The 57,671-nt window shown below is 30.6% G+C and carries 58 protein-coding genes (1 of these 58 cut by a window edge); 20 read left to right on the plus strand and 38 right to left on the minus strand.

Going from position 1 to position 57,671, the window contains the following annotated elements; all coding sequences use genetic code 11:
* Positions 1 to 27: 27 nt before the first annotated feature.
* Positions 28 to 855, plus strand: coding sequence for a lysophospholipid acyltransferase family protein (locus HALO113_RS02410; protein ID WP_370519372.1), 828 nt, complete (start codon positions 28 to 30; stop codon positions 853 to 855).
* Positions 856 to 857: 2 nt separating this feature from the next.
* The gene (locus HALO113_RS02415; RefSeq protein ID WP_159777504.1) at positions 858 to 1,439 is read left to right on the plus strand and encodes a non-canonical purine NTP diphosphatase; all 582 of its coding nucleotides are present in this window, start codon (positions 858 to 860) and stop codon (positions 1,437 to 1,439) included.
* On the opposite strand, the gene HALO113_RS02420 is transcribed toward HALO113_RS02415, so the two are convergent.
* Complete coding sequence (locus tag HALO113_RS02420; protein ID WP_159777505.1) at positions 1,411 to 2,022, minus strand: trimeric intracellular cation channel family protein; 612 nt, start codon at positions 2,020 to 2,022, stop codon at positions 1,411 to 1,413. The genes HALO113_RS02415 and HALO113_RS02420 overlap by 29 nt on opposite strands.
* Positions 2,023 to 2,222: 200 nt before the next feature.
* Between HALO113_RS02420 and HALO113_RS02425 the strand changes: the two genes are divergently transcribed.
* The 4 genes from HALO113_RS02425 to HALO113_RS02440 all read left to right on the plus strand — a co-directional run bounded on the left by HALO113_RS02425 (position 2,223) and on the right by HALO113_RS02440 (position 7,394).
* A complete protein-coding gene (locus HALO113_RS02425; protein WP_159777506.1) occupies positions 2,223 to 4,067 on the plus strand; it encodes a DEAD/DEAH box helicase in 1,845 nt (614 codons plus the stop codon).
* An 89-nt stretch (positions 4,068 to 4,156) separates the two neighbouring features.
* The gene (locus tag HALO113_RS02430) at positions 4,157 to 4,930 is read left to right on the plus strand and encodes a carboxypeptidase-like regulatory domain-containing protein (RefSeq protein ID WP_159777507.1); all 774 of its coding nucleotides are present in this window, start codon (positions 4,157 to 4,159) and stop codon (positions 4,928 to 4,930) included.
* A 429-nt stretch (positions 4,931 to 5,359) separates the two neighbouring features.
* Complete coding sequence (locus tag HALO113_RS02435) at positions 5,360 to 5,797, plus strand: hypothetical protein (protein ID WP_159777508.1); 438 nt, start codon at positions 5,360 to 5,362, stop codon at positions 5,795 to 5,797.
* A 25-nt stretch (positions 5,798 to 5,822) separates the two neighbouring features.
* Complete coding sequence (locus HALO113_RS02440) at positions 5,823 to 7,394, plus strand: carboxylesterase family protein (protein WP_159777509.1); 1,572 nt, start codon at positions 5,823 to 5,825, stop codon at positions 7,392 to 7,394.
* A 62-nt stretch (positions 7,395 to 7,456) separates the two neighbouring features.
* Here HALO113_RS02440 and HALO113_RS02445 read toward each other — a convergent pair whose 3' ends face one another.
* Positions 7,457 to 8,113, minus strand: a complete 657-nt coding sequence (locus HALO113_RS02445) for an RNA methyltransferase (protein ID WP_159777510.1) — start codon at positions 8,111 to 8,113, stop codon at positions 7,457 to 7,459.
* 264 nt (positions 8,114 to 8,377) lie between these two features.
* Between HALO113_RS02445 and HALO113_RS02450 the strand changes: the two genes are divergently transcribed.
* The 9 genes from HALO113_RS02450 (at position 8,378) to HALO113_RS02490 (ending at position 19,552) form a co-directional block, all read left to right on the plus strand.
* Positions 8,378 to 8,908, plus strand: a complete 531-nt coding sequence (locus HALO113_RS02450) for an RNA polymerase sigma factor (protein ID WP_159777511.1) — start codon at positions 8,378 to 8,380, stop codon at positions 8,906 to 8,908.
* A complete protein-coding gene (locus HALO113_RS02455; protein ID WP_159777512.1) occupies positions 8,901 to 9,683 on the plus strand; it encodes an anti-sigma factor domain-containing protein in 783 nt (260 codons plus the stop codon). Before HALO113_RS02450 ends, HALO113_RS02455 begins: the two co-directional genes overlap by 8 nt.
* 171 nt (positions 9,684 to 9,854) lie before the next feature.
* Positions 9,855 to 11,201 carry an adenylosuccinate lyase gene (gene purB / locus HALO113_RS02460; RefSeq protein ID WP_159777513.1) on the plus strand — a complete coding sequence of 449 codons (1,347 nt, stop codon included), beginning with the start codon at positions 9,855 to 9,857 and terminating at the stop codon, positions 11,199 to 11,201.
* Between the two features lie 183 nt (positions 11,202 to 11,384).
* Complete coding sequence (locus tag HALO113_RS02465; protein WP_159777514.1) at positions 11,385 to 12,455, plus strand: serine hydrolase; 1,071 nt, start codon at positions 11,385 to 11,387, stop codon at positions 12,453 to 12,455.
* A gap of 142 nt (positions 12,456 to 12,597) precedes the next feature.
* Positions 12,598 to 13,107: a CAP domain-containing protein gene (locus HALO113_RS02470; RefSeq protein ID WP_159777515.1), complete on the plus strand. Its 510-nt coding sequence runs from the start codon at positions 12,598 to 12,600 to the stop codon at positions 13,105 to 13,107.
* An 86-nt stretch (positions 13,108 to 13,193) separates the two neighbouring features.
* The gene (locus tag HALO113_RS02475; RefSeq protein ID WP_159777516.1) at positions 13,194 to 15,626 is read left to right on the plus strand and encodes a CAP domain-containing protein; all 2,433 of its coding nucleotides are present in this window, start codon (positions 13,194 to 13,196) and stop codon (positions 15,624 to 15,626) included.
* Between the two features lie 67 nt (positions 15,627 to 15,693).
* Positions 15,694 to 16,554 (plus strand): CPBP family intramembrane glutamic endopeptidase, encoded by an 861-nt coding sequence (locus HALO113_RS02480; RefSeq protein WP_159777517.1) that lies wholly within the window; start codon positions 15,694 to 15,696, stop codon positions 16,552 to 16,554.
* Between the two features lie 125 nt (positions 16,555 to 16,679).
* Entirely contained in the window at positions 16,680 to 17,039 is a 360-nt protein-coding gene (locus tag HALO113_RS02485) for a cupin domain-containing protein (protein ID WP_159777518.1), read from the plus strand.
* A gap of 50 nt (positions 17,040 to 17,089) precedes the next feature.
* Positions 17,090 to 19,552, plus strand: a complete 2,463-nt coding sequence (locus HALO113_RS02490) for a delta-60 repeat domain-containing protein (RefSeq protein ID WP_159777519.1) — start codon at positions 17,090 to 17,092, stop codon at positions 19,550 to 19,552.
* An 84-nt stretch (positions 19,553 to 19,636) separates the two neighbouring features.
* Here HALO113_RS02490 and HALO113_RS02495 read toward each other — a convergent pair whose 3' ends face one another.
* From HALO113_RS02495 to HALO113_RS02505, 3 genes are all read right to left on the minus strand, one after another.
* Positions 19,637 to 21,424, minus strand: a complete 1,788-nt coding sequence (locus HALO113_RS02495; RefSeq protein WP_159777520.1) for an ABC transporter ATP-binding protein — start codon at positions 21,422 to 21,424, stop codon at positions 19,637 to 19,639.
* A 210-nt stretch (positions 21,425 to 21,634) separates the two neighbouring features.
* The gene (gene guaB / locus HALO113_RS02500; RefSeq protein ID WP_159777521.1) at positions 21,635 to 23,107 is read right to left on the minus strand and encodes an IMP dehydrogenase; all 1,473 of its coding nucleotides are present in this window, start codon (positions 23,105 to 23,107) and stop codon (positions 21,635 to 21,637) included.
* 78 nt (positions 23,108 to 23,185) lie between these two features.
* On the minus strand, positions 23,186 to 23,989 hold the full coding sequence (locus tag HALO113_RS02505; protein WP_159777522.1) for a hypothetical protein: 804 nt from the start codon (positions 23,987 to 23,989) through the stop codon (positions 23,186 to 23,188).
* Positions 23,990 to 24,468: 479 nt separating this feature from the next.
* Here HALO113_RS02505 and HALO113_RS02510 point away from each other — a divergent pair, with 479 nt between their 5' ends.
* On the plus strand, positions 24,469 to 24,900 hold the full coding sequence (locus HALO113_RS02510; RefSeq protein WP_159777523.1) for a hypothetical protein: 432 nt from the start codon (positions 24,469 to 24,471) through the stop codon (positions 24,898 to 24,900).
* Between the two features lie 94 nt (positions 24,901 to 24,994).
* Positions 24,995 to 25,654 carry a transposase gene (locus tag HALO113_RS02515; protein ID WP_159777524.1) on the plus strand — a complete coding sequence of 220 codons (660 nt, stop codon included), beginning with the start codon at positions 24,995 to 24,997 and terminating at the stop codon, positions 25,652 to 25,654.
* A 114-nt stretch (positions 25,655 to 25,768) separates the two neighbouring features.
* On the opposite strand, the gene HALO113_RS02520 is transcribed toward HALO113_RS02515, so the two are convergent.
* The 18 genes from HALO113_RS02520 to HALO113_RS02605 all read right to left on the minus strand — a co-directional run bounded on the left by HALO113_RS02520 (position 25,769) and on the right by HALO113_RS02605 (position 37,585).
* A complete protein-coding gene (locus HALO113_RS02520; protein WP_159777525.1) occupies positions 25,769 to 26,707 on the minus strand; it encodes a hypothetical protein in 939 nt (312 codons plus the stop codon).
* Between the two features lies 1 nt (position 26,708).
* Complete coding sequence (locus tag HALO113_RS02525; protein ID WP_159777526.1) at positions 26,709 to 27,866, minus strand: toll/interleukin-1 receptor domain-containing protein; 1,158 nt, start codon at positions 27,864 to 27,866, stop codon at positions 26,709 to 26,711.
* Between the two features lies 1 nt (position 27,867).
* A complete protein-coding gene (locus HALO113_RS02530) occupies positions 27,868 to 28,647 on the minus strand; it encodes a TIR domain-containing protein (protein ID WP_159777527.1) in 780 nt (259 codons plus the stop codon).
* A 3-nt stretch (positions 28,648 to 28,650) separates the two neighbouring features.
* Positions 28,651 to 29,211 carry a toll/interleukin-1 receptor domain-containing protein gene (locus HALO113_RS02535; RefSeq protein WP_159777528.1) on the minus strand — a complete coding sequence of 187 codons (561 nt, stop codon included), beginning with the start codon at positions 29,209 to 29,211 and terminating at the stop codon, positions 28,651 to 28,653.
* Positions 29,212 to 29,550: 339 nt separating this feature from the next.
* Positions 29,551 to 29,703 (minus strand): hypothetical protein, encoded by a 153-nt coding sequence (locus tag HALO113_RS02540; RefSeq protein ID WP_159777529.1) that lies wholly within the window; start codon positions 29,701 to 29,703, stop codon positions 29,551 to 29,553.
* A gap of 449 nt (positions 29,704 to 30,152) precedes the next feature.
* Positions 30,153 to 30,365, minus strand: coding sequence for a hypothetical protein (locus HALO113_RS02545; RefSeq protein WP_159777530.1), 213 nt, complete (start codon positions 30,363 to 30,365; stop codon positions 30,153 to 30,155).
* 4 nt (positions 30,366 to 30,369) lie between these two features.
* A complete protein-coding gene (locus tag HALO113_RS02550) occupies positions 30,370 to 30,735 on the minus strand; it encodes a rhodanese-like domain-containing protein (protein ID WP_159777531.1) in 366 nt (121 codons plus the stop codon).
* Entirely contained in the window at positions 30,732 to 31,046 is a 315-nt protein-coding gene (locus tag HALO113_RS02555) for a DUF3817 domain-containing protein (RefSeq protein ID WP_159777532.1), read from the minus strand. The genes HALO113_RS02550 and HALO113_RS02555 overlap by 4 nt, the downstream gene beginning before the upstream one ends.
* A 7-nt stretch (positions 31,047 to 31,053) precedes the next feature.
* Positions 31,054 to 31,512, minus strand: a complete 459-nt coding sequence (locus tag HALO113_RS02560; protein ID WP_159777533.1) for a hypothetical protein — start codon at positions 31,510 to 31,512, stop codon at positions 31,054 to 31,056.
* 66 nt (positions 31,513 to 31,578) lie between these two features.
* Entirely contained in the window at positions 31,579 to 32,169 is a 591-nt protein-coding gene (locus HALO113_RS02565) for a TetR/AcrR family transcriptional regulator (RefSeq protein ID WP_159777534.1), read from the minus strand.
* 72 nt (positions 32,170 to 32,241) lie between these two features.
* Positions 32,242 to 32,631, minus strand: a complete 390-nt coding sequence (locus tag HALO113_RS02570; protein ID WP_159777535.1) for a DUF5958 family protein — start codon at positions 32,629 to 32,631, stop codon at positions 32,242 to 32,244.
* Positions 32,632 to 32,718: 87 nt separating this feature from the next.
* On the minus strand, positions 32,719 to 32,973 hold the full coding sequence (locus HALO113_RS02575; RefSeq protein WP_236554576.1) for a hypothetical protein: 255 nt from the start codon (positions 32,971 to 32,973) through the stop codon (positions 32,719 to 32,721).
* Between the two features lie 260 nt (positions 32,974 to 33,233).
* Complete coding sequence (locus HALO113_RS02580) at positions 33,234 to 34,022, minus strand: PhzF family phenazine biosynthesis protein (RefSeq protein ID WP_159777537.1); 789 nt, start codon at positions 34,020 to 34,022, stop codon at positions 33,234 to 33,236.
* A gap of 106 nt (positions 34,023 to 34,128) precedes the next feature.
* A complete protein-coding gene (locus HALO113_RS02585) occupies positions 34,129 to 34,527 on the minus strand; it encodes a lysozyme inhibitor LprI family protein (RefSeq protein ID WP_159777538.1) in 399 nt (132 codons plus the stop codon).
* Between the two features lie 198 nt (positions 34,528 to 34,725).
* The gene (locus HALO113_RS02590) at positions 34,726 to 35,352 is read right to left on the minus strand and encodes a hypothetical protein (protein ID WP_159777539.1); all 627 of its coding nucleotides are present in this window, start codon (positions 35,350 to 35,352) and stop codon (positions 34,726 to 34,728) included.
* A gap of 221 nt (positions 35,353 to 35,573) precedes the next feature.
* Positions 35,574 to 36,134, minus strand: coding sequence for a hypothetical protein (locus tag HALO113_RS02595; protein WP_159777540.1), 561 nt, complete (start codon positions 36,132 to 36,134; stop codon positions 35,574 to 35,576).
* A gap of 195 nt (positions 36,135 to 36,329) precedes the next feature.
* Positions 36,330 to 36,851, minus strand: coding sequence for a MepB family protein (locus HALO113_RS02600; protein ID WP_236554578.1), 522 nt, complete (start codon positions 36,849 to 36,851; stop codon positions 36,330 to 36,332).
* A 230-nt stretch (positions 36,852 to 37,081) separates the two neighbouring features.
* A complete protein-coding gene (locus HALO113_RS02605; RefSeq protein ID WP_159777542.1) occupies positions 37,082 to 37,585 on the minus strand; it encodes a GNAT family N-acetyltransferase in 504 nt (167 codons plus the stop codon).
* Between the two features lie 117 nt (positions 37,586 to 37,702).
* On the opposite strand from HALO113_RS02605, the gene HALO113_RS02610 reads away from it, so the two are divergent.
* Positions 37,703 to 37,888, plus strand: coding sequence for a hypothetical protein (locus tag HALO113_RS02610; RefSeq protein ID WP_159777543.1), 186 nt, complete (start codon positions 37,703 to 37,705; stop codon positions 37,886 to 37,888).
* A 392-nt stretch (positions 37,889 to 38,280) separates the two neighbouring features.
* On the opposite strand, the gene HALO113_RS02615 is transcribed toward HALO113_RS02610, so the two are convergent.
* The 3 genes from HALO113_RS02615 to HALO113_RS02625 all read right to left on the minus strand — a co-directional run bounded on the left by HALO113_RS02615 (position 38,281) and on the right by HALO113_RS02625 (position 41,329).
* Entirely contained in the window at positions 38,281 to 39,957 is a 1,677-nt protein-coding gene (locus HALO113_RS02615) for a CocE/NonD family hydrolase (RefSeq protein WP_159777544.1), read from the minus strand.
* Positions 39,958 to 40,145: 188 nt separating this feature from the next.
* Positions 40,146 to 40,751: a hypothetical protein gene (locus tag HALO113_RS02620; protein WP_159777545.1), complete on the minus strand. Its 606-nt coding sequence runs from the start codon at positions 40,749 to 40,751 to the stop codon at positions 40,146 to 40,148.
* A 176-nt stretch (positions 40,752 to 40,927) separates the two neighbouring features.
* Complete coding sequence (locus HALO113_RS02625) at positions 40,928 to 41,329, minus strand: hypothetical protein (protein ID WP_159777546.1); 402 nt, start codon at positions 41,327 to 41,329, stop codon at positions 40,928 to 40,930.
* Positions 41,330 to 41,435: 106 nt separating this feature from the next.
* Between HALO113_RS02625 and HALO113_RS02630 the strand changes: the two genes are divergently transcribed.
* Positions 41,436 to 41,621 (plus strand): hypothetical protein, encoded by a 186-nt coding sequence (locus HALO113_RS02630; RefSeq protein ID WP_159777543.1) that lies wholly within the window; start codon positions 41,436 to 41,438, stop codon positions 41,619 to 41,621.
* Positions 41,622 to 42,139: 518 nt separating this feature from the next.
* Complete coding sequence (locus tag HALO113_RS02635) at positions 42,140 to 43,648, plus strand: sulfatase-like hydrolase/transferase (protein WP_159777547.1); 1,509 nt, start codon at positions 42,140 to 42,142, stop codon at positions 43,646 to 43,648.
* A 94-nt stretch (positions 43,649 to 43,742) separates the two neighbouring features.
* On the opposite strand, the gene HALO113_RS02640 is transcribed toward HALO113_RS02635, so the two are convergent.
* The 12 genes from HALO113_RS02640 to HALO113_RS02695 all read right to left on the minus strand — a co-directional run.
* Positions 43,743 to 44,612, minus strand: a complete 870-nt coding sequence (locus HALO113_RS02640) for a PD40 domain-containing protein (protein WP_159777548.1) — start codon at positions 44,610 to 44,612, stop codon at positions 43,743 to 43,745.
* A 359-nt stretch (positions 44,613 to 44,971) separates the two neighbouring features.
* Positions 44,972 to 46,390 carry a di-heme oxidoredictase family protein gene (locus HALO113_RS02645; RefSeq protein ID WP_159777549.1) on the minus strand — a complete coding sequence of 473 codons (1,419 nt, stop codon included), beginning with the start codon at positions 46,388 to 46,390 and terminating at the stop codon, positions 44,972 to 44,974.
* Positions 46,391 to 46,427: 37 nt separating this feature from the next.
* Positions 46,428 to 47,594: an imelysin family protein gene (locus HALO113_RS02650; protein ID WP_159777550.1), complete on the minus strand. Its 1,167-nt coding sequence runs from the start codon at positions 47,592 to 47,594 to the stop codon at positions 46,428 to 46,430.
* Positions 47,595 to 48,442: 848 nt separating this feature from the next.
* On the minus strand, positions 48,443 to 50,878 hold the full coding sequence (locus HALO113_RS02655) for a TonB-dependent receptor domain-containing protein (protein WP_159777551.1): 2,436 nt from the start codon (positions 50,876 to 50,878) through the stop codon (positions 48,443 to 48,445).
* Positions 50,859 to 52,220: an HTTM domain-containing protein gene (locus HALO113_RS02660; protein WP_236554580.1), complete on the minus strand. Its 1,362-nt coding sequence runs from the start codon at positions 52,218 to 52,220 to the stop codon at positions 50,859 to 50,861. The genes HALO113_RS02655 and HALO113_RS02660 overlap by 20 nt, the downstream gene beginning before the upstream one ends.
* Before the next feature lie 12 nt (positions 52,221 to 52,232).
* Complete coding sequence (locus tag HALO113_RS02665) at positions 52,233 to 53,351, minus strand: imelysin family protein (protein ID WP_159777553.1); 1,119 nt, start codon at positions 53,349 to 53,351, stop codon at positions 52,233 to 52,235.
* Between the two features lie 13 nt (positions 53,352 to 53,364).
* On the minus strand, positions 53,365 to 54,567 hold the full coding sequence (locus HALO113_RS02670) for a DUF4856 domain-containing protein (RefSeq protein WP_159777554.1): 1,203 nt from the start codon (positions 54,565 to 54,567) through the stop codon (positions 53,365 to 53,367).
* Positions 54,568 to 54,665: 98 nt separating this feature from the next.
* On the minus strand, positions 54,666 to 55,043 hold the full coding sequence (locus HALO113_RS02675; protein WP_159777555.1) for a hypothetical protein: 378 nt from the start codon (positions 55,041 to 55,043) through the stop codon (positions 54,666 to 54,668).
* A gap of 9 nt (positions 55,044 to 55,052) precedes the next feature.
* Positions 55,053 to 55,916 (minus strand): hydroxymethylglutaryl-CoA lyase, encoded by an 864-nt coding sequence (locus tag HALO113_RS02680; protein WP_159777556.1) that lies wholly within the window; start codon positions 55,914 to 55,916, stop codon positions 55,053 to 55,055.
* Between the two features lie 30 nt (positions 55,917 to 55,946).
* A complete protein-coding gene (locus tag HALO113_RS02685) occupies positions 55,947 to 56,972 on the minus strand; it encodes a quinone-dependent dihydroorotate dehydrogenase (protein WP_159777557.1) in 1,026 nt (341 codons plus the stop codon).
* 82 nt (positions 56,973 to 57,054) lie between these two features.
* On the minus strand, positions 57,055 to 57,549 hold the full coding sequence (locus tag HALO113_RS02690; RefSeq protein WP_159777558.1) for a hydrolase: 495 nt from the start codon (positions 57,547 to 57,549) through the stop codon (positions 57,055 to 57,057).
* Positions 57,550 to 57,599: 50 nt separating this feature from the next.
* On the minus strand, positions 57,600 to 57,671 hold the final stretch of the coding sequence (locus tag HALO113_RS02695; protein ID WP_159779540.1) for an MBL fold metallo-hydrolase. Its footprint extends 693 nt past the window's final position; the window shows 72 of its 765 coding nt (coding positions 694-765); the start codon falls outside the window, past its right edge; its stop codon occupies positions 57,600 to 57,602.

Here is a 57,671-nt window from a genome sequence, read left to right on the forward strand (position 1 = left end):
ATATTACTCTACCCTATTCTGTTTTTAATTTCTATTCTTCCATTCAAAGTATTTTATATATTCTCAGATATTATTTGCTTTATAATCTATAGAATTATTGGATACAGAAAAAAGGTTGTCCGTAGTAATATTGCTCTAGCTCTTCCACATTTATCAAAAAAGGAAAGATTAATCATAGAGAAAAAATTCTACTCACATATGTGCGATATGTTTCTAGAAATGATAAAAACCATGTCTATTTCAAAAAAAGAAATTCAAAAAAGGTTTAAAATCACTAATTTAGATGTATATCTCGAACTTGAGAAAAAAGATAAAAGTATTGCACTACTTTGCTCTCACTATGCTAGTTATGAATGGGTGATATCTATGAATTATTATATCCACTATAAAGGTTATGGTATTTACAAAAAAATTGCAAATAAACATTTCGACAAATTAGTACATAAAATACGCTCAAAGTTTAAAGCAAACCTCATTACTACTAAAGAAACCATTAAAGTTATCGAAGAGAATCAAAGAAATGGAATATTAGGCATTTATGGTTTTGCCAGTGATCAATCTCCTAAATCGTATATCAAATCCCACTGGTATCAATTTATGGGAATAGAAACACCTATACATGTAGGAGCTGAACTTTTAGCTAAACGATTAGACATGAATGTTATTTTTTTAAAAGTAAGAAAAGTGAAAAGAGGTTTTTACGAAGCTTCATTAGAAATTATGACAGAGAATGCAAAATCTATACCTAATTACGAAATATCTGAAGCTTTTATAAGAAAAGTGGAAGAACAAATTTATGAAGCTCCAGAATATTACTTATGGACACATAAAAGATGGAAACATAAAAAAGAATAGATATGAAACTAGTATTTGCATCAAATAATAAAAATAAAATAGCTGAAATTCAACAAATGATACCATCTGGAATAACAATTCTTAGCCTGGAAGATATTGGTTGCTTAGTTGATATTCCTGAAACAGCTAAAACTATTGAAGGAAACGCTATTTTAAAAGCAAATTATGTTAGTGAAAATTTTGGTTATAACTGTTTCGCAGACGATACAGGCTTAGAAGTTGAAGCATTAGAAGGAGCACCAGGTGTCTATTCAGCAAGGTATGCAGGAGAGCATAAAAGCAACGAAGATAATATGAATAAACTTTTAGAAGAACTCCTTTTTTCTGCTAATAGAAATGCCCAATTCAAAACTGTTATAGCTTTAAACATCGACAACACACAACACCTATTCACAGGAATTGCTTCAGGAAAAATTATTACAGAAAAAAAAGGAGATAAAGGTTTTGGTTATGATCCAATTTTCCAACCAAATGAACTAAATAAAACATTTGCAGAACTAAGTATGGAAGAAAAAAGCAAATACAGTCATAGAGCCAAAGCCATAAAACAATTACTTACTTTTTTACAAAAAAATTACCAGTAGGCAAACTCCAATTCATCTTAAATGAAATTATTCTACTAATAATGATAAAAACACATGTAATCATATAAATCATATCTAATCTCATGTTCAAATCTATTAAAAGAAAAAACAACATACCTCCTAATATACTTAAGGTTGCATAAATTTCTTTTCGAAATAACACTGGAATCTCATTACACAAAATATCTCTTATTACACCTCCAAACGTTGCCGTTAATGCCCCTAAAACAACACAAATAACAGGATGCAATTCATGTTGAATGCCTTTTTGAATACCCATTAAAGTAAAAACACCAAAACCAATTGTATCAAAAAGGAATAAAGACAACCTCAGTCTTTCTAAATAATTATTAAATAATATAGATAATAAAAAACCAATAAAAATAATAACCAGATATTTTAGATCCAGCATCCAACCTACAGGTGTATTACCTATTAAAATATCTCTTAATGTTCCTCCTCCCAATGCAGTTACAAAAGCAATACAGTAAACTCCAAACAAATCTAATTTTTTATAAATTGCCGTTAAAGCACCAGAAATAGCAAATACAAGAGTCCCTATTACATCTATAATTTCAATCATATATAATTTAACTTCAGATAAATATTATTAATTGCAAAATTATCTAATAATGATGCAATTCTATTGGTAAAAACTATAAAAAAAGACTTTTTTAAAATAACAAACTTATCAAAAAAACACAATTGTTTGAAAATCAATCAAAAACAAATTAGTTTATCCAATTAATTAAATATACCTTTGCACCCAATTTAAAATATTTTATGAATAAATTTGAACAATTAGGTCTAAACGAATCGCTTCTGCTCGCGATTAAAGACCTTGGATTTGAGAATCCATCGGAAGTACAGGAAAAAGCGATTCCCCTATTATTGGAAAAAGACACAGACATTGTAGCTTTAGCTCAAACCGGAACGGGCAAAACAGCTGCATTTGGTTTTCCGCTTATTCAAAAAATTGATGCTGAAAATAGAGACACACAAGCATTAATTTTATCGCCTACAAGAGAGTTATGTCTTCAAATTACAAATGAGATTAAGCTATACTCTAAATACATTAAAGGATTAAACACTGTTGCCATTTATGGTGGTGCCAGTATTACTGAACAAGCTAACCAAATTAGAAGAGGTGCACAAATCATAGTTGCTACTCCTGGAAGAATGCAGGACATGATTAATCGAAGTATGGTTAATATTAAAAATATTAATTACTGCGTACTTGATGAAGCGGATGAAATGTTAAATATGGGATTCTATGAAGATATTACCTCAATTTTATCAGATACGCCAAAAGAAAAGAGTACTTGGTTATTCTCTGCCACAATGCCACAAGAAGTTGCGCGTATTGCAAAAGAATTCATGAGAAAACCTTTAGAAATCACTGTTGGTCACAAAAACTCAGGTAATGAGAATGTTTCTCACGAATTTTACTTAGTAAGTGCACGTGATCGTTATGAAGCCTTAAAACGTTTAGCTGATGCTAACCCTGATATTTTTTCAGTAGTATTTTGTAGAACCAAAAGAGATACACAAGCAGTAGCTGAAAAATTAATCGAAGACGGTTATAGTGCTGCAGCATTACACGGAGATTTATCACAAGCGCAAAGAGATGCTGTAATGAAATCGTTCAGAGGAAGACAAATTCAAATGCTTGTAGCAACCGATGTAGCAGCGAGAGGAATTGATGTAGATGATGTAACTCACGTTATTAACTATCAATTACCGGATGAAGTAGAAACATATACCCATCGTTCAGGTAGAACAGGACGTGCAGGAAAATCAGGAACCTCTTTAGTAATTATTACCAAAAGTGAATTGCGCAAGATTTCTCAAATAGAGCGCATTATTAAAACAAAGTTTGAAGAAAAACCAATTCCTTCAGGAATAGAAATTTGTCAAATTCAGTTATTTCATTTAGCAAATCGAATTAAAGATGTGGAGGTCGATCATGAAATTGATGCCTATTTACCTGCAATTGAAGAAGTTTTAAAAGATATTCCTAAAGAAGAATTAATTAAAAAAATGGTTTCTGTAGAGTTTAATCGTTTTATTAATTATTATAAAAAGTCTAAGGATATTACTTCAGAAGGAAATAACAGAAGAGAAACTGGTGTAATTCCTACAGATGGTGCGGTTCGTTTCTTTATCAACATTGGTTCAAGAGACAATTTTGATTGGATGACTTTGAAAGATTTCTTAAGAGACACTTTAGATTTAGGACGTGATGATGTATTTAAAGTAGATGTTAAAGAAGGTTTTTCATTTTTCAACACAGATGCTTCTTTAGCTCCAAAAGTAATGGAAGTTCTTAACGCATTTAGTTTACAAGGTAGAAAAATTAATGTTGAAATCTCTAAAAATGAAGGAGGATCAAACTCTAGAAGAAGAGATCACAACGGGCGTGGAGGAGACAAACGTTCCAGTGGAAACTTTAGAGGAGGAGACAGAAATAGAGAAGAAAGACGTTATGGAGGAAACGAAAGAAAATCTAGCGATCGTAAATTTGAATCAAAAAAATCAGGTGACGGAGACAGAAGAGGTAGAAGAAATGATAGCGGAAATTCTAACGGTTTCTTTGAAAAAGCAAAACGTTCAAGAAGAAGTAACTAAAAACCCATTTCGTTAATTTTCTTATAAATTAACAATAAGACTGTAAATTATCTCTTTATGATTCGTATTTTTGAATCAATATTTAAACCATGAGATATTTTACAGTCTTTTTATTTATTATCCTGTCACATAACCTAATTGGCCAGACAGATACTTTAACAACAACTATACAAGGAACTGTTGTACATAGTCAAACAAAATTGCCTATGAATAATGTACACGTTATTAATACTACAAAAGTTACTGGAACAATTACAGATGGTAATGGTTTTTTTGAGTTAGTAGCAAAAGCAAATGATACACTTCTTTTTTCCTATTTAGGTTTTGAAACAATCAAAGTGAAAGTGACTCACGATTGGGTAAAAAATAAAACTTCAAAAGTTTCTCTTACAGAAAAAGCTTATGCATTAGAAGAAGTAGTTATTTCTAAATATAACCTCACTGGATATGTAGAAGTTGACACCAAATTAATCCCCGTTTCAGAAAGTGACTACCGTTATAGTATTTCAGGTTTAGACGCAGGTTATGAAGCTGGAAGTAAATCACCTAGTGCAGTTACAAAAGTTTTAGGCGCCATTTTTAATCCTGCTGATTTCTTATATAATGCTTTTGGTAAACGTCCTAAACAAATGCGTAAACTCAAGGAAATGAAAAAAGATGATACCGTAAGAGAGTTGTTAGCCACTAAATTTGATAGAGAAACATTAGCTGCCTTATTAGAAATTGATAAAGACGATATTCCATTAATTCTTCAAAATTGTAATTATTCACAATACTTTATTAAAACTGCTAACGATTTACAAATCTTGGAAGCAATTAGTTCTTGTTATGAAGAATATAAGATTCTGAAAAAGAATAAATAAACCATTTTCATTTTTATAAATAATTGTTACAAAAGTCATAATCTTTTAAATTGTATTAAAAATTTAAGATTGTTTCAACTTTATATCAATTAAAGATGAATTATTTTTAGATTCGGAAATAGAAGATTCAACTGAATTAAATAAATTTTAAAGTCAAAAAACAAAACTTTTCGAATACATTCTTATTTCGGAATATTTCATAAGCTAAGAATAAAAATTAAATAGGAATTTTGTAAATATCTTTTATTAAATAAATAGTATCATAATAAATCTATATTACTTCTTTTAATTAAATCCTAAACTTTAACAAAAAATACATTTTATATGTACGCATAATATCTTCTGTTTTAATACTTTAGTAAAATAATTATCTATTTTTTCAGAAAATAATAATTATGACAAACTATCAACATTAACAAACTCTGTATTATGCAAAAAAAACTACATTTTCTATTGTTCTTAGGAATGATAGTATTTGGGACTAATACTTATTCCCAAGAAGAAAAAAACTTTTCACAAGAAGAATTACACATTTTTGTAAAAATTTACAATTACCAATTGAATCATCCTTTTGATTTAATCGATTCGATGCAAAAAGCATTTGAAAAAACAACCCTGTCAAAAGAAAGAATGACAACTTTACTCCAAGCTCAATTTGCAGGAAATGAAGTGGAACTAACTTTATCAGAAAAGAATGAATTAGAAAAAATTAAAGTTGCAATGGAAAAAGATTATGCTTTATATAAAACTAATTTCAATTCGTTTATTACTCTAAATAAAATGAACCCTACTAGGTATTTAGAGATTGAAAAATATTTTCATTCTAATCATGATTTTCAAAATAAAGTAGCCTATTTATATCAATAAGTCATTTCTAATTAAATTTTTTAAAATGAAAAAATATATATTCTCAATTTGTGGAGTACTATGCCTTGTACTTACAAGTTTAGGTCAATCATTGCCTAATCGCTACTTACAAAATGTTTTCAATACTATTCAAACCAATAAAGATGTTGTATTTAGCACAAATATTCCTACTGTAAAATCTTTCAATCTCTTCGGAAATTTCTTAGCTTATGAAGATACATACGGACAAGTATCAACTACTTTAAAAATGAATATTTATATACCTAAAAATGATACGCTTACTAGAAGACCTGTTATTATATTTGCTTTCGGAGGTGGATTTGTAAATGGTAGTAGAAACGAAGCAAGCATGGTTAAATTATGTGAAACTTTTGCTAAGAAAGGGTTCGTAACTGCTAGTATAGACTATCGCTTAGGCATGAATATTGGAGATGAAGAATTATCTAAAAGAGCTGTGTACAGAGCTTTACAAGATGGCAGATCAGCTGTGCGTTTCTTTCGAAAAAATGCTTCACTTTATGGTATTGACCCTAATCAAATTTATATTTCTGGTCATAGTGCAGGTGCATTTCTAGCTTATCAAGCGGTTTATTTAGATAAGGACTCAGAAAGACCAACTTCTACTAGAAATTATTTTGGCCGACCCGATTTAGGTGCTTTAGATGCCATTGGTGATAATAAGACTTATGCAAACGGAAACTTAGTTAGCGGCGCAGCAAATGGTGTAATGGGATTTGCTGGTGCAATTGGAGATTTAAATTATATTGAAAATTCTAATGATACACCTGGAATTTATTTTCATAGTTCAAATGACAGCACAGTACCTTTTAATTGCGGTGAACCTTTTTCTTATATAAGTTGGCTACCAGGATTAAATTTACCTACTGTCTATGGAAGTAATTTAATGAACAAAAGAGCAAATCAAACAAATACAATACATTCTTTTTATTCTTATTCAAATCGTGGTCATAATGTACATTTTGATGGGACTAATTTATATTCAGACATTAGTATAAATGGATCACAATTTTTTTATGATAACTTTTTAAAACCTAATGTAACTACCATAAATGGTTATAGTTCAATTTGTAGCACTTGTTTAACACAAGATTATTATCTACCAGGAAATGCTTTTTATTACGATTGGCAAATTACAGGTGGAACTTTTACAAATGTAAATCCATATAGTAATATTGTTACTGTTAACTGGGATGCTAGTGCTGTTATTAAAACAATTAGTGTAACTCCTTACAGTAGGCAATTAGCAAAAGTGCCCACTCTAGAGCTTGAAGTTGCAATAAATTCTAGAGGTTTTGCAAAAAACGATACACAATTACAAAAATCCGACAATACCCTTTTGTTCCCAAATCCATTTAATGAAGACCTAGAGTTAAACATTACAAGTACATATAGAGGAAATATTGAACTTTTAATTTACGACCTCACTGGACGTCTTATTACAGATAGAAAAATAATTAAATCAGAAGAAAACATAACTGAAAACATAGGAAATGACTTTAAAAATTCAGGCTTATATATCATTCAAATAAATACTGATAAAATGGAGCCCACAATTTATAAAGTATTAAAACAATAATTTAAGTAGTTAGTTTTGATTAATGAGGCTTGCTGATTCTATATTAGCAGGTCTCTCTTTACTTAAATAGTATCATAAAATTTATTTTCAATAAATTCAATATCTTTAATCGATTTTCTGGTCCAATCTAATCTCTTTTCAAGTATTTCCATTTCTGTTAATTTCCAATCTATATTTGAATTTCTTAATCTATTGGTTATATCTTGAATTATAATTGCAGCTGAAACAGAAATATTAAGGCTTTCTGTAAATCCAACCATAGGAATCTTTAAAAAACCATCTGCTTCTTTTATAACTTCCTCAGACAAACCCGCTCTTTCAGTTCCAAAAAAGACAGCTGATTTTTTAGTAATATCAAAATCATGAAGCAGGCAAGAATCATTATGAGGAGTTGCAGCAATAATTTGATACCCTTTCTCTTTTAAATTATGAATGCAAGAATGAATAGTTGAAAAACGATTTACATCTACCCATTTTTGTGCCCCCATAGCAATTTCTTTATCGATTCTTTTTCCAAATCGTTGTTCAATTACATGCAATTCTTGAATACCAAAAACTTCACAGCTTCTCATAACTGCGCTAGTATTATGCAATTGATAAACATCTTCCATGGCAACCGTAAAATGCCTTGTTCTATATTTTAAAATTTCAATAAAACGTTGCTTCCTGTTTTCTGAAATAAACCCTTCTAAATATTCTAATAATGCTAAATCTTTCATTGAGGCCAAATTTAACAAAGCCAAGCATAAATTAAAAATTATAACAAATTATTATTTAATTTTCTCATTTTTTTGATGTAGCCAATTAATAAAAACTATTCAGTAAGGCATTTAAAAATTGAATATTTAAAAGAAAGGACTTCTTCAGTTACCTTATATAAAACATTACTACTTGTTAATAATAAAAAATATAATTATTTACATAAAAGTTTGATTTTAAAAATGATGTTTTTTTGGTATATTAGCCATAACTTAAAAAATTCTATGGAACAAGAAATATTAGTAAAAGAATTACTTAGTAAAAGTGATCGATCGTTTACCTTGTTATATGACAATTATTCAAAAAGTTTGTATGCTGTAATCTATAATTTAATCAAAAACCGAGAAGAAGCGGAAGATGTGCTTCAAGAAGTTTTTGTAAAAATCTGGAATAATATTGAATCTTATAACGAGTCTAAAGGTAGACTTTATACATGGATGCTTAATATAGCTCGAAATACAACAATCGATAAGTTACGTTCAAAAGGGTATAATAATAGTCAAAAAAACCAATCTGCTGAGAACTTCGTATATCTATTTGAAGATAATTCGAAGATTGTTAACAGAATAGATGCCATTGGAATTAGTCGGTTTATAAAAAAATTAAAGCCGAAGTGTATTCAAATCATTGAATTATTATTTTTTCAAGGATACACACAACAAGAAGCATCTGAAGAATTAGAAATCCCATTAGGAACTGTAAAAACGCAAAATAGAAATTGCATGAACGAATTAAGAACAATGATCAATGAATAGTAGAGAATTAATAGAATCTGGCACATTAGAACTCTTTGTCTTTGGAAAATTAACAGAAGAAGAAAACAAAAATGTAATAGATATGGCAAAAAAACACCCTGAAGTTCAGGAAGAAATTATTGCCATTGAAAATGCTGTTATTAATCTTTCTCAAAGTGTATCACCTCACTTATCAGCTAGTAATTACGAAAAAATTAGACAACGTATCTTAGCTAGAAAAGATGTCATAACAATGAATAAAAAATCATCATGGTCAAGCTATGTAGGTTGGGCAGCTGCAGCCATATTTGTAATTGGTTTTGGTTTCCAATACTTCAAACTAAATGAATCTCAAACCGCGATTGACAAATTATCAAATGAAAAGAGTAGTATGCAAAAATCGATTGTCAATTTAGAATTTGAAAAACAAGAAGCTGAAACCGTATTAGCTGTTGTAAGAGATAACAATAATATTCAGGTTGCTCTTGGTGGTCAAACGGTAGCGCCTACATCTTATGCCAAAGCCTATTATAACAGAGAAACAAAAGAAGTTTATATAGACGCTTCTGGCTTACCAACTCCACCAGAAGGAAAAGTATATCAAGTATGGGGTTTAAAATTAGAGCCTTTAACACCCAAAAGCATTGGTTTATTAGAAAACTTCACAGCAAACAATACCAAACTTTTTAAAGTAGATAAAGCGGAAGATGCTGAAGCCTTTGGAATTACACTAGAACCTGCTGGAGGTAGTGAAAGCCCTACTTTAGAACAATTATATACTTTAGGAAAAGTATAGAAAAACGACATTTACTTGAAAAAGCGTCTTTCTGACGCTTTTCTTTTTAATACATAGTCTATTTCATCTACATTTCTACAGAAAAAAGTTATAAAAAATTATACATACATAACTCATAACTTACAACTTATAGCTATTTTTGCACTTTGTTAAAAACAACACAACTACAACATGTCACATTTATCAGAATTAAATGCTATTTCTCCTATTGATGGAAGATATAGAAACAAAACACAAAATTTAGCCCCATATTTTTCAGAAGAAGCACTTATTAAATACCGAGTTCTTATAGAAGTAGAATATTTCATTGCTTTATGTGAACTGCCTTTACCACAATTAACTAGTATTGATGCCAAAGTTTTTGTTCCCTTGAGAGAAATGTATACTAATTTTTCTACCGAGGATGCACTTTGGATAAAAGAAACAGAAAAAACAACCAACCATGATGTTAAAGCAGTAGAATACTTCATTAAAAGTAAATTTGATGCTTTAGGATTAGAACAATACAAAGAATTTATCCATTTTGGATTAACTTCTCAAGATATCAACAACACAGCTATTCCGCTTTCAACTAAAGAAGCATTTGAAAATGTCTATTTACCAACATTAATTGCAGTTATTCAAAAACTAAAAGAATTAAGTGTAGAATGGGCAAACGTACCCATGTTAGCTAGAACTCATGGACAACCTGCTTCACCTACTCGCTTAGGAAAAGAAATTTTAGTATTTGTAGAACGACTTGAAGAACAAATGCGTTTGTTATTCAACGTTCCATTTGCTGCAAAATTTGGCGGCGCAACTGGTAATTATAACGCACACAAGGTAGCTTACCCAAGCATCGATTGGAAACAATTTGGAACCGATTTTGTAGAAAACAGTCTGGGTTTACATCACTCCTTTCCTACTACACAAATTGAACATTACGATCATTTTGCTGCTTTCTTTGATGCTTTAAAAAGAATCAATACTATTTTAATTGATTTGGATAGAGACATTTGGACGTATGTTTCTATGGATTATTTCAAACAAAAAATAAAAGCTGGTGAAATAGGTTCTTCTGCTATGCCACATAAAGTAAACCCAATTGACTTTGAAAATAGTGAAGGAAATTTAGGGATTGCTAATGCTATTTTTGAACATCTTTCGGCTAAACTACCTATCTCAAGATTACAACGTGATTTAACAGACAGTACAGTGTTACGAAATGTGGGTGTCCCTTTTGGACATACAATAATCGCTTTTGAAGCTACCTTAAAAGGATTGAACAAATTATTGCTAAATGAAACTAAATTTGAAGAAGATTTAGAAAAAAATTGGGCGGTTGTGGCCGAAGCTATTCAAACGATATTGAGACGCGAGGGTTATCCTAATCCTTATGAAGCATTAAAAGAATTAACAAGAACAAATACAATTATTAATAAAGAAGCCATTCATAATTTTATTTTTACTTTAAATGTTTCAGATACGATAAAAGAAGAACTGAAACAGATAACACCTAGCAACTATTTAGGAATATAATATAATTTAATTCTTATACTCATATATCGAGTTGCTATTTTTGAAGTATCACCCTTTTTAAATAATAAATTAAACAGGACCAAAAATTATATATTTTTTTGGTCTTGTTTATTATTTTTCATATTTATTTAAACCTTTTCATTATTTTTAAGTCTTATTGAATAACTAATAGAATTTAAAAACATGAAAACTAAAATTTTACTTTCAATATTTACTTTAGCCTTACTATTTACAAATTGTAGTTCAGATGATACCACTACTCCTAATGAAGAAGAGATATATTTTCCTCCTATCAATTCAAATACTTGGGAAACAAAATCATTAGAAAATTTAGGATGGAATAGCAATGCAGTACCCGCATTATTAGACTATTTAGAACAAAAGCACAGCAAATCATTTATGATTTTAATAAATGGAAGAATTGTTATGGAAGAGTATTTCAACGGACATACCGCAACAAGTACATGGCAATGGAATAGTGCAGGTAAAACATTAGTAGGTACAACTACTGGAATTGCTGAGCAAGAAGGCTTTTTATCAATAAATAATAAAGTTTCAAATTATATTGGTACAGGATGGACAAGTGAAACAATTGAAAAAGAAAATTTAATTACCAATAAACATTTGCTAACCATGACTTCTGGTTTAAGTGATACAAATAATTTAGTTACAACTGCCAACCTCACTTATGTAGCAGATGCTGGATCTAGATGGTCTTATCACAATGTATTTCAGAAACTAATGGATGTCGTAGAAGATGCGAGTGGGCAAACATTTGAAACTTATTTTGAAAATAAACTTAAAAATAAAATTGGTATGGATGGCTTTTGGAATAATGGGGTAATTTTTAGAATTTATCACAGTAATACAAGAAGTATGGCTCGATTTGGTTTACTTGCACTCAACAATGGAAAATGGGAAAATGAGCAAATTATTAATACTACATTCTTTAATGCCAGTACAACTACCTCACAAAATATTAATCCCTCCTACGGTTACTTTTGGTGGCTCAATGGCAAAAGTAGCTTTATGGTGCCTGGAGAGCAAACCGTCTTTCCAGGTAAATTAGTTCCTAATGCTCCTGATGAAATGTATGCAGCTATGGGTGCAGAAGATCAAAGAATCTATGTAATTCCTAGTAAAAAAATGGTTATCATAAGAATGGGAGACGCATCTGATCCATTAAATCCATCCTTTGCCGTATCTGGTTTTGATAATGCTTTGTGGGAAAAAATTAATGCTGTCATCAATTAAAAATTTACAATGAATTTATAAAGTTAGACTTAAAAATAAAACCCTTAAACATACAAATCCATTAGTATCTTCTAATGGATTTTTTATTAACAGCTCATTAACAACTGGCATAAAATTTGATACCAGTTAAAAAACGTTTCCTATGAAAAATATCTTGTCTATATTTCTATTATTCTTTAATTCATTAACTATTTTCTCGCAAGAGCTCCACTTGGATGATACAGCCTTAGAAACTGAAATTTTACACTTAATCAATCAACATCGAAAAACTTTACACCTAACTCCTCTTGAAAAAGATCCTATCTTATTAAAAGCAGCACAAGATCAGAGTAATTATATGCTGCAAATTAAAAAATTGTCACATGAACAAAGTGCTACCCAAAAAAAACATCCTAAAAACCGAATTAAGTTTCATGGTGGTAATGATTTCTTCGTATATGGTGAAAATGTCTTGTATTTAACCGTTGAAACTAAAAATTACACAAAAGAAGACATAAAAATCTTAGCTCAAAGAATTTATAAAGAATGGGAAGAATCACCTCCTCATTATCAAAACATGACCAGCAACGATTTTGGTTATGCCAGTTTAGCTTTTGCGTATGATTCTAAAACAAAACGTTTATATGCAACAACAGTTTTTGGTAACAAATAACTAAATCGATCGTCTTCCTATATACATTACTCCAATCAATTTCTTTATTCATTGGTAGGATAACCTATTAACTAAAATATCATTTTATGAAGCATTTTATCCTTCTACTTATTTCATTAGCAACATACAAGATAGCTGCTCAAGAAATAATAATTGATTATAATAGACTAGGCGATAAAGTGATATCTCTTATCAATGATCATAGAAAATCATTACATCTAAACGAACTAAAAAAAGATGTTATTCTATTTAAAGCGGCAAAAGATCATAGCCAGTATATGTTAGAAAACAACATGCTCTCTCATGAACAAAAAAATCCTATCAAGAAATTCCCAAAGAATAGAATTTTATTTTATGAAGGTAAAATGTTTGATACATTTGGAGAAAACATCTTATTTACTTCAGTAGAAGCAAAAAAATACAATAATACAGAAACAGATGCTTTAGCTCAAAAAATTTTTCTACAATGGAAACATTCGCCTCCACATTATAAAAATATAATTTATACTAATTATGATTTTACAGATCTGGCTTTTTCCTATGATAAAAAATTAAAACGATTGTATGCTACCAATGTTTTTGGTGCTAAAGGAATTATTATTCCTAACCAACTCTCAGAAAATGCTTTTGGAATAGATGAAAAAAGTAGCTTATGTAAAAAAGTAAATCTTAGTGATAAAATTCACTTAGGAAATGGCTTACAAATTGAAGGCAATGAAGTTATACTTTATTATTATGATTTAGAAAATTTCAAAACCATTTTAAATGAACCGAGCGATGCTATTGCCATCGATTTTATTGATCTGGAACAATTTCAATGTGGACAAAAGAACCAATTTGATGTTTCTTCAATTTATGATGGAACATTATCTCAACCTATTTATCGAAAAGAACTTTTAGAAAACAATCGTGCAGAAAACAAATTGAAATTAATTACTAAAGTAGCTGAAGTTCCTCCTCATTTAATGGGTAAACAACTCGCTTTAAGTATGGTTTTTGTTTTAAATAATTGCGCTTGCGAATATGTTTCTCCTGTAAGTGTAGCATCTCGATCATTAGCTTTATTACCCGTAAATCCAATTTTAGAAATACCAAAAAATGTAACTTTAACAAACAAAGGAATTATAAAAACAGAAGAACACGAATTTGCTTTTGGAAGAAATGAAATTATTGAAAAACTACATGATTCACAAGATACCTATTATTCCGAAAATGATTTTGAACCAGAAAATCTAAATTTTGAAATTTCATACGACACCATTCCCTCTCAAGATATAAACGAAGATGAAATAGGAGAAGATACTGCTCTAGAAGAACAACCTTTTGAAATTATAAATACAACACTTCATTCTACTGAAATTTATAGCTTTAGTTCGATAGAAGGAAATGAAGCAAACAATATCAAATTATACCAAGAAAGAGTGAAAGCCATAGAAAAATATGGAAAAGAAAAACTAGACATAACCATTGAGCCAAACAAAATTGTAGCTGCTGAAAATTGGGAGACTTGTTATATTCAATTAGAAATGGAAAATCTAACCCATCTTGTTAAACAACCAAAAGATGTTATTAGAAAATACATTAATTTAAATAAAAACAAATGGGAGACTTATTTAGATCAACAACGTGTATCTAAATTAATCGCCAATTATTATGGGGAAATAAAACCAATAAATCCCGCAAATCCTTTTTATAAAAGTCTTTTCTATCAAATAAACCTTCGTACAGGTATTTATGAAAAAAATAACCCTAAAACCAATTTAGCATTAGCAAAAATAGCCGAATTAGACTATGATTTCACATTGTTTGAAGAACCCGTTTTTCAAGAAATAATGATTAACGCTAGTTTAGTTCAAAATGCAACTGCGGTTTTAATTAAAAATTATAACATCGATTATTTTAAAACCATACGATTCTTAAAATATTGGTTTTCAAAATATGATACGTTGCCAAAAAATGCTCAATTTAACTTGCTCATTTTATATTGTGTAACAAATGATTATTTATTAGATTCATGGGATATTTCAATGACCAAGCTAACAAACGTTACAAAACCAAAAACTTTAGAAACTCATTTTGAAGCAAACAAAACCCATCTCAATCTTATTGCAAATTATCATTATGTTTCACTCTATTATTATAATCACATCAATGATTATAATGGTATCAATTATTATTTTAATAAAGTATATACCAGTTTTAAAAACAGCATAAAATCTCCAAAAGACAGAGTAAATTTAGCATTGTTCTTAAATAAATGGAGTTCTTACGACACGACTATTTCACTTCTAAAAGCAGAAATGAAAAAACCAACATTTAGCAAAGAAGAAGCACTTTTACTTGCACAAACCTATCCAATGCTAATTGAAAATAACGGACAAACAGATCCCGATTTAGACTATATCTTAAAAAAAGTATATAAATTAAACAAAAAAGAATGGTGCGACTGGCAAAATGAAAATAGTAACCTTTTAAGAAACAACAATATAAAAGAAGAATATTGTAAAATGTGTAATTAATACATATTATAACTGTAACACCATGCCTTTAGAGTAGACCAATAAATATCATCAATCACTCTAAATCATGAATCAAAGCGTAAAAAAAGTTTTCTATTTTCCTCTTACAAAAGTAATCCTAGGAATCAGTTGTTGCTTAGGAATTCTAATCGGATTTCAAAACGTAGTATCTAAGCCACTTATTTACTTCTTTTTTGGTAAAAATGAGATTACAGATAGTTGTATCAATTATATTTCGGTTCTCGTTTTATGTACCACCTACTTTTATTTCTATAAAATCTATGAAAAGAAAACAACACATGAACTAAATTTAAGAAAATTTCCAAAAGAATTTACAACTGGCTTGTCTTTAGGTTTTGGTTGTCTTTCACTTGTTATTGGTATCCTCTATTTTTTAAATTATTATGAAGTCATAGCATTTTCTAATGCAACTTTCTTTTTAGCACCACTATCTTCATTGGTTATAGCAGCTCTTATAGAAGAAGTCCTTTTCCGATTAGTTTTTTATCGCATTTTTGAAAATTGGTTAGGCACCTATTGGGCTTTGTTCATTCTTGCTTTTGCCTTTGAAATTCCACATTGGGCAAATGATAATGTAACCATTCTTTCTGTCGTTTTAGGTTTGCTTTTTGGTTTTGCACATGGAATTATGTATACTTATACCAAACGGTTATGGCTTCCTTTTGCTTTTCATTTAGGATGGAATGTAGCCCAACCTTTTTATGGTTCCAATCTCTCAGGAATTACCGATGTAGGCTATGTCATTAAAGCTAAATTTTCAGGGCCTGAATTAGTAACAGGCTCTATTTATGGTATTGAAGATTCGTTAATTTCCATTCTTCTTTTACTTGCTATTTCCGCGCTTTTTCTGTATCTTTCCATCAAAGAGAATAAAATCATTAGGAAACCATCTTCAAAAAATAATTAGGGCGTTCCCACAAGGGTCGGGCTTTTCGTTACAATCTTTTTTTGGTGTGAACCACGCAAAAAAAGGATTTTCACTGCAATCCCTAACGCAAACATTCTATAAGTACAACCATTAAATTCATACACTTGAAAAACCTAGCAAAATCCTTTGAAAACATAACGCAATATTTCTCCCCAAAAATTATTGCAGAAGTAAACGATCAATATGTAAAAATTGCCAAAATAAAAGGAGAAGATATTCCTTGGCACAACCATGAAAATGAAGACGAACTCTTTTACATTATAGAAGGCAGTTTACTCATGGAAATTGAAAATGAACCTAGTTTCACCATGCAGAAAGACGATGTTTTTGTAGTAAAAAAAGGAGTCAACCATAGAGTTTCTGCTGTGGAAGAGTGCAAAATTATGCTTATCGAAACCAAAACTACGTTGCATACAGGAAAGGTACAAGCAGCTGTTACTAAAAGTATTGAAGAACAGAAGTAACCTTTTTTTAGAAAAATATCTTGATTTTTATAAATTCGCGAAAAAATTATATGACAAAAAAATTATTCTTATTAGCAAGTATCTTTTTTACATTACTTGTTAACTCTCAAGACGGTTCCGTTGATGCAACTTTTAATGCACCCGATTTAGGATATGGAAATGGTGATGGTCCAAATGGTTTTATTTACTCAAGAGAAATATTACCAGATGGAAAATCTCTTATAGCAGGAAATTTTACAGTTTATAATGCAACTACCGTTAATCGAATCACTAGATTAAATCCAAATGGTACTATTGATTCATCTTTTAATTCAGGAACTGGTGCTAATGGTCCTATTTACTCAGTAACATCTCAACAAGATGGAAAAATATTAATAGGTGGAGAATTTTCAAATTATAACGGAACAACAGTTTATGGTATTGCAAGATTAAACACTAACGGTACTATTGACAACAGTTTCAATGTAAATACTAATGCAAATGAATATATATACGCAATAAATATTTTACCAAATCAAAAAATAATTATTGGAGGTGAATTTAATATCATTGAAAGTTCTGTATCAAGAAGTAATATATGCAGATTAAACACAGATGGAAGTTTAGACAATAGTTTTTCTTACCAAAATAATTCCATTTTAGGTACTGTAAAAAATATAATTGTTCAACCAAATAATAAAATACTTTTAGGTGGAACTTTTGCTGTTTATAACGAATTTGGTACTCAAATTTCCGAAAAAATTTTTAGGCTAAATGACGATGGTAGCTTTGATTCTTCATTTAATGCAATTGCTCATTTCGATTTTTACATTACTTCAATTGCTTTGCAACAAGATGAAAAAATTATTGTAGGTGGAGCTTTTTCAAGTGTATCAAGTACTGTTCAAAATAAAATTGTTAGGTTGAATACAGATGGTTCTCTAGACTTATCATTTCAAACAAATTCAGGTTTTGATGATGTGGTACATAGTTTATTGGTACAACAAAATGGAAAAATTATTGTTGGTGGTAGTTTTACAACGTATCAAGGAGCTTCACATGAAAACTTAATTCGTTTAAATACAGATGGTTCAATAGACAATTTATTTGTACCAAGCAAAGACACAAACTTTTACTCATTACTAGAACAAAATGATCAAAAAATATTTGTTGGTGGAGTTCGCCTAAATAGTAATGGTAGTTTGGATTCCAATTATAATAAACAAACTGGTTTTAACAATTTCATCCAAACAATCGTGACACAACAAGATGGAAAAATTCTTGTAGGCGGTAACTTTCTATCTTATAATGGAGAATTAACTAAATTCATTACGCGACTAAACATGGATGGTAGTAAAGATACTTCTTTTAATTCTAACTCAGCCGATAATAGAATTAGAAGTATTTCTGTTTTACCAAATGATAAAATAATTATAGGAGGAGAGTTTTTTAATTATAACGGGCAACCCATTAAAGGGATTGCTAGATTAAATTCTGATGGAACCTTAGACACTAATTTTAATATATTTGGTACAGGTATAGGTGGATCAAATGTAGTAAATGTTACGACTATACAATCCGATGGAAAAATAGTGATTGGAGGAATGTTTAATTCTTATAATGGAGTATCCACAAATAGGATAGCTCGTTTAAATAATGATGGCACATTAGATACTAGTTTTACTATTGGAACTGGTGCAAACAATACTGTGATTGCTATTGCGATACAACAAGACGAAAAAATTATTGTTGGTGGTGCATTTACTTCATTTAATGGTATAGGGGTTAATAAAATTGTAAGATTAAATCAAAATGGTAGCATAGACAGTAGTTTTAATGTTGGATCTGGGTTTGATTTTCAAGTATTTTCTATTCAAATACAACCTGATGGAAAAATTATTGTAGGTGGTAGCTTTAGCAACTATAATGGTGAAAGTGCAAAAAAAATAATCCGATTAAATTCTGATGGTAGTGTTGATACAACTTTTAATATAGGTGATGGTGCTAATCTATCTGTTAATACCATTTCTATACAAAATGATGGAAAAATTATAGTGGCTGGAAACTTTAACACCTTCAATAATAACTCAGTAAATCGTATAATAAGATTAAATAGCAATGGAACAGTAGATTCTAGTTTTGTGGTTGGAAATGGTATAAATTATCAAGTTAATATTTCTTGTATTGATTCTGATGGAAAAATTATTTTAGGTGGAGCTTTTACAAGTTATAATGGACACGGAAAAAATAGAATTCTAAGATTAAACGGACCCAATACATTATCGTCAAGTAATTATGAAATCCCAAATAATATAAGAATTACGAATGAAAATGGATATCTAAAAATAATTTCTAATTCTTTGAATCTTAGTTCTATTTCTATGTATAATGTCTTAGGAGAATCTTTATATCAAAAAGGAGAAATGAATAGCGATATCATTACAATCGAAAATAGTTTTATACAAAATCAAATTTTATTTCTTACCATTCAGTTTTCCAATGGAACGGTCAAAAAATTAAAATTTATACCCTAATTTTATTGTATTATAAAATGAAAATGAAATTTATTTAAACAAAAAAACTTCTCGAATATAAAAGTAGTCGAGAAGTTTTTATTTTTAATACTCACTAAATTGCAACGAACTTAAATTCTTGTACATTCCGTTTTCTATTTCTAGTAACTCTTTATGCGTTCCTTTTTCAACAATTTTTCCTTCATTTAATACTAAAATAGCATCTGCACTTCGTATGGTAGACAAACGATGGGCAATAATAATGCTGGTTCGTCCTTGCATTAAATATTCTAAAGCTTCTTGTACCAGTTTTTCACTTTCACTATCCAAAGAAGAGGTGGCTTCGTCTAAAATTAGAATACTAGGATTTTTCAGTAAAGCTCTCGCAATAGCAATACGTTGTCTTTGACCACCAGACAATTTAATACCACGTTCACCCACTAAAGTATCAAACTTTTCAGGGAAACCGTTTACAAAATCGAAAGCATTGGCTTGTTTTGCAGCCGTGATGATTTCTTCTTCTGTAGCATCAGGTTTACCATACGCAATATTTTCTCGAATGCTTCCGCCAAAAAGAATCACATCTTGGGGCACTATACTCATATTGCCTCGAAGGTTTTCTAAATCATAATCGTTGATATTCTTATCATCGATTAAAATCTCTCCTTTATCTATAGCATAAAAACGGAGTAATAGCGAGGAAATAGTCGATTTTCCAGCACCACTTGGTCCTACAAGAGCAATTTTTTGACCTTGCTGCGCAGTAAACGTAACCTCTTTTAAAACTTGTATTTCAGGTCGTGAAGGGTATGAAAATCCTACATGATTAAAACTTACTTTTCCATTAATCTTTGGTATACTCGGTTTTCTTAAATCATTTATTTTTTCTGGAACCTCATCCAAAAGTTCAAAAACACGTTCGGTAGCACCTACTGCTTTTTGAATTTGCGCATACAATTCGGCTATACCTCCAAAAGAAGCACCAATAAAAGTAGAATACAATACAAAAGAAATTAACTCTCCTACTCCATCAATATCACCATTAATACACAAGGTAACTCCGTACCAAACTACTGCTACTATAGCTCCAAATAAGCAGAAAATGATAAAAGAAGCAAAATACCCACGGTAAACCCCTCCTTTAATAGCCAGTTTCACCACTTCATTAATTTTTCCTTTATAACGCGCAATTTCGTACCATTCGTTAGCAAATGCTTTTACATTCGAAATTCCCTGCATGGTTTCTTCAACAATCACCTGACTTTCCGCAACTTGATCTTGTACACTTTTAGAAAACTTACGAATAAAACGTCCAAAAATAACAGCTGCAACTGCCACTACAGGCACAATACAAAGCATCATTAAAGTTAGTTTTAAACTGATTGTTGCTAAAAAAATTACACCTCCAATGATTAAAATAAACTGTCTTAAAAATTCGGCAATGGTGGTTGTTAAGGTATCTTGAATTTGAGTAATATCTGAACTGATGCGACTGTTTAATTCTCCCACACGTTTTTGAGAGAAAAAATCCATGGGTAACTTGATTAAATTACTATATAAAGCCAAACGAATATTCGCTAAGGTATTTTCTGTAAAATTGATAAATAACGACAATCTGAAAAAGGAAAAGAAAGATTGTAACAACAAAATGACCATTAACCCTAGAGCAATATTTCGAGCTTGTACTAAATCTTTATTATTCACACAATCGACTAACATCCCCAATAACTTTGGGAAAGCTAAAGCCGTTCCGCCTGTTAGCAATAAAAAAAGCAAACCGAGATAAAACTTCCATTTGTGGTGGGTTGCATATTTAAAAATTTGAAGTGCTTTGCTTAGCGTACTAGCGTTTAATTTTGATTTGGGCAAATCATTTTCTTTATATCTTGGCATTTCTTTTTAAAAATTTTTAATTGAATATAGTTCGTTTTCTACCACTTCAAATATAAAGCTAAAAATAACATTAGCACCCTTTCAAAAAAAGAAAACTTCCCGAAAATCGAGAAGTTTTTGTTATACAATTATAATAAATTAAGTAAAAGCTAAACCTTTCAGCCTATCGACTCAAAACTTTTGACTTCAGACTTTCGACTTTCGACTTAACTATCTAGAATAATTTGGAGCTTCTTTCGTAATCGTTACATTATGCGGATGACTTTCCCCTATTCCACTAGTTGTAATTCTCACAAAACGTCCCGATTCTTGTAAAGTAGCCACATCTTTTGAACCACAATAGCCCATTCCAGCACGTAAACCACCTATAAATTGTTGCATGCTTTCGTTTAATTCTCCTTTATAAGGTACGCGTCCTACAATTCCTTCTGGAACTAATTTCTTCACATCGTCTTCTACGTCTTGAAAATAGCGGTCTTTCGATCCTTCTTGCATCGCTTCTACCGAACCCATTCCTCTATACGACTTGAATTTTCTTCCTTCGAAAATGATAGTTTCACCTGGAGATTCTTTGGTTCCCGCTAATAAAGAACCAAGCATTACACAATCTGCTCCTGCAGCAATGGCTTTAGGAATATCTCCCGTATAACGAATACCACCATCTGCAATTACAGGAACTCCACTGCCTTTAATGGCTGCGGCCACTTCTAAAACTGCTGAAAATTGGGGAAACCCAACACCCGCTACTACACGAGTGGTACAAATAGAACCTGGACCAATACCCACTTTAACACCATCTGCTCCATTATCTACTAAATACTGAGCGGCTTCTGGTGTGGCTATATTTCCAACCACTACATCCAATTCTGGAAAAGCAGCTTTGACTTGTTTTAAAACATCAACCACACCTTTGGTATGACCGTGAGCCGTATCAATAATAACTGCATCTACTCCAGCTTGTACCAAAGCGCTCGCTCTTTGCACCGCATCTGCAGTAACTCCTAAAGCAGCAGCCACACGCAAACGACCGTAAGAATCTTTGTTGGCAATCGGTTTTTGAGTCAATTTAGTAATATCTCTAAAGGTAATTAGACCCGCTAATTTGTTCCCTTCAGATACGACTAATAGTTTTTCAATTTTATGATCTTGTAAAATTTCTTCTGCTTGTTGTAACGTGGTACCTACTTGAGCGGTAACTAAGTTTTCTGAAGTCATCACCTCAGTAATAGGACGTTCGTTTTTCTTTTCGAAACGCAAATCTCTATTGGTTACAATTCCTTTTAATGTTAAAGTATCATCTACCACAGGGATTCCGCCAATACCATGCTCTTTCATGGCTCTTTTAGCATCACCTACAGTAGCGGTTAAAGGCAAGGTAACGGGATCGATAATCATGCCTGATTCAGCACGTTTTACTTTTCTTACCTCAGCCGCTTGCTGCTCGATAGTCATGTTTTTATGTAAAACCCCTATTCCACCTTCTTGCGCCATAGCAATTGCCATTGCACTTTCGGTTACGGTATCCATCGCAGCAGATACAATAGGAACGTTTAATGTAATGTTTCTAGAAAATTTTGTTTGAATACTTACTTCACGAGGAAGAACTTGGGAATAATTTGGAATGAGTAATACATCATCGTATGTAAGGCCTTCTCCGATGATTTTAGTTGTGTGTGCTTTCATCTTGCAATTTAGATTAAATTGCAAGCAAATATAGGAAAAATTTAGAAGTTAGAAAGGAGAAAAGTGAAGTTTTTTTGTTTATTCCATAGTAATTTGAAGCGTTTCAACATGAATATAACCAAACCTTTTTTCTTTAAGAGCATTTTCAAGCATAAATTTTTTATGTAACACCTCTCGATCGATGTTATCCTCATATAATAAGGAAAGCTTCCAATCTTTAAAATCAATATTTTTAATTTTCCAATTTTCTATAGATTGTTTCAGTTGGTCTTTTTGTTCCTCACTAAAATCATCGTATAATTTTCGATTAACAATTTCAAAAGTATCCTTATCTTTTTTAAAATCCACTCGATAATGAAAGGTATATTTTCTACTAAAATTATCAAATGCAAAAAAAGCAAATCGATCTTCATTATAAGTAATTGTATCTACTTCTTTTGCAAAATAAAAATTATAAATCACTTCCTTTTCCTCTACACTACTAACTATTGTTTTACATAAGGAATCTAATGCTTTAAAAGTCTGTTCATTATTCAATAAAGGCATTGCCGTGTAAATTCTATTCACATAACGAAACGAACTATCTTTATTTTCAATTCTATCGGAAAACGCTTTGCCATTTGGGTAATACTGAGAAATCTTTTTTTCTAGTTCTTCTGACTCTTGTATCGTTCTTTTAATAGCTAGGTATTGTGTTTCAAAAGTCCTTTTATCAAACGTAAAGGGTCTTTCATCCGATAAATAGTATTCTAATGCTATAGGATTTTCTTTATTTTCAACAATATAAAACTGAAATCCGTATACTCGACCAAACTCATGCCATGTTCCTACAAAATCTACTTTGTATTGCTCTTGATAATTTTCTTTTAATGTAGTCTTCATGAACTTTTTAGCTTTTAACTCTTTCATTATAAAAAGAGGGCTACAACTAAACGTTATAAAAAGTAAAAAAATAAGTAACAAGTATTTCATGATACACGATTAAGTAATGCAATATAAATAATGAATAGTGAGTTTGGTTGCACAACTGTAACTTTTGATTTCGTAATATGGTTTGGTTTTATTATACATACAACAGTCTACAAAGACCATTTGGCAGTAAACTACTAGTAAAAAACTTCCAATAACCTAAAGTTTTAGGTCTCCGACTTAAAATTTTAGGCTCCTGAGGTAAAACTTTACGTCTCCCTACGTAAAAGTTTAGGTCCTTGACGTAAAATTTTAGGTGGCTGAGTTAAAATTTTATGAGAGTTAGCTAAAATAAAACTCAAAGTCAGGAGACCAAGACTGTAAGGAACTTTTATAAATGTAATAAAAAGTGTTATTTTTACTTTCCTATATATCAATAACATATATGGAAAATGAAGATCAATACTGGAGTAAATGAAATATTGGGATATATTTCTGAGGATAAGCTTGATTTTTTTGCTCAAGAAACAATGGTTGATTGGAATGCAAAAAAACTAAAAGGGAAAGAGTTGTTTAAACTTTGTGTTTTTGGCATTTTGAATGAAAACAGAGCTAGTTCAAGGGTATTTGAAAATTTTTATGAAAATCATTTCTTTTGCAAGTATACTCAAATTCCAAAAGATAAAACTGTTAGTCATAGCAGTATTGCTGATAGAATTGGCAGTATAAATGTTGAATATTTTAAAAAATTATACAATCACACTGTTGCTGTTTTTCAAGACAAACTCAATGAAAAAGACAAAGTAAGATTAAGTTTGTATGATTCAACGATTACTAGTTTATCAGCTTCATTGTTACATTTTGGAATGCAGAATGGGGTGTAAAAACAAAAAAGGAGAACAAGGTAGAAATAGTATAAAGTTTACAGTTGGATTTAATGAGTTACCATTTAATGTAAAAATTCATAAAGATTAGAAGATGATTAGCGAGGATTTAGCGTTAGGTGATATTCTTAAGGATCATATTGCTAATAAGGAAGATATTGCTGTTTTTGACAGAGGAATGAAAGAGAGAAAGAAAATGGTCGAACTATCAAATCAGCAAAAATATTTTGTAACTAGAATCTATAAAGCATCAAAATATGAAGTTGAAAAAGACAGTATAGAAACTATTTTAAATTTTGAAAATGAAATAATTAGTCTCACAAAACATAGCAAAGTACATCTCTATTGCAATGGTAAAAAAACTGAAACAATTTTCCGATTAGTTGAAGGAATATTAAAGTCAGATGGAGAAAAAATACTTTTTTTAAGTAATCTGCCTGAAAATGAATTTAATGCAGAGCAGATAATAGAAATTTATAAAAGACGTTGGGATATAGAAAGATTTTTTAGGTTTATAAAACAAGAATTAAATTTCAAGCATTATTTTTCAAGACAATGGAATGGAATCCAAGTGATGATTTATATAATTTTGATAGCGTCAATATTACTTTTAGCATATATAAAACTTAATAAGTTAAAAGGATATAAAATCCCTAAAATGTCATTTTGCAATCAAATGCAAAATGACATTATTAATCAAATGATAATACACTGTTGTGGAGATCCTAATAAATTAAATAGTTTAAAAACTTGAAAAAGAAAGTTCCTTACAGTCTTGGTCAGGAGACTTTGCGGAACTGGAATCTCAACGATTCCGTTAAACACTGGTTTCATTGTTCGTGCTCCGAACGCAACGAAACCTTAGCTGTTATATGAAGGCCTTGTTCATTCCTTTCATTATTAAATATGTTATTTCATGAATGTTTTTAGATATAAACAATCTTTTATTTTCATCTTCAGTAAGTAAGTTATTTTTTGAAAGTGTGTTCAAATTAAAGTTTACAAAAAGATTATTAATCACTTCATAATCATAATAGTTATATTTATCTTTTACAAAGTCTTTAAATTCTTCTAAAAATGAACAGTCATATTGAAATTCATTACTTAAAAAATAAGAGTTTTCTCCTAAAATTAATTTGGATATTTCATTTGCAACCCCACCGAATCCACCAACTATGTATAAAGGTTTTTTTGATTCAATTTGATAAATTACTTCTTCTAAAACGCCAGGGATATATCCGAGATAGTTACTTAACTTACCACCAACAATAATTTTTGCATTACAATCTTCTGTCATTTTTTCTCGTAATACCCTAAAACATTCTGCAAATATATATCTATCATTGACTTCATTAGTTGGCTGATAATTTTTATCAAAGTCAAAATTAATATGTTCTGGACAACTAATTTTTTTAAGCCCAATTCTTTTTGATTTAAACTCACGTTCAAATTTTTTATCTATTTTGTTTAGAAATGGATGAGCAAAATAATTAATAAATGCATATCTATCATCATCATTTCTTGTGTATTGAGATGATAATTCTTCAAAATATTTTGTAAAACCATTTTCTCTTAAATCGCCACCATATAGAGCTGTTCCATCATTAGAAATTATATAACGTGCTAATTCTATAGAAATATCATTTAAATGTTGCTCATCGAGACCAAGTTCATTTAAATTTTCACTATTTGAAACAGAAATAGCAATTGACTTATCAAAAAGGAAAGATTTTTCATTTTGTGAAAGTTTAAATTCTGGCTTTAAATCTTCGGTATTTATACCAGATATATTATTTTCATCTGTCATTTTAAATCTTATTAATAGTTATAGGCGTAACAAATTTTAAATTCTTATTAAATCTATTTAGTATTGATGTCTCTTCAATGCCCAAAGGTGGATCGGGATAAAGAACAATCGTTTCCTCCTCATTCATCTCCAAATGAATTAAATTTATTAGTTCTGGTGGAGAGGTAAGAGTATAAACTTGCTTATGAATAAATTCTTTATACTGAGAAAGGAGACGATGTTGGTACAAATTATTTAATACTTGGATAAGAGTTAAGTAAACTATTTTGTAAAAATTGTAATCATTCTCCTCTGTTAAAACAGTTGTAGGCATATTCCCTAAATAAGGGAATGCTCTACTTTCTCCATTTTTAATACTATGAACAACAACAATTGGCGATTTATGTTTTTTAGCAAGTAAAACTTCTCTTCGACACCATTCCCTATTTGAGTATTCATCAGTATGAAATACTAATAAAGCAGATTCGCTAATGTTTTGACTAAATTGTTCTGCAAAATCATAACCATTTGCAATGTCAACCGTATCAAAAAAAACATCTAATTTTAAATTATTTTCGATAAATTGTTTAAACTTGATTGCTAATATCTCACCATCTTTTTTTGCATGACTTAAGAATAATTTAACTGGTGAATTAATACGGTCAGTTTCAGTATCATCAGCAGTCTTTTGAAAGTCCATTATAAGTCTAGAACAATCATGTAATATTTCAAATTTTATCTTTTCAATAGCCTTTGTCAAATCTTCTTCAAGTTCCAAATCTAATTTTTGGTTTAAAAATACTCTAGCATTTGTAAATTGTATTTTGCTTAACTCAGATGATATTGTATATGCTTTTTCATATAAGGTAATAGGAAATACTCTGTTATTATTATCAACTTCTTCTAATAGCTGTTTTGTATATCCTACATAAACATCATCGTCAAAATATTCTTCATCAATTAATAAAATAATTACATTTTTTTCTGCATTAGTGAAATCAATTGGTAGTATTGAACCGTCAGATAATTTTTTATATCTAAAATATACTGGAATTCCTAAACCTCTAGAAAGTGGTTTCTTATAATCTCGGCTAAAAGTATTATACAGTTCTGTTGCTATTTTTTTTGATATTGGTGAATCTTGATGCCAAACTATATGTATGTTTAAAGGATATTTCATTTTAATTAGTATTTTCTTGCATTTGTGTTCTAGAATTAACTCTTTCAGTTGCTTTACTCGTTCTTTGTTCAAACGCTAATTCAATATATTCTTGCATCTTTAATCTATCATCTGTCCAATCTCTTATTACTGCATATCCCGATTTGAAGTTGTCTGCAAGTCTAGCAGGCATTAAATTATATGTAGCTTTTTCAGTTCCAAAATCTGGGTGGTTAGGGAGAATAATTCCTAATAATCCCGAATATTTTTCTCCAACTTTCACATTTAATGCCCCCGAAATTTCCCAATCAATGTGCATCCTATGTTTGGTGTTTTTGCCGATAAGAACAACTAATACAGTGGTGTCTGCTAGATATCCTTTTTGTATTAATTGTTTTATATAACCATCACTATTATCAGGATCTATATCATTATCCTCAACTGATTTGTTTACAATCAAATCATCAAAAAGTGCTTTGAATTTTTCCTTGTAATATTGATCCTCTTTATGATAATAACTAATAAATGTTTTTCTTCTAGTAATATTTTTGGGAACAATAAACCAATTAAAGAGACCATTTTTATAGGTGAAATCCCCGATTTTATTCCATGAGCCATCATCATTTTTTTTAATTGAGCAGAATGAATTACCATTTGAAACTTTTTGAACCATCCAATTTCGATTCTTCTCATAAAAAGTAGAACCTAATTTATCTCCCATATCTTCACAATAAAGAATGCTGTCTATCATTCCATGTTCATCTAAATTCAGTTTGCTCACGCAATAATCTGCCCATTTCATATATTAATAATTTTCATTAATTAAAGTGTCCATAATGTTTACTAACGGATTATTAAAAGAATTGTAATCCTTTAATTTTGATTCTAATATTAAATTTTCTTTTTTGACTCCTGTAATATTCTCGCAAAAAATATTAAAATCATAAATGTCACGAATAATTTTAGTAGATTTTAAATATTCTGGAAGAGTACCTTTTGTAATTCCTTTAAGACAAAGAGATAGTACTTCTGTTTTGTCATATCCATATCCAATTTCAAAAGGAACCCATGTTGAGTATAAAGTATTAGGTGAAACCAAAACAATCATATGCGAACTGTTATTGATACCGTTTCTAATTGAGTTTGTTACGCCAGCTGCATTATTTGATTGATGATGAATTTTCAAATCTTTGTCATATTCATCAAAATATACATCAACACCTGCATTTATTAAATAATCAGCAATTTTTTTAGCTTCTTCTTTGTCTTTTTTTTGATGTGAAAGAAATACACATTTTACTCCTTGTTTTAAAAAGTCTAAACGGCTAGTAAATTTAGTTGGCCAATAATATCGATTCAGCGCCATTTTTTTTAATAATTATTTATACACAAGTTTGTAAGGCTTTCATATAACTAGTTTATATGTATGACAAAATCATACATGGTCATCTCATTTTAAGTAGCTATTTATTTTTCTCCCTTCAAATCTAACCTATTCTATTTACCCTTGCAATACGTATTTATACGTATATTTCCTTTTTTTTGTACGTATTTATACGTAGTAAAGGGCAAATTGTCTTTACATTTTCTTTTAGGGTGAGTTTTGTTTGTTTTGTTTTTGTAAAAATAAGAAGCTTTTTTAGAAGGTCTTTACGGTTTTCCGTAAGGGGTGTTTTTAAGTTTAGTTTTTATTAAAAAAATATGCTTATATTTTACTTTTAGTATAACTAATGGCTCTAGTGGTTACTACTTGTAAATTAGAAATTATAGCGTTGACAATTTCCACTTCTTTATCTTCTGTTATACTTCCTTTAAAGGAGATTTCTATACCAACAAATTCTTCATAAACAGTATACATAAAAATAGTGCTTTTATACCCAACAATACCATTCTCATTCGTTCTGTTTAGGTTGTATCCATCTATTAGAAGAAGGAGTCATAATTTGCTACATCAAAAGTAAAATCATCCCCTATAGGGGTGCTAATTACATATTCATTTGTCCATTCCCAATTTTCCAAACGCTATCTTTTATTTTGCGTGCTTCTCAAAGTGTAGCAACGGTTTATGTGATTATTAAATATGGGTTAAAGTAGTGGTGAGAACCATAACCAAACCTCGAAGCAAAAAATCTTCTGATCTTGAGTTTAAATATAAAAATTTATTTCTTTAAAAACTTGCTTAATGAGAATTCTTTAGTTTAAATAAATGGAATAAAAGTGGTATTCACTTTGCCTCAAAGTCAGGAGATTTTGCGGAACTGGAACTTCACACTTTGTGGAAAAGAACAAAATTCAACTAAATAGCTATTAATCTTCTAAAGCGATACATTCATGTCCGTTTTCATTAAAAATGGTAATTACTTCATCTGAAATTTCTAGTGGACTATCAATTCGGAAAATATTGTCGCAATCTTCCAAATCAAAATTCCATTTTGTATAAGAGAATAACTTATTTAATAAAGGTTTAATTTTTTGAATTTCATGTAGTGTACGTACACTAGTTTTAAAAACTAAAATCATAGGTTTATTTATTTGATTGAATTATTTGACTTTGCAACTCTTCCCAAGCACCACCATTACATACTTTTTTAAAACCTCTCTCTTTCAATATGTTCACTGCTTTTACACTTCGCAATCCATGGGAACAACACGTTATATAAGTAACCGAAGTGTCTAGCTCAACATACCTTGTTCTTAATTCACCTAACGGAATAATAATAGCTCCTTTAATATGCCCTTTTTTACATTCAGATGAAGTGCGTACATCTAAAATTATTGCTCCATTTTTTATTTTGGAAATTAATTGAGGCTCTTTCGTTACATAAAGAAATGTTTTAAATGATCCATATAATACAACGAATATAAGAATAATTATAAAGAATGTTTTCATGTTTTTGGATTAATTTTGTTCAAAATTTTGGTATCTATATAAAACGTTCCAAAGGGAATTAAACAAGCTAAAAGTACGCGCCACGTTGTTTTTTTAAATTTCCAATTTTGCTCTACACCCACGCTTAATGTGTTGAAAATAAAAAGTAAAAACAAAGCACCATGAATTGGGCCTAATACTTTTGTTCCGCTGTCATCTTTAAAAAAATATTTCATTGGGGTTGCCCAAAATAATAACAGCAATAAAGAAATTCCTTCTAAATAACCTATCAATCGTAATCTGCCAATTTTTGTTTGTAATAAATGTATCATAATCATATTATCTAAAATAAGGTCGGTTTGCTAAAGGTGAAAAAGGCCAGGGAATGGCTATTAAAATAAATAGTAAAGCGATTAAAAACCAAACTAAAATAGTTTTAAACTGCTCTTTGGGAGTTATTCTTCTTTTAGCTAATGCAGAACCAATAGTAATAATAACTATAGCTATAAACATCATTGTGATATGAATGATACCAAAGAAAAATAAGTCTAAATGCTCTTTTGTCTCTGAAAAGTTGTTCCAAAAATAAGAGATTATGGGACTTTTAATATAGAGCAAAATACCTATAACTAACTGAATATGTGCTATTGTAGCTGTCCAATGTCTTAAGGCATTATCCAGTTTAGTAAAATGCTTTTTTTTAGTATAGCCTTTGTAAGCATTGCATATTGTATAGATTAGGCCTATTAAAAGCAACCAACGGGTTATAGAATGAAAAAATAAAAGGGAATTATACATCGTATCTGTTTTACGATGCAAATATATTTAAAAAACATACCAATTAGTATGTTTTTTAAATATATTTTATTTCATACTTCCTAAATAACGCTTAAGTTCCTCTAAATAAACAGTATATACATTTTTAGAATTTTCCAATTTTCCAAAATTGCGAATTCCCCAATAACCCGACATTACAAAAACTGTGAGAGCATTTGCGTTAATAGTATCTTTGATAACACCTTCTTTTTTACCTTTTTCTAAAAGATCAGTCATACTGGAAATCCAAAGTTGGGTAATCTCATGTAATGCATTACTAAAATCTATATTCCAAGGAGTCATTTCTTGGGTAAAATTTGCCACAGGACAACCATATTCTAAACGTAAAAAATCATTTTGCAATAATAGATGTTCCATAAGATTATAAATAATATCCAGAGGATTTTCTTTACTTTCCAAGGGTGCGATGAAACTTGCTGTGAGTGTGGGTTTTAGTAATTCATTAATAATAGCAATACCCATTTGCTCCTTATTCTTAAAATGGTAATAGAAAGCACCTTTAGTAACTTTAGTAGTAGCTAGAATATCATCTATACTGGTTGTTTGGTATCCTTTTTCATAAATAAGTTCAAAGGCTTTTTGCAAAATATGCATTCGAGTTGCGGCCGCTTTTTTCATAAAACATACTTATTAGTATCTTTACAAAGTAAGACATACTCAGCCAATTTTACAACTATTTGTTTTTTTAAACTATTTTAAATTATGCCATTCGTGGTGGCAACCATTTTTACACCAAACCTTTCGTCTATACGTATCCGATATTTTAAACAATGTTATAAGTGTAATAAAAGCTTTTCTCATTTCATGATCAGGTAATGCGATTATTTTTTGCAAGGCAACTTTTACGTTTTTTACTTTAAGTAATTGTATAGGTGTATAGGTTGGCTTTAAAGGAATGAGATAAATTGCATTTTCAATTAGTTCTTGACTTGGATGTGCTTGTCTCAAATAAAAATTAGTCAAAAAAACTAATTCTCGTTGTTTTTGCTTATCAAATGCGTCAAACCACATGAGAACTTCTTCAAGAGTTTTTTGATCTTGTGCAAAACGATTGAGTATAATTTCTTCTGTATCGAGCAAAATTAATTTATTATATGTATTTAAAGATCAAATCTATTTCCAATTATAAAAATAATCCATCAATTCAATTTAAAAGTAGCATCCTATTTAACGTATAACATTCTTTCTTTTCCAATTGATAACTAGTGCATCTAATATTAATGTAACTAAAATAAATAAAAATAAAACTCCTGAACTAAATAAAACCGCTAATGAACCACCTCCTTTAAAATTTTCAGCATCATAAAATAGAAATCCATTTAAAGAAAGACTAATGATTAAGTAACTTATAAAACGAAATTTATTGCGCTTTGACTCACTTCCTATTTTATAAATAATATAGCAACAAAGTAATCCATACAAGATGTAGAGCAATACAAAGTCGTGATCAATCGGTAGCACGGTGAAAATAAATTAGTATTTTTATTAATATGTTTTATTCGCTTTCTTTTTCAAAGTTTATCATTTTAATAAAAAGAATTAGTCAATATAACGATTTGTTTCATAGCTATTTAATATAAATCGGAAAACGTTGTTTCAATAGCAAATATTTTATAAAGCTTAATCTTTTAAAATTATTTAGCCTATTTTTTTTTATAAAAAACTACATTTCGCTTTTAATTCTATTCTATCCAAAAGTTACCAATAGAATATGTTTTGGCTTGTCCACTAATAATAACTCGATCTTCTTTGTCTTCACAATACAACTTGCCTAATCGTTCTGAAACTTGTTTTGCATATAGTGCTTTCTTATTCAGTCTTTTTGACCAAAATGGGATTAAAGAACAATGTGCAGAGCCAGTTACTGGATCTTCTAAGAGGGATGCTTGAGGTGTAAAAAATCGGGAAACAAAATCGCAATTATCTCCTATTGCAGTAACAATAACGCCACCTGGATCGAGATTAACTTGATCAAATAATTGTTTATCTATCTTAATGTCTCGAATTTCTGTTTCGTTTTCATATACTAAAACATAATCTCTCGATTTTAGAATTTCTTTGGGTTGAATATTTAATGCTTTTGCAATTTGTGGAGGCAAAGTGTCTATAATTGGCATTCGTGATGGAAAGTCCATTTTATAGTATCCATTTTCGATTTTTACAGTTAAATCACCACTTAGCGTTTCAAATACAATTTGATTTTTTTTGCAATTAAGAATTGTTGCTAAACAGTGCGCAGTTGCAAGAGTTGCATGTCCACATAAATCCATCTCAATTTCAGGAGTGAACCATCGCAAATGTATTTTCTCACCTTTGTCTACAAAAAAAGCAGTTTCAGCTACTGCATTCTCTTTTGCTATTTTCAACAAAATTTCGTCAGACAACCATTGGTCTAATGGAACGACACAAGCTGGATTTCCACCAAAAATTGAATCTGTAAAAGCATCTATTTGATATAATTTATATTCCAAGATATGTATGCGTTTTATTTAATTTATATAAGCTGTAAGTAAGTTCATAAAATAATTCTAAATATAGTAAAAAACCAATATGTTAAAATTATCTTCAAGGATGTTTTCATTTAATTTTAATTGATCCAGAACACAAATCTCCTTCTTCAACACCTTTCAACCATTTTTTTAAAGTTTCCGTTCTTTCTTTAGTTAATTTAGTTAACTGAATGCTCCAACACATTGGAAATACACTTCCATAATTGAGCATTTTATCTTTTTTAGGAAAAATTGCGTTCATTTCAGCATCACGAAATTTAATCCAATAGTTTTGGGAAATTTTTAGATTGGCAATAAACTCAACATCATGTTTATATTCTTTCATTATTTTTAAATATACTTCATTAAGTTCTTTATCCGCCTGCAAATATTTTTGATTTTCTTCCTCATTCATTTCAGATTGTGTTTGTCCAAAACTTATAATTGAAAGTAGGAAGAATGCGATTGTTAAGACTATTTTTTTCATTAAAGATTATTAAATAATTAGCTTAGATACTTTTCAAATTTTATTTTTTGATCGATAGTAATATATGTTCTTTAGAGTATGTGCACTTCAACTAAAAAGAATCGCTTTAAAAGAGATTTTATAATATGTTTTTTTAATTGTTCTGGAAAAATAGTAATTGTGCAACAGGCACTCTTGTTAGTAGTTCGTATTTTTTATCTATCTTTTTTTACTTTTAGTTTGTTTTCCAGTCTTATTTTTTTCAATAATCCTATTTCTCCAAATTTTCTGTTTTTCAGAAAACTCTTCTATTGCGTTAGGTTCTAAAAACATAACCTTTTCAGCAAGTTCTTTATTTGAAACTCTTAAAACATTATTATAAGTTGAATGTTTTGTAAACTTTTCTGGAATTTCAAATTGAATCATATCAATTTTACATTTTAATTGATTTGAATAAAATATTTCGTTGTTAATTAAAAATTTGAATCTAATTTCAGTTTCAAATGTTCCGTTGTATTTTTCAGTATCTGTTTTTATAATTTTACCACTTTCAATTTTCTCAGAATAATAACTATTACCACACCAAGAATAACTCCAATATTCTATCGGTTTCCATTCTTCTTTTTTATTTTTAGCTTCTTGAATTAAGTACAAATGCCAATCTTGCTTGCTTAAAAGTAGTGAATCTTTTGTGTTGTTTTTCAAATAAATAGAAATAATAGTGTCATTTGTGATTTTAGCAATTATTTGAATTTTATTTTTAGAATTTTCACTTACATTAAACTCTGCTTTTAATTCTTCAGTTGCAATAAAATCAAAATCACTTTGATTTTTATTATAATCCATAGATTTATTTTGCCCAATAATGATAAAAGAAAAAAAATAAAATAATATGCTAATACTATATTTCATGATATTGTTCTACGTTTCTGTAATATGACACCTAACGTTTCGCAGCTTGGCGAGGTTGCGAGCTTAGGAACCGATTATTTTCTGTTAAAGATAAAAATTCTTGCGAAACGTAAATGTGAATTTACTACAAAATTCGCAATCTTGTCAAACGCCTGTTAGCTACTGGCTTTTTCAATTATTCTTTTTAACGTTTGAATTATCAAATCATCTTTTATGTTTTCAGTTTTTATTCTCTCAAAATAGTTGAAATAATTTGCAATTTCTGTTATATCCTTTATCGTAATTGATTTGCATTTATTTAAGAATTCGATATTGTCAAATAAAGCCAAGAAAATATCATTTCTATATCTATCGCGTTTTTCCCCAATAATTAATAACTTTTTAAGTAAATGAAATCTTTTCATTACTGTTGAATTAAATTCATTGTTTTCATTTTGCCCGCTTCCTTCTAAAATACTTTCGGTAAAAATCTCTAATTGGTTAGTTGTCCAATTTTCTAGTTCAGTTTCCAATTCTTTCCAATCTGTTTCCGAAAAATAGAATTCTAATATTCTTATTACATTATCATTTCCTCCACCAACTGTCCAAACATCACTATCAACGACTTCGTTTTTTAATATGAATGAATATAACTCAAGAATTGCTGAATTTTCACTTTCAGTTTTACAATTTTCTTTATAGTTCTGTTTAAATAAATCAAAGTCTTTTTTGAGCATTTTTTCTACGATTTTTTTGAAGCTTGTAGCTAACGGGCCGCGTATTGGCGATGGGCGGGATTTTTAGCACTGAACTTTAATCGAAGAACAGAAGTTGAACTTTGCACTTCCATTGATACGAAGCCATTCAGCCCGCCTATTACCAATACGATGTTAGCGGTTCGTTCTTTTGTTCCGTTACTCAATGTCGTCATATTATTTTTCTAAACTTAGTAAGTTTCTCGCTTTTTCTAAGTCAATTTCTCTGTCAAGCGAAATGTCTAAAAAATATTTTGACTGCCAAAGTTGTGTTTTCTGTGCTTGTTTATTTGTGGTCAAGTCCCAAGTTGGATAAACTCTAATTCCACGTTTCCCATCTCTAGTTTTGTCAGATAAAATTTTGTTCTCATGCAAAACTGTTTTTGAAAATATAAAAAGTCCAAGTTTTTCGTTTTGTCGTGTCGCAATTATATAAAATTCAAATTTGTCCGAAATGTCAAAAGGTTCGGTTATTCCTTTTTCGTTGCGTTTCCAAATAGTTACAAACTGTCCAATTTTTGTCGGTGTAATTTTTGCTTTCCGAAATTTTATGTTTTGTCCGTTAAGTAAAAAGTTGTGAGCAAAATATTCTTGACTTTCCGCTTCGGGTTCTACGTTTGTTAGTTCAAGTCCACAAATTTTGAAAACAGATTTGTCAATAAATTCAAGTTCGGAATGTAAAGTTTTGGAATTTGTCAAATCGTTGTCCGTTATGTTAATTTTAATTTTTTTGTCTGTATTTATTTTCGCAGTGTGTCGTTTTAGAATGACCGCTAACTTTACGTCGGCTTTATGATGTTGGGGACTAAAGATGCGAGATTTTTCGGTTAAACACAAACTATCCAAATACAAAACCATCTTTAAATTTAGCCTAAAACCCCAATCGCGCTAAATGTCTGTTAGCGGTTCGTTGTTTTTGTGTACAATTTTTATTTTAGTTTCAATGTCATTTGGTCTTCAGTAAAATATTTTCCTTTCCATTTTATTGCGTTGCTTTCGGAGCCAAATGTTACAAAGCCAAATTTTTCATAGAGCGTTTTTGCATTGTCGTTATTGGATATAACTGTCAAGTTGATTTGCTCAATGTCTGTGATGTGCTTTACCCTTTCTAGTAATGCTTGAATTAGTTTTTTTGCAATTCCTTGTCCCCGAAAGTGTTTAGAAACATACATTCTAAATAGAACACCCTTATGTCTTAATTTTTCTCGGTCGCCACCGTCACGAGCAAAACTTACTATGCCTGCTAATTGATTGTCTGAATAAGCTCCAAGGGTAAAACTATCAACTTTGTCTTTGGTCGGAAAAGGTGCATTTAAGTCATCATTAGGTGTTATTCTAAAATTCTCTTCGTCATTAACAAGTCCAAAAGTTAAAAACGTTTTATATTGTTTGATTTGGTCAGACTTGATTTCGATAATTTCTATATCATTCATTTTGTTTGTTATTTGTTGAGTGTCGTTTTACAATGACCGCTAACGTTAAGCCAGCTAAAAGAAGTGCCTTCGTTCAGTGGCTTTTCAAATATAAAATAATTTTTATAAAATTAACCAATGTCAATAGAAAAGCACCAAGGCATTTCTTTTAGCTGGCAGTTGTGTGCAGTTACTGTTTCTGGCTTGGTTGCTGAAATCAGTAACGTAGTTGGCTCGATTCCTCCTTTAAAATATTTTTTAGCATTCTCTACTTCAATGAACCTTGTTTTATGGTGCTTAGCTTTGCTAGGCGATCGTCAATAAAAGGTAGCCGATGAAGGTTTAGTGCAATACTTCTTAAGTCAGAAATTTGACTTTGTCATTTCTTTCTTATAACTTAGCCAAGTCTTTTACGTTGTCAAACGTATTGAAAGTAAACTTTCTACGGTTTTTATCGAACGACTTGAGCCAAGAAAATACTACTCTTTTCTGAACTATTTTTCCACTAAAATTCATCGGATTCATTGCGCAAAAATACTTCCGGAATCAACAGCCAATTGCATACCAACGTTTTGCAGCTTGGCGAAGTGGCGGACTTTGAAGCACTTACTTTCAATTTAGCACTAAACTTCATTTGAAAACCAAATGTTCAATTTAGCACTCAACCCGCCATTTTGCCAAACTGCTGTTAGTGGCTGGCATTCTTGTCTAACTGATTACTCTTTCCATATTGGGATTTTAATAAAACTGTCATTGTGCCATTTAATTTGCAATGGTTCTCCAGCATCTTTTATTGTTTCGTCAGATACAGGTTTTCCTGAACCATAATTGATTATTTCAAAAGGATGCTTGTTGATGTTGAGCAAGATAACAAGTCTGCTTCCTTTGTTAATCTTCTTACTTACAAAACGAGTATTGTTAAAGGAAATATTTTCTCTTTTGTTAGGTTTTAAAAGTTGTCGTTTAGTATTGTCTTTTGCAAAACTTGCTCTACCTACATATCTTGTAAGAAAAAAATATTTACCATCTGCCATTAGTTCATAAAGAGCTAATGAAACATCCAAATCTTTTTTATTGATTGTTGTCCAAAGATTACCAGAAAATGAGCCATTGATATTGAAATCTTTTTGAAAAGGTTCTGTCGTAAAAACCAACCCATTGCTTGCATCAAGTGTGTCAAAAATAATTTCAGGTGTGTAATATGTGTTTTCGACTTCCCTGTTTTTAAAGTCTATTGTTTGTTTTTGAAATTCTTTTTTCTTTGGTTTAGATGATTTTAGACTTGCTTTATCGAGATAGAAAGTCAAAGTATCGTTGTTGATTTTTTCAAGTGTTGAGCTATGTTTCCATTCGTTTGTTCCCATTACTTGATAATTAAATTTATTTTTCAGCAATTCAGGCTTCGGCTTACCTTTTAGTATATAGTCAAGCCAATCGTAAGCCAAAGTCATCATACTAATATTAGCTATACTGTCAATTTCATAACCCATTAATTTTTTAGCAGGCTTGCGTTGCCCGCCCCAATGGTCATAAGGACCTATTACAAAATAATGATTTGCGTTTTTATTATACTTAGTATGTAGTTTGAAATATTGAATGGCACCAATTTGAGAACCATCATAATAGCCTGTGGTTGATAAAACTGGGATATTAATTTTAGTATATTCGACAGGTGTTGGAACCATTGATTGCCAATAACTATCATAAGCAGGATGAGCAAGCCATTTTTGAAATATAGGGTTCGGTTGCCCACCCAGACTGTCTAAACTTCGAAAGGAATTTCCATTTTCAAACCACTCAAATACTAATTCTCTTTTATAAGGTTTGTTTTTGTAAATATTGTCATTTGCCCAAGGTAAAATACCTCCAAAAGGCACATTATTTTCCATTGGTGCATCATATCCAGGCATAACAGCCACTTGCGGAACAATAGTTTTTAATGCTGGATGGACGTTTTTAGCAGTTGCCCATTGAGAGAAACCTGTATAACTACCGCCAAACATTCCAATACTTCCATTACACCAACTTTGTTTACTTATCCATTCAATAATATCATAAATATCAGTCCCTTCGTGTTCATAGGGTGCATAGTGTTTTAAATCTGTCCTTATTCCTCTTGCATAAGCCACAATTCCAACATAATCCTTGTCGGCAGACCTTTTGCCAAATATCGCATCGCCTGAACCTTGATTATATGTAGTATAAAATAGGATTGCTGGTAATGGGTTTTTGTTTGCCTTTTTACGAACAATTATTGCAGAAATATTAATTCCACTTTTTGTTGGAATTAATACACTGTCTTGAATTGTATAGATACTGTCGTTTGATGTTGCTTGTTGAGCAAATACTGTTGTGTAAATTGTCAGAATAAAAACTGTCAGTAAAAATCTCATAATTTATTATTGTTTGTCATTTGTTGTGTCGGTTCGGTACGCTTGCCACTAACGTTTTGCAGCTACCCGAAGGGCGGGACTTTTACTACAAAACTTGATTTGAAATTCCAATGTATGATTAACTACAGAACTGTCCTTGGAACACGAAACCCCGCCTTTTGGGTAGGTGCTGTTATGTGCAGTAAACTTTACCATATTTTCCACCAAGGTTTTATTTGTCCGTCACTTTTCATTCCTTCTTGGTTCTTTGATTCGTTTTTAGCTACTAAATTGAATTCAGGTGGATTCGTTTTTGTTCCTTCGATATAATGGTAAATCGCAATTCCAAATCCTTCTTCGGGAGTAATGTTACCACTTTGTTGTATTATAAATGCTGTCGCAATTGCTGAAGATTGTGCCATTTGTTCGTAATTCAATTCCCTTTTTTTCATTATGTCTAAGGCAGGTCCTTGCACTTTACTAATTACGTTTACAAAATTACTTTCTGCATGTTTTTGATTTCCGTTAGACATTTTATTATTGTCAATTTGGATTCCAAAATTATTCAGTACTGCATGAGTAATATTTACCAATTGTGGTCCTTTCATGTTTGCTTCTTCAGAAAGCATTACAGTTCCAGGTTTTGCATCATTTATCTTAAAGTCAAATGACCTAAATAAAAAGCTTCCAGCTAGTCTTGCAGTACTGGAAATTGCTTCGGTTGTATCTATTTCCCTTGACCCCTTTCCGATAACATTAACTACCATTTCTACAATGTCGTTAACTGCGTCATTTTGATTCTTTGATATTTCCATTTTCTTGTTTCGTTTTTATTGCACATAACGTTCCAGCGCTTGGCGAGGTTGCGAGCTTCGGAACCGATTATTTTCTGTTAAAGATAAAATTTCTTGCGAGAAATAAACGTGAATTTACTACAAAATTCGCAATCTTGCCAAACGCCTGTTATAAGTAGGCCAAATATTGATTAATTTCAATTTTCAATATCATTTTCGGTTATCCCTTTCAAGATATCCATATTTTGGTTGTCTTCAATTTTGAATGAAGCAAATATATTTGTTGTTCCCTTTTGGACTTTTATACTTCCACAATTTTTGCATTGATATATTGTGCTTTCATATTTCAACTTGTATCGGCTAATTATGTCTTGAATTACAATTGAGTTTGAGAGGTTTTTATACACTTCAGAACCAAAATATTTTTCAGTCCATTTATCACGGCTGTCATTTTTCACAGCATTAATAAACGATTCAATATCTTCAGCGTAATTTTCAGACTTTTCGTAATCTTGGTCTCTAACAAAATAAGCCTTATTGTCTAAATTATTACTTTGGTCGACAATAGTATTTCCGCATATGCATCCTAATTTACTCATTTTTTTACGGTTTTTAAATGGCTTACTTATAACGTTAAGCCAGCTAAAAGAAGTGCCTTCGTTCAGTGGCTTTTCAAATATAAAATAATTTTTATAAAATTAACCAATGTCAATAGAAAAGCACCAAGGCATTTCTTTTAGCTGGCAGTTGTGTGCAGTTACTGTTTCTGGCTTGGTTGCTGAAATCAGTAACGTAGTTGGCTCGATTCCTCCTTTAAAATATTTTTTAGCATTCTCTACTTCAATGAACCTTGTTTTATGGTGCTTAGCTTTGCTAGGCGATCGTCAATAAAAGGTAGCCGATGAAGGTTTAGTGCAATACTTCTTAAGTCAGAAATTTGACTTTGTCATTTCTTTCTTATAACTTAGCCAAGTCTTTTACGTTGTCAAACGTATTGAAAGTAAACTTTCTACGGTTTTTATCGAACGACTTGAGCCAAGAAAATACTACTCTTTTCTGAACTATTTTTCCACTAAAATTCATCGGATTCATTGCGCAAAAATACTTCCGGAATCAACAGCCAATTGCATACCAACTTGTTTATATGTCTGACTTCGTCAGACCTACACAACAACCATTTGTTAGATAGGCGTGATAAAGTCAGACTTTTTTTTGATAATCAAAAATAACAATTATAGGTTACAAATCATCAAATGATCTCTTTATAAAGACAAAATCTCAATTTCTTAAGTATTTCATAAACTACCTAATCTTTAAAACAGGTAATTCTACGCTAATTTAAACACGCTTTTTTAATGACATTAGCGCTACCAAATTTCTTTTCAACAAACATTTAATAACAAAGTCTGATGAATTTTAAACAAAAACTACAAGAAATTACTGAAAAACCAGATTTGATTCTTATCATTACTGATGAACAAAGAGCTACACAACATTTTCCACCTGGTTGGGAAAAAGAAAATTTAAAAACGCTTACTTTCTTAAAGGAAAATGGGTTTAGTTTTGATCGTGCATTTTGTAACACGTGCATGTGTTCGCCCAGTCGCACGACTTTGTTCACAGGGATTTATCCTGCTAAACATGGTGTAACACAAACGCTTACCGAAGGTGGATTGCTTTCTCCTCAAGAACCTACTTTAGACACTTCTTTGCCTAATTTAATGAATACGTTTTGGGCTGATGGCTATGATGTGCAGTATCGAGGTAAATGGCACATGAGCAAAGGTGTGGCACCTAATGGTACCAAAACAAATTATGAAAATTTAACTGCTGCCGATATTTCGTTATATGGGGCTATGGGTTGGATTGCTCCAGATGCAGGTGAAGATGTGAATCCATTGAATTTTGGTGGTGGTTATGCGAATCATGATGCGCGCTATACAGCAGAAGCGATTCAATATTTACAAGAAGTAAAGGAAAGACGTAAAAAAGGAGATCACAAACCTTATTTATTAATTCTTTCTTTGGTCAATCCGCATGATGTATTAGCTTATCCTAAAACAGCTGGAACTTCTGGTTATCATCCGGATAGTTGGACAGGAAGAGCCATTTCACTTCCAGATACGGTAGATGAAAACTTATTGCTGAACAAAAAGCCCATGGTTCAAGAACAAATCAAGCTAAACATGGCAGTGAGTTTGGGTGAAATTAATTCGGTAGAGGACAAATTGAATTATGTGAATTTCTACGCGTCACTTTTAACGGAAGTAGATGCGGAAGTAGGTCGTTTTGTAGATGAATTGTATAAAAAAGATGAAAACGGTAAGCGTTTAGCAGATTCCGCTTTAGTGACTTTTACTTCTGATCATGGTGAAATGGGCTTGGCACATGGTGGTTTACGTCAGAAAACATTTGTCACTTATGAAGAAGCCTTGCGTATTCCTTTAGTCATTTCTAATCCGATTTTGTTTGAAGGTGTCGAAAAGAAAAACTCGATGAGTTTGGCTACACTGGTCGATATTATGCCAACCTTTCTAGAAATGGCCAATGTTTCTAATGCACCTACAGGCTTAGCTGGAACCAGTTTATTACCTATTATTGAAGAAGATAAAGCGGTTCAAGAGAGTATTTTATTTACCTATGATGATATTAAAGCGGGTTCGAATAGTAATTGGAACATTGTAAAAGCTGCCAATCGCATCCGTTGCATTCGTACTGAAAAATGGAAATATGCCTATTATTTTGATGCATTTGGTGCCTATTACCAACAATATGAATTGTATGATTTGGAAAACGATCCATCCGAATATACCAATTTAGCTTATGATCCGGATTATGCTGGAATTAGACAAGAATTAGCTGTGCAATTGCATCATTTAGAAATTGAAAAATTAAGAGTGCATCTACCTAGCTATTAACCAAAAATATAAGGGTTTAAGTATTCGTTGAAGCTGTTAAAAATACGAGATTACGCCATAATAATACCTCTCGTATTTTGACAGCTTTATTTTGTTATCTATAAAAATCTATATCAAAAGGTACATAAAAAATATTTTCTTTAAAACGCTCTTCTACTTTTTCTTGTCTCGTAAAATACAATCTTTTTTCTTTTTCCTGTACGAATGGACAAAACTCGGCAACAGCAGAATTAATGGGTAAACCTAAGTTTTTTGGTGTGGTCCATGTCTTATTTTTATAAAACGAAATGTACAAATCTACTTCACCATAACCTTCTGAAGTTGATGAAAAGTAGATTATATAATCGCCTTTAGGAGAAATATACGGATTGGATTCTCGATCATTCGTATTAATAGGTGTACCTATATTTATTGGTTTTTGGTATTTTCCATTTTTCTTTACCGAATAATAAATATCGGACTGTCCCACTTTATTTTCATTTTCTTTCATAAAATAAATCGTCCCTTTGTGAGTCATGGAAGCATAGGATTCTGAAGTTGTTGTGTTTACAATCGTATCTAAAGGATAAGGTTCTCCCCAACCTTCTTTGGTTACTGAAACCATCCAAATGTCAAAATCTTTGCGATTAGCATCTCTATGGGTATTTCTGTTCGATTGAAAAAGAACGGTTTTTCCATCAGGGCTAAAAACAGGATCAATATCTTTCCAATTCCCGTTTGCTGATGAAAAAGAAGCTATTTTAGGTTGTGACCATTTCCCTTCCGCCTTTCTTGATTCCATGATTTGTAAGGTATCTCTTTTTCCATTGGAACGCACCCATAAAGCAGTTTTACTATCGGGTGAAAGGGTTAACCCAAAAACACCATCATTAGAAATCAATTCTGGTTCGAAAAGTAACGGTTCAGTTTGCGCAAATGCAATTGAATTGAGGAATAATGCGAAAGATACTACTACTGATTTCATGTTGTTATTAGAATTAATGGTTTTAAAATGAGAGGCATTCGTAAAGAAAACTACAGAATACTTTCTTTCAAAAGTAAATAAAACCCAAAAAATAAAAATCAGAATTATCAGAAGTTTAACAGATAAAAAAACTACAAACCCAGATATAGCAAAGGAAGAAGCTAAAATTTTACGTCTTTAGGGTAAAATTTTACGTCCACCTACCTAAAATTTTAAGTCTTTGGGATAAAATTTTAAGTTTACCTACATAAAATTTTAGATTCTTTTGTTAAAATTTTAGGTTATGGAACGTAAAAAGCCGTAGTAGAACTAACAAAAACTACTACGACTTTTTATAACTGTTCACAAACAGTATTTTTTTATAAAGAATTAATAAAGTCGATTACTTTTTGGCGATCGGCTTGATTTAAATTTTTAAAATTACTTTTAGCAGTAGCCGCTTCTCCTCCATGCCATAAAATCGCTTCTTCCACATTTCTTGCTCTACCATCGTGTAATAAATAAGTATGGTTATTAACAGTAGGTATCAAACCAATTCCCCATAAAGGTGGTGTTCTCCATTCGTTACCATTGGCTAAATAATCAGGAGCGTTATCTGCTAATTCGGTTCCCATATCGTGTAATAATAAATCGGTATAAGGACGAATGACTTGATTTCTAAACGCTTCAATATAATAAGTGCTACTGGTTGTCATTTTAGGTATATGACATTTAGCACAATCGAGACGATTAAAAATTTCTTTTCCTTGCAAGATTTGTTGGGTTTGATAATTACGTCTCGCTGGTACGGACAATGAACTCGAATACAAAACTACTTTTTGGAGTGTTTCATCTGATATTTCAGGAGTTCCTCCATTTGGAATTGTAGAACCATTGAATCCTGTAGGAATATTTTCGTTTGGAAATAAGGAAGAAGTGATCCCAATATCCCCAGAAAATGCACCTGCTACCTGTTGTTTAACGTTTGGTTGATTGGCTTTCCAACCAAATCTTCCCATCTGAGTTGTTTGTGTAACTACATCATACACATAATTGGCTTTCCCAGAAATACCATCCCCATTGGCATCTGATATATCTTGATAACCCAACAAAGTGGTTTCAGGTATTGCTTCAAGTAATCCCATTCCCACCATTTGATTGGCAATTCTAGGAGAAATACTAACCGAACCTGATAAGGTTCCATAATTCAAATTAATTATAGAATAGACTGGTTTTCTTAATTCTACTTGTGTACCATCTGGATACGTTTCATTAAAATATTGATACGTAATCGTATATTCACCTTCTTTATCCTGACCTAGAATAGCTACATCTTGCAATTGATTCCCATAAGTTGTTTCAGGTAAATAGCCACCATGCGCATCAGTTTGTGGTAAATTTAAACGCAATAATAAACCTGTCCCCAATTCCCCGTTAAACATGGGAGGTCTTCCTCTTCCATCTTTAAAATGACAACTCGAACAAGAAACCGCATTGTAAAAAGGTCCTAAACCATCACGTGCTGTTGTACTTGCGGGTGCAGCTACCCAACTTTGTCTAAAAAAAGAGTTTCCAATACCAAAATCAGATTGTTGTTCTGCTGATAAATGAGTAGAAAAGAATCCGAAAGCTTCTTCAGACGTATTAAAAGAAGTTCCATTTTTACCACCAGAATATTGCTCATCTTCCTCAGGGATGAGTTGGTATTCTTCACTATCTTGGTCCGAGGAACAGGATATAAGAAGAAACAAATTAGTAAAAAACAATAAATAAACTTTTAGGGTTAGGTGTTTATTCATTAGTATCAAATTTATCTTATATAGTAATTAAAACGAATTAATCTATGGTTATGCCTAAACTTTGCGCAGCTACTTTTAAATTAGATCCCATTAATTGCATCGCATCTACTGCAGCTTTCACTTTTGCACCTTCCGTAGAGGTAGGACCATCTTGAATAGCCATATCAAAAGGAATTAAGGTCGCGTTGGTTTTTTGTTTAGCATCTGTAATCGCTTCGTTCACTTCGTTTGCTAAATTGAAATTACTTTCTCTTACCAAGTTTTCTAAAGACACCCCAGAAATAGTTCCATAATCACCTTGGTACACGTTTATAACACCTTGTAAATTTTGACGAATGTCTCTGTGCGTATTATCACTAAAACAAGAGTGTTCGTCTTCTTGATCTTGATTGTACAAAGCAACATTCACTCTCTCAACTGCTAATTCTGAATACACTAAAACAATAGCACCAGTAAACATTTTTTTTAGTGCTTCGTTCTCATCTAAATTTAAAAAATAGTTTCTATAGGTTCCGTTTGGTTTCCATTGGTCTACCAAATAAGATAAATGATCGGTAAGCAAATCGGCACAGATATTTAAATAGGTTCTTCTTCTATCTTGATTAGATGCTGTTCCTCCAGTAACAAAATCGGTATAAGGTCTTTGTCCAGGTAAATTAGCGGAAGGAGCTGTCAAATCTTGTCCCCATAAAAGAAATTCGATAGCATGATACCCCACACTAATATTTTTTTCACCACCTTCTTCATTTAAACTTTCCAATAAGGCTTTAGAAAGTGTAGGATAAGTTGCTGTATTGTTTATAATTCCAGATGTAGATGCTCCATCCACATAATCAATAAAATTTTCGTCTAAAGGCCAAGCATTCAGCAATGATTCTGGACCGTTTGCGTCATCGATAGGTCCATCAATAAAACGAAAAGCTTCCGTGGTACCGTAACTTTCTCTAGCAGTTTGCCAAGCCATTTTTGCTTGATTGAATAAGGTTTGAGAAGGAGCTGTTGTAAAATTCGTAATTGCAGTTTCTAAAGCTACTGCATCGTTATAAGCTTGTACATAGTTTGCATGAACAATTTCTGCATAATTTTTAATTACTTCCTCTTTAGAAATCCTTTGAATGCTTTCGTCATCATTTTGACAGGAATTAAAAGCTAAAGCAATAGTAGTTAGTAACAATAATGGCTTAAAAAAACGAACTTTCCTCATGGGTTTAAATATTTAATAGTAAGCTAAAAGCAATTCATTTTTAAAAAAGTGTCCTAATTATAAAAAGAAAATTGTTTTTACTTAAAGTAATTAATAATGGATGCAAAATTATTATTATTTAGATTTAATACAAATAAAAATGAAGTTATTTTTTACTTTTTGTTTTTAATTGTTTATGAAATGATTCTTATGAAAAAAAGTTGGATTAGATAATGTGTTATTTATAGCATTTTATTATCGCCATAAAAAAAGCAGGGTTCTCGATACATTTTTATTCCATTACATTCCATAAAAACACTCGAACTGACGGAAGGATGCATTTTAATTTTGTTTGATTACATAAAAATACTCTAATAAGTAAATGAATATATTAAGAAATGAGTTTTAGAATGACACGTTAGCGGGTTCTCGATACATTTTTATTCCATTACATTCCATAAAAACACTCGAACTGACGGAAGGGTATATTTTTATTCCATTGCATGCCATAAAAATACTCGAAATGACGGAAGGGTGTATTTTAATTTTTTTTGATTACATAAAAAAACTCTAATAGGTAAATGAATATATCAAGAAATGAGTTTTAGAATGACACGTTTGCGGGTTCTCGATACATTTTTATTCCATTGCATTTCATAAAAACACTCGAACTGACGGAAGGTTGTATTTTTATTCCATTGCATTCCATAAAAACACTCGAACTGACGGAAGGGTGCATTTTTATTCCATTGCATTCCATAAAAACACTCGAACTGATGGAAGTGTGTATTTTTATTCCATTGCATGCCAAAAAACACTCGAAATGAATGAATTAAGAGTGTAAAAAGCCTACAAAAAAATTTAATTATTTAAAACTTAAACTCTATAGTTGCATAAAAAACGCTAGGTTCTGAAGGTATAATACCTGGTCCTGGATAGCCCGTAGCTCTTTTTGTAAAATACCAAGAATTTAAGACGTTGTTCATTCCTGCTTCAAATTTAAGTTGTTTCCATTTATAAGAAGTAGATACATCTAAAACATAATAGGTAGGAATTTCACCAAAAATACCAAAAGTATCATCATTAGAATTTGTTACCGTATTTAACGCATCTGTAAATTGTGAAGAAACATAAGTAAATTGTACACTAGATAAAAAGTTTTTATAACCTATACCTGTTCCTAATTTTACATTATAATTGGGTACAAATTCTACTTTATTCCCTTTAATAGTTTCAACTTTAGATTCCACATATTGAGAATCTGTTAAAGCTACATTTGAAAAGGCGGTCCAAATAAAATTTTCGTTATTTCTAAAAAATGTTTTACTAATATTCCAATCTATTAGTGATTCAAAACCGTATGTTAAAGCCGTTCCTAAATTATCTCGATAACGCACATCTACAGCGGCTCTTGTAGGACTTTCTATTCTTTGTTCGCCAATTTTATCTTGATAATATAAAGCATACACACTGGCATCGAAAGAAAGTATATCTCTAATTTTCCCTCTTAATCCTATATCGGAAGTATAGCCTTTTTCATCTGTAATATTAGGATTAATTTCAAAACTTGGAGAAGCTGTTCGTATATCGTTAAAAGTTACTGATCGGTAATTTTGAGAAGCATTCCCATACCATTCTAATCCGTTTTTCATTTTGTAACTCGCTCCAATTCCGAAAAGGAAAAATTGTCTCTCTTTTACATTTTCTTCATCAACTGTGATGTCTTGCAAAATATTACCTGCTAAATCTGAAACAATTTTTCTGTAATAACCATTGGCTTGTGTTTTAATATTTTCATATCGAAAACCAGGTGTAATTGAAAAAGCTTCTGTTATTTTAAAGATATTTTCTCCAAAAATAGAGATATTTAAATTGGGAAAAGTATAATCCGATTGATTGGTGTAATTTGGAAATTCATCGGTTGCAAGATTAAAATTTGCATCACTTCCAGAACTTCCTGGTCCTTGAAGACCTGAATTTTTGGCTTGATAGTATTTGGCACCCAATAAAAAAGCGTTTCGTTTTCCAAAGAAATCATATTTTTTTAGATAACGCGCTTCTGCACCCCAATTGACAAAATCGCCAATAATTAAATCGCGTTCTGTGCCTTCAACATCATTACTTGAAACTCTATTAGAACGATAACCTAAGGCTTTACGAGAGGCATTTAAGCCAAATAATTGTAGGGAAAAATCGGCATCATGTTGAAAATGATGTTTAAAACGTAAAGCATACAAATTCCAATTGACATCAAACCAGTTTCTGTTTCTATTACTTTGTTTTGGATCTTGATTAAACATCACATCGGTTAAACCACCAGGTTGTTGTGCTAAATAATCAAAATAGGTATAATCTAAATGCAAGGATGTATTGGCTGAGAATTGGTAATTTACATTCGCAAAATAAGATTTAGAATCAAATTGTGAATTAGGTCTAAATCCGTCACCCGTCTTATAGTTGTAATAGGTATAATAGCTGAATTTACCATGTGTTCCACTTACGCTTGTAAAGTTGGTAAACAAATTATAAGAACCTATAGTATTTCTAGTGATGACTTCGATGGGTTTTGATGTTGGTTTTTTTATTTTAAAATTAACCATACCACCAAACTGCGTTCCATATTGTAAAGAAGCTGCTCCTCTTACAATTTGAATTGATTCTAAAGCTTCTGTAGGTGTAGCATAATAACTTTCTGGGTAACCCAAAACATCTGCACTTATATCATAATCATTTTGTCTGGTATTAAAATTAGACGTTCGATTGGGATTTAACCCTCTTCCTCCAATAGACAATTGCAAACCGCCATCATTACTTTCGTTGATAGTCAATCCTACTACTTGTGCATACACTTGTCGTGGATTATTGGTGGCTTTGTTAGCGGTAATTTTATCTAAGGAAATGACTTCTGTTTTTTTACCTGCATAAATAGCCGTTTCTTCAATATCTTTCAATTTATTGAGCGCAAATTGTTTTTCTTTTTCTTTAATGATAACTACTTCTGAAAGTGCGGTAGCCAATTCTTTTAAGATAATTTGAAGATTATTTGTATTGGATTGAATCGTTATTTCTTCAATTTGATATCCTTCTAAAAAGAAAACAATAGTATTGTTTCCATCAATTAACGAAGTAATTTCAAAAGTACCATTAGATGCACTGCGTGTATATTGATAGGTTGTTTTGTTATATATTTCCACATTTTCAAGTGGTTTATTCAAACTATTGGTTACTTTCCCTTTTACGCTTTTTTGTGCAAAAGTTACAGTTATACAAAAAAATAACAACGTACTAAAAACCTTTGATAACATCGTTAAATGGTAAAATCCACGTTTTGTGTTGAAATGATTCATATTCTTTAGCTAAATCTATTTTGGGATCAATATATTCTTTACTTAGTCTTCCGTTTAAAGCCACATAACTATCTACTGTTACTTTAGGATCATTAAAGCCAGTTTTTTCATAATAATCATGCAAGAAATGTGCATATTCTAAAATAAAATCGGGTTGAAAAGCCATTTGTTTCTCTTGAAAGGAAGTTAAAAATCTACTATTATCTATGGCTATTCTTTTATTTGTTTTTGAATCAGTTATATAAAATTGAGTATAACCTGCCTTTTCCATTAACATCACTCTCCAAGAAAATCGAAACCCTTCTTCTGTCCAAAACAATTCATCTGGATATAACCAATAGCGGAAGGGAAAAACCAATTGAAATACCATAAATAATGCTAGAAAATACATTTTTAAATTATATTTAGTTGGCTTTATTATTTCATTAATGGTATTTGGTGTTTCAAAAACCATTCTTTTACTTTTCAAAGTAGCAAAGATAAGATGCATTATTCTTTTATGAAACCCAGCACTAAAGAAAATCAGCGTGCTAATTATCATTACATAAGGAAAAACTCCAATAGGAAATAAAACTTTCGTTAGTATATGAAAAATAACCACAAAAACAAAGGCCAAATTCCTCGTTTTTTTGTTCCAAAGTAAAAAAGGTATCATCAAATCATATAATGCACCAAACCAACTAAAAGCATATTGTACCCATTCCTTATGAAACCAATTTCCAATGATTGGCGTATTCGATTGATTGGGTAACCAAATTTTTAAAGGCATGGCTTCTAATAGCCAATCGGAATTGAGTTTTGCTAAACCAGCATAGAAATAGACTATAGCCAGCATTAATTTCAATATATCTATATTCCAAGTGGGAATTTGAAGTTTTTTTATTTTATCATTTAGATAAGCATCTACTGAATAATTGGCATTAGCAGGTAAAAAAATAAGAATAAAACTAACTATTGAAATAAAGTAATAATGGTTTAGGTAGGTTGTTTTGTCCATTAATTCTATATAGGTAAAACTCAAAAAGAAAACCACTATAGCTAATTTATAACGATACCCAATAGCTACAAATAGTGCTGCTAAACCACAAATAAAAAATAAAATATACGTAAAATTGCCTAAAGGTTTTACCCATTCAAAACCATAATAAGTAAAATGAAACTTAGGTTGAATATATAATTTCTCTACCCAATTATAACTAACAAATCGAATAATACTGAAAAGCATCATTAAACCAAACGCTAGCCTAAAAAAAGCTAGCGTTACAGTATCTGATTTTTTATTTATATACGTTTTTATCAATTTATGAAACAATTAATCACCGTCATTATCTACATAATCTACTGTAATATGTAATGCCTGCATCATATCTAATTTTAAGTACACAATATTTTGACGCAAAGCATCATACAATTCAAACATTTTTACATTATCAGTATTAATTTGATTAGAATAGCTATTATCTAAAGTACTGTTCATATTTAAAATACTTACAAATTGATTATTAATAACAGTACTAAGATTTTGATTATCTCTAACTGTTCCTAAAAAATTTAAATAAGATTTCAAACTCGCCCCTTCAATATTTGTATTAAAATGTTTACCATTAAAAAAATCCTGAGATGCTTTGATAGATTCCTCTAATAACAATTTTGAAACATCATTCTTAAAATAAGCTTCTACAATTTCAGGATATTTATTTCCATCATTCACAAATGCCCCACTTGGATAGCCTACTTTTCCTAAACGTAAATCTTTTTCATAGTATTTTATAAAACTGTTAACCATTTTATTAGTACTACTACTTACTGAATTTCCATTACTACTGATAAAAGCATTTTTATAAGTCCCATTCCAATCTGTTACCACTGCATCAATATTCGATTTTAATTGGTTCACTAAATCAGTTAAATATTGTTTGTATTTGCTAGCATCTACGTGATTCACATAAAAATCTATAATTTCACTATCTGTAGTTGCTAAACCATTTAACATATAATCCAAAGCGGGTAAGCCTTGTTTGTCATATTGTGATAACAAAGCAAAATTATATGTTCCTGATGCAATATTAGCTTGAATTCCTGTTTGATTTGTAGGATATATATTTGTAGCACTATTAAAATTTATGCTTTCTGCTTTACCTATTGAAAACATGCCTACATACTGAAATGCCTTATAAGTTTCTAACCAAGCAGCTCTAAGTTCATCTAAATTGCTTTGATTAGGGCTAGTAGTAAAAGAAGTAGTTTTAGTATATAAAACATCTACTTTTGCTTGATAGTTTTCATATCTTGGAATAATAATATTATCAGCCCAATTCGTTAATAATTCAGTTCTATTGAAACTATCATTACTAGTTTCCTCACTTGTATTGTCACTAGAACAAGCTATAATAAAAATTATAATTCCAAGAAGTAAAAGTATCTTTTTCATTTTCTCTATTATTTTAGTTAACAGTTTGTGCTTGTTCTACAGTAAAATCAAATCGAGTGGCTATCGTTGTTGCTAAATCATCTAGTTTAGTATTAAGATAATCTACATCCCATAAACCATTATTCCCTGCAGTTAATTCTGTTAAAATAGCATTTACTTCATTTTTAGAAAAATAGGGAGCATTCGTAATTGGATTATTTGTATAACGTATTGCCATTATAAAACCATATGCTTCTGATAATGCATGAAAAGCTTTTGCACCATTATCTGTTATTAATTTACCTTTTCCTTCTTTCAAATAATATACAGCTCTAATAGCTGGCACTAAGGCTAATTTGGCTTTAATTATTTTAATTTGTGCATCACGTACTGTGTAATTATTTGCAACAATTGCTGCTCTACCTTTTCTAAAAGCCAGTTCAATATCTTGTTTAACCTTATAAAAATCTGCATCAGCACTAACCTGATTAATATAACTATCCCAAAATTTTCCACCACCAGCACCATAAACATAACCGTATGCTTCATCCCATAGATGCTCCATTTTAGTATAATTCTTATTTGATTCTAGTATTTTATTACTATTATTAATTTTATTACTGCCTTCATCTAGAACCGTAGTACTTAAATAATTGTTTACTATTTGATCCATAAAACAAGCGCCCATCATTCCTTTTAATAAAATTTGCTGTGGTTCCAAACCGTTAGCTGCAAATAATCTTACAGAAGTACCATCTAAGTATTTTCCAGCTACATTTGCGGAGGCATCACTTCCTTGACTTGCAGTATTCGCATTCGTAAATTGAGTTGCAAAAAAGGCTCTCACTTCAGCTTGTTCTAACGTTGAGCCACCACCTGCAAAGTTCACAAAATAATCTGTTGAAGCGGCTGTTTTGTCTTTTAGTTGCTTACCCGATGTGTTTAAATCATTTGTTGAAAAAGCATTATTTTGATTTGCATACATATTATTTAGAACATCAATATCAACCATATTAGCAGCTGCTGCTTGATTTTTTATATAATCACCCATTTCGGTTAACATTAATAATCTATTTGATTGGCCACTAAAATCAACAGTCGATTGATCATTTCTAGTAAATTCATATGTTTCTGGAATGGATAAGCTTTCATCTGTTGTAATTTCATCACTTGAACAAGATATTAGACTTACCGTTAAGCATAAAATTGAAGTAAAAACTAGACTTTTTGAATACATATTTTATTTAGATTTATTTAAAATAATTTAAAGCTGCAAAATTAAAAAGTAAAATGGAAAGTTCAAAATTTTATTTAGAATAAATTAAAATAAATTATTTAGAACAAATCAACAATAAGTTTGACTAGAAAACAGAAAACAAAAATGTAACTACTAACTAATCCAGAGAACATAGCAACCCCTAAACCTGTCTTATCTTCTAATGCTTCTGCTAATACTTTAAAGGAAGCCATGTTTACAAGGATTAAAATAACAAAATATAACGCAAATGTAATCCAAAGATAAGTAGTATAGAATAACAAAACTCCCAAGACAACGGCACATAACATTGGAATATAAAAAGAAAAATTGGCCACAGATTTATTGGGTCCTTTTAGTTTACAGTACATAAAATTTAAAAAAAGTAATAATAAAATTCCTAGAATAATAGGAATAGCAACAGTATAACAACCTAAATAATCTAAAAAGTGACTCATTCCAAACTATTAATGAAAATTATCAAAAATCTTTAGTGACTCATTATAAGCGCTTTCAAAACTAATAGCGTGACAATTTGTATCTACCTTATTAGCAGTAAAATAAGACAACATTTTTTCGGTAGGCATATTTCCTGTTAAGTCATCTTTTGCCATTGGACAACCACCAAAACCTTTAATAGCTCCATCAAAGCGAAGACAACCTGCTTTATAAGCAGCATCGATTTTTTCAAACCAAGAATCAGGTGTTGTATGCAGATGAGCTCCAAACTCAATATGAGGATATTTATGAATTAAATTAGAAAATAGATAATCTATTACTTCGGGTGTTGAACTTCCTACCGTATCGGAAAGAGAAAGAATTTTTACACCCATAGATGCTAATCTTTCAGTCCATTCCCCTACTATATCTACATTCCAAGGATCTCCATAAGGATTTCCAAAACCCATAGAAATATAAGTTACCACTTCTTTTTGGGATTGATCTGCAATTTCTAAAATTTCTTGAAGGGTTACAATTGATTCCGCAATGGTTTTATGTGTATTTCGCATCTGAAAATTTTCTGATATGGAAAAAGGAAATCCCAAATAATTTATTTCAGGATGCACTGAAGCCAATTCTGCTCCTTTAGTATTTGCAATAATAGCTAACAGTTTACTTTGTGTAGCAGACAAATCTAATTGTGCTAAGACTTCAGCAGTATCTTGCATTTGCGGAATTGCTTTTGGAGAAACAAAACTTCCAAAATCTATGGTATCAAACCCTACTCGTAAAAGAGCTTGTATGTATTGCACTTTTTTTTCTGTAGGAATAAAAGCTTTGATACCTTGCATGGCATCTCTAGGACATTCTATTATTTTGACGTGTTTCATGGGTAGCCAAAGATAGGAAAGAAATCTATTTTACGAAATCGTTTTAGCTTTTAAAATTGCTTTATTGATGTCACGTACCAATTTAGGACCTTCATAAATAAAACCTGTATATAATTGTATTAAACTAGCTCCAGCCTCTAATTTTTCCAATGCATCTTGTACAGAATGTATGCCTCCTACTCCAATAATAGGAAAGGAACGGTTACTTTTTTCTGAAAGAAAACGAATGACTTCTGTACTTCTATGGGTTAAAGGTTTTCCAGATAAACCTCCTATTTCCTTTTTATTTTTAGATTGTAATCCTTCTCTTGCAATAGTTGTATTAGTTGCAATAACACCAGCGATTTTAGTCACATTTACAATTTCAATAATATCTAGCAATTGTTCATCTGTTAAATCGGGAGCAATTTTTAAAAGGATTGGTTTTGGAGTTTGTTTTTTGAAGTTTGCATTTTGCAACTCTTGCAAAAGAGTTGTCAATGGCTCTTTATCTTGTAAAGCTCTTAAATTTGGCGTATTTGGTGAACTCACATTCACTACAAAATAATCCACATAAGGAAAAAGCGCATCAAAACTGATTTTATAATCCTGAACAGCTTCTTCATTTGGAGTTACTTTATTCTTGCCAATGTTTCCACCTATTAAAACTCCTTTGTTTTTTTTTAGCCTTTCAACAGCATCCAAAACACCACCGTTATTAAATCCCATACGATTAATAATGGCTTGATCTTCTTTCAAACGGAATAATCTTTTTTTAGGATTTCCTTCTTGACCTTTAGGTGTTAGCGTTCCAATTTCAATAAAACCAAAACCAAAATTGGATAACTCATTATACAATTTAGCATCTTTATCAAAACCAGCTGCTAATCCAACCGGATTTTTAAATTTTAATCCAAAGACTTCTGTTTGTAATTCTTTATTTGAAACAGTGTATAAAAATTTAAAAAGGGGGCCAAAGCCTATTTTATGGAAGAAACGAATACATGAAAAGGTAAAGTAATGCACTTTTTCTGGATCAAACAGAAATAGTATCGGTCGAATAAGTAATTTATACATAAAATTGAAGTAGTTGTGTGTTGCAAAAATAGAGATTCGTTTGCAATAAAAAAAGCTCCTTTTCAAGAGCTTCATTTATTTTTTATTCCATTTTCTGTTTTTCATACAAAATGGTTTCAATAGTTTCAAAATCGGTAGGCTTGTCTTCGTTATGAAAATATTTCACTAAAATTTGACCCCAAAGATCTGTATTGGAATACTCAGCTATAATCCATCTATGGTTTAACACTTTAGCCTTATTGATAATAAAATTTTTTCCATCAATTGGTTCATAAGGGATTAAAGGATTGCCATTTGGTTTTGTATTTAAATCTAAAATATCTTCATTCACTTTTTGCATTACCTTAAGATAATCAAGATTTTTTGAATAGAAATAATCTTGTGCATCCTGATCTTTTTCAATATCAAAATAGTCATTGTAACCAACTAAAGAAATAGAATCTCTTGCAATTTTTAATCGTTCTTTGGTTGCATGTACTTCTTTTTCTTTGGCATCTAAAATTTTATTAGAATTTACATATTGAAATATATTTAGTAATAATGCAAAAATGAATAGGTATAAAAAAATGTTTTTCATAGGTATAAAATATTATCTTAAGGATATTTAAAACGAATTATTTTTTGTTTTTATATTGTAATTTCTAAATTATCATAAGCCAAGAATACATTCTCAGGTAATTTTTTCTGAATTTCTTCATG

Source organism: Flavobacterium sp. 9AF (genome assembly GCF_902506265.1).
Classification (GTDB): Bacteria; Bacteroidota; Bacteroidia; order Flavobacteriales; family Flavobacteriaceae; genus Flavobacterium.

Bases quoted from the DNA above. Each gene is read 5' to 3' on its own strand.
- HALO113_RS02415 (WP_159777504.1), top strand. From the start codon at position 858: ATGAAACTAGTATTTGCATCAAATAATAAAAATAAAATAGCTGAAATT.
- HALO113_RS02420 (WP_159777505.1), bottom strand. From the start codon at position 2,022: ATGATTGAAATTATAGATGTAATAGGGACTCTTGTATTTGCTATTTCT.
- HALO113_RS02425 (WP_159777506.1), top strand. From the start codon at position 2,223: ATGAATAAATTTGAACAATTAGGTCTAAACGAATCGCTTCTGCTCGCG.
- HALO113_RS02430 (WP_159777507.1), top strand. From the start codon at position 4,157: ATGAGATATTTTACAGTCTTTTTATTTATTATCCTGTCACATAACCTA.
- HALO113_RS02435 (WP_159777508.1), top strand. From the start codon at position 5,360: ATGCAAAAAAAACTACATTTTCTATTGTTCTTAGGAATGATAGTATTT.
- HALO113_RS02440 (WP_159777509.1), top strand. From the start codon at position 5,823: ATGAAAAAATATATATTCTCAATTTGTGGAGTACTATGCCTTGTACTT.
- HALO113_RS02445 (WP_159777510.1), bottom strand. From the start codon at position 8,113: ATGAAAGATTTAGCATTATTAGAATATTTAGAAGGGTTTATTTCAGAA.
- HALO113_RS02450 (WP_159777511.1), top strand. From the start codon at position 8,378: ATGGAACAAGAAATATTAGTAAAAGAATTACTTAGTAAAAGTGATCGA.
- HALO113_RS02455 (WP_159777512.1), top strand. From the start codon at position 8,901: ATGAATAGTAGAGAATTAATAGAATCTGGCACATTAGAACTCTTTGTC.
- purB (WP_159777513.1), top strand. From the start codon at position 9,855: ATGTCACATTTATCAGAATTAAATGCTATTTCTCCTATTGATGGAAGA.
- HALO113_RS02465 (WP_159777514.1), top strand. From the start codon at position 11,385: ATGAAAACTAAAATTTTACTTTCAATATTTACTTTAGCCTTACTATTT.
- HALO113_RS02470 (WP_159777515.1), top strand. From the start codon at position 12,598: ATGAAAAATATCTTGTCTATATTTCTATTATTCTTTAATTCATTAACT.
- HALO113_RS02475 (WP_159777516.1), top strand. From the start codon at position 13,194: ATGAAGCATTTTATCCTTCTACTTATTTCATTAGCAACATACAAGATA.
- HALO113_RS02480 (WP_159777517.1), top strand. From the start codon at position 15,694: ATGAATCAAAGCGTAAAAAAAGTTTTCTATTTTCCTCTTACAAAAGTA.
- HALO113_RS02490 (WP_159777519.1), top strand. From the start codon at position 17,090: ATGACAAAAAAATTATTCTTATTAGCAAGTATCTTTTTTACATTACTT.
- HALO113_RS02495 (WP_159777520.1), bottom strand. From the start codon at position 21,424: ATGCCAAGATATAAAGAAAATGATTTGCCCAAATCAAAATTAAACGCT.
- guaB (WP_159777521.1), bottom strand. From the start codon at position 23,107: ATGAAAGCACACACAACTAAAATCATCGGAGAAGGCCTTACATACGAT.
- HALO113_RS02505 (WP_159777522.1), bottom strand. From the start codon at position 23,989: ATGAAGACTACATTAAAAGAAAATTATCAAGAGCAATACAAAGTAGAT.
- HALO113_RS02510 (WP_159777523.1), top strand. From the start codon at position 24,469: ATGAAGATCAATACTGGAGTAAATGAAATATTGGGATATATTTCTGAG.
- HALO113_RS02515 (WP_159777524.1), top strand. From the start codon at position 24,995: ATGATTAGCGAGGATTTAGCGTTAGGTGATATTCTTAAGGATCATATT.
- HALO113_RS02520 (WP_159777525.1), bottom strand. From the start codon at position 26,707: ATGACAGATGAAAATAATATATCTGGTATAAATACCGAAGATTTAAAG.
- HALO113_RS02525 (WP_159777526.1), bottom strand. From the start codon at position 27,866: ATGAAATATCCTTTAAACATACATATAGTTTGGCATCAAGATTCACCA.
- HALO113_RS02530 (WP_159777527.1), bottom strand. From the start codon at position 28,647: ATGAAATGGGCAGATTATTGCGTGAGCAAACTGAATTTAGATGAACAT.
- HALO113_RS02535 (WP_159777528.1), bottom strand. From the start codon at position 29,211: ATGGCGCTGAATCGATATTATTGGCCAACTAAATTTACTAGCCGTTTA.
- HALO113_RS02540 (WP_159777529.1), bottom strand. From the start codon at position 29,703: ATGTATACTGTTTATGAAGAATTTGTTGGTATAGAAATCTCCTTTAAA.
- HALO113_RS02545 (WP_159777530.1), bottom strand. From the start codon at position 30,365: ATGATTTTAGTTTTTAAAACTAGTGTACGTACACTACATGAAATTCAA.
- HALO113_RS02550 (WP_159777531.1), bottom strand. From the start codon at position 30,735: ATGAAAACATTCTTTATAATTATTCTTATATTCGTTGTATTATATGGA.
- HALO113_RS02555 (WP_159777532.1), bottom strand. From the start codon at position 31,046: ATGATACATTTATTACAAACAAAAATTGGCAGATTACGATTGATAGGT.
- HALO113_RS02560 (WP_159777533.1), bottom strand. From the start codon at position 31,512: ATGTATAATTCCCTTTTATTTTTTCATTCTATAACCCGTTGGTTGCTT.
- HALO113_RS02565 (WP_159777534.1), bottom strand. From the start codon at position 32,169: ATGAAAAAAGCGGCCGCAACTCGAATGCATATTTTGCAAAAAGCCTTT.
- HALO113_RS02585 (WP_159777538.1), bottom strand. From the start codon at position 34,527: ATGAAAAAAATAGTCTTAACAATCGCATTCTTCCTACTTTCAATTATA.
- HALO113_RS02590 (WP_159777539.1), bottom strand. From the start codon at position 35,352: ATGGATTATAATAAAAATCAAAGTGATTTTGATTTTATTGCAACTGAA.
- HALO113_RS02595 (WP_159777540.1), bottom strand. From the start codon at position 36,134: ATGCTCAAAAAAGACTTTGATTTATTTAAACAGAACTATAAAGAAAAT.
- HALO113_RS02605 (WP_159777542.1), bottom strand. From the start codon at position 37,585: ATGAATGATATAGAAATTATCGAAATCAAGTCTGACCAAATCAAACAA.
- HALO113_RS02610 (WP_159777543.1), top strand. From the start codon at position 37,703: ATGTCAATAGAAAAGCACCAAGGCATTTCTTTTAGCTGGCAGTTGTGT.
- HALO113_RS02615 (WP_159777544.1), bottom strand. From the start codon at position 39,957: ATGAGATTTTTACTGACAGTTTTTATTCTGACAATTTACACAACAGTA.
- HALO113_RS02620 (WP_159777545.1), bottom strand. From the start codon at position 40,751: ATGGAAATATCAAAGAATCAAAATGACGCAGTTAACGACATTGTAGAA.
- HALO113_RS02625 (WP_159777546.1), bottom strand. From the start codon at position 41,329: ATGAGTAAATTAGGATGCATATGCGGAAATACTATTGTCGACCAAAGT.
- HALO113_RS02630 (WP_159777543.1), top strand. From the start codon at position 41,436: ATGTCAATAGAAAAGCACCAAGGCATTTCTTTTAGCTGGCAGTTGTGT.
- HALO113_RS02635 (WP_159777547.1), top strand. From the start codon at position 42,140: ATGAATTTTAAACAAAAACTACAAGAAATTACTGAAAAACCAGATTTG.
- HALO113_RS02640 (WP_159777548.1), bottom strand. From the start codon at position 44,612: ATGAAATCAGTAGTAGTATCTTTCGCATTATTCCTCAATTCAATTGCA.
- HALO113_RS02645 (WP_159777549.1), bottom strand. From the start codon at position 46,390: ATGAATAAACACCTAACCCTAAAAGTTTATTTATTGTTTTTTACTAAT.
- HALO113_RS02650 (WP_159777550.1), bottom strand. From the start codon at position 47,594: ATGAGGAAAGTTCGTTTTTTTAAGCCATTATTGTTACTAACTACTATT.
- HALO113_RS02655 (WP_159777551.1), bottom strand. From the start codon at position 50,878: ATGTTATCAAAGGTTTTTAGTACGTTGTTATTTTTTTGTATAACTGTA.
- HALO113_RS02665 (WP_159777553.1), bottom strand. From the start codon at position 53,351: ATGAAAAAGATACTTTTACTTCTTGGAATTATAATTTTTATTATAGCT.
- HALO113_RS02670 (WP_159777554.1), bottom strand. From the start codon at position 54,567: ATGTATTCAAAAAGTCTAGTTTTTACTTCAATTTTATGCTTAACGGTA.
- HALO113_RS02675 (WP_159777555.1), bottom strand. From the start codon at position 55,043: ATGAGTCACTTTTTAGATTATTTAGGTTGTTATACTGTTGCTATTCCT.
- HALO113_RS02680 (WP_159777556.1), bottom strand. From the start codon at position 55,916: ATGAAACACGTCAAAATAATAGAATGTCCTAGAGATGCCATGCAAGGT.
- HALO113_RS02685 (WP_159777557.1), bottom strand. From the start codon at position 56,972: ATGTATAAATTACTTATTCGACCGATACTATTTCTGTTTGATCCAGAA.
- HALO113_RS02690 (WP_159777558.1), bottom strand. From the start codon at position 57,549: ATGAAAAACATTTTTTTATACCTATTCATTTTTGCATTATTACTAAAT.